Genomic DNA, 57,324 nt, shown 5'->3' with positions numbered 1-57,324 from the left:
AGGCCCGCTACGCCTGGAATCGGGAGCTTCTGATGCAGCGCCTGCCGGTGCTCGGATTTCCGCTGGCCGCACCTATGGATGGCGCCTTCTATGCCTTCTGCGATGTCACCCGCCACACCAATGACAGCATGGCCTTCGCGCGCAAAATGCTGGCCGAGGCGCATGTGGCGGCGACGCCCGGCCGCGATTTCGATCCGCTGGCCGGACACCGCACGATGCGCTTTTCCTATGCCGGCAGCCATGACGACATGATCGAGGCGGTGGCGCGCATCGAGCGCTGGTTGAAATAGCGGGGACGAGCATGCCGGAACTCGAACAAGCGCTGTCTGAGGTCGCCACTGAGATGGCCGAGCGCACCGATCGCGGCGACGTCGCCACCTACATTCCACAACTCGGCAAGGTCGATCCGAAGAAATTCGGCATTGCGGCGGTGACCAATGAGGGTCGCGTGCTGGTCGCCGGCGATGCTGACCAGGCTTTTTCGATCCAGAGTATCTCGAAGGTTTTCACGCTGACGCTGGCGCTCGGCAATGTCGGCGACGCACTCTGGCAGCGGGTCGGACGCGAGCCGTCGGGCAATCCGTTCAACTCGATCGTCCAGCTCGAGCATGAGAACGGCATTCCGCGAAATCCGTTCATCAATGCCGGCGCCATCGTCGTCTCCGACGTCCTGCTCGCCGGCCATCAGCCGCGCGAGGCGATCGGCGAGATCCTGCGCTTCATCCAGTTCCTCGCCGACGACGAGACCATCATCATCGACCGCGAGGTCGCGGCGTCCGAGCGCGCCACCGGCTATCGCAACTTTGCGCTTGCCAACTACATGAAATCCTTCGGTAATCTCAACCACGCGCCGGAACTGGCGCTGGGCGTCTACTTCCACCATTGCGCCATCGCCATGAGCTGCCGGCAACTGGCGCTGGCCGGCCGCTTCCTCGCCAATGGCGGCAAGAACCCGGCGACCGGGCACTCCGTGGTGTCGGCCGAGCGCGCACGCCGCATCGGCGCCATGATGCTGACGTGCGGCCACTATGACGGCTCCGGCGATTTCGCCTTTCGTGTCGGCATTCCCGGCAAAAGCGGCGTCGGCGGCGGCATATTGGGAATCGTGCCGGGCGTAGCCTCGCTCGCCGTGTGGTCGCCAGGTCTCAACGCCAACGGCAATTCAAAGCTGGGGTCGATCGCCTTGGAAAAACTGGCCCGGATGATGAACTGGTCGATCTTCGCGCCCTGACAGTTTCGGTCATCTCCAGATACGAAAATCCCGCGCCGTCTTTCGAAAGGCGCGGGATTTTTATTATTCAGACAATCAGTTCAACTGGCTGAAATTCTTAGAAAAAGCCCTTCCGCTGCCACCAGCCGGCACGCTTAGGCTTTTCCTCGGCCTTGGCCTCATCGGCAACGCTGGAGGAAACCACCGGCACCACCGGAGTATCCGCCGCTACGGCTTTGCGTCGCGAAGGACGGGCAGGCGCTTCCTCCTTGGCGGCCGGCACGGGCGCAGGCGTCGCCGCCTCGGCCGGTGCAGCGTCCTCCACAGCCGCGGGCGCCGGTGCTTCGGCTACCGCCTCGGCGGCGATTTCGGCCACAGCCTTCTTCGCCCTCGAGGCGCGCTTCTTCTTCGGCTTTTCGGCCGGGGCGTCGTCGTTGGCCGGGGTAGGAGCCGCAGCTTCTTCAACCGCTACTGCGGCGACCGGTTCGCTGGCAGCCGTGTCGGCTTCAGCGGCGTCCACCGAAACGTCAGCGGTTTCGCCGCCTTCAGTCTCCGTGCCGCCTTCACCGTCCTCGCGGCGATTGCGCTTGCCGCCGCGCTTGCCGCGCCGGCGCTTCTTGCCCTGGGCGTCGTCTGATGCTTCCGCGGTTTCGACGGCGCCAACCGGGGCCTCGTCTTGCGGTGCCGTATTGTCGCCGCCCGTTTCAGAGGCAAAGTCGTCGCTTGCGGCAGAGACCGAAGCGCCTTCAGCCGCGTGGCCATGCTCGCGCTCGCCGTGCTCGCGGTCGCGATCCTTGCCGCCACGCCGTCTGCGGCGCTTGCGGCGCTTGCGGTCGCGGCCTTCGCCGTCCTCAGCCGATCTCGGCTGCTGCTGCGACTGCGGCTGCGCCGGGCGCGGCTGCTCGGCCTGCACGACAACTTCGTCGTCTTCCTCCTCGATGACGATCTCGTCCTCGGGCTCTTCCGGCTCGACATAAGCCGGAAAACTGCGTGCCTCGACAAAGCCTTCCGGTTTTTCGGCAATGGCGCCGCGGAAGATCGCATAGTGCTGCACACCGACCGTGTCATCAGCCTCGATGGTGATGGTCAGGCCGAAGCGGCTTTCGAGTTCCACCAGCGTTCCGCGCTTGTGATTGAGCACGTAGAGCGCGGTAGCCGCCGGTGTCCGCACCGTAATGTGGCTGCGCGAATCCTTGAGCAGGAACTCCTCGATCGCCCTGACCACCATCAACGCGACGGAAGAATCGGAGCGCACATGGCCGGTGCCGCCGCAATGCGGGCAGGGCTTCATGGTCGATTCCAGCACGCTGGCGCGGATGCGCTGGCGCGACATCTCCATCAGGCCGAAATGCGAGATGCGGCCGACCTGGATGCGCGCGCGGTCGTTCTTGAGGTGATCCTTCAGCCGCTTCTCGACGGATCGGTTGTTGCGGTTCTCCTCCATGTCGATGAAGTCGATGACGATCAGGCCGGCGAGATCGCGCAGCCTCAATTGCCGGGCGACCTCTTCCGCCGCTTCGAGGTTGGTGTGGAGCGCGGTGTCCTCGATCGAGTGCTCCTTCGTGGAGCGGCCCGAATTGACGTCGATGGCGACCAGCGCTTCGGTCTGGTTGATGATGATGTACCCGCCGCTCTTCAGCGTCACCTGCGGCTGCAGCATGCGGTCAAGCTGCGCCTCGATGCCGTTGCGCACGAAGATCGGCGTCGTGTCGCGGAACGGCTGAACCACCTTGGCGTGGCTCGGCATCAGCATGCGCATGAAATCCTTGGCCTCGCGATAGCCTTCCTCGCCGGAGACAAGAATCTCGTCGATATCCTTGTTATAGAGGTCACGCACCGAGCGCTTGATCAGGCTGCCTTCCTCGTAGACGAGGGCAGGGGCGGTGGATTGCAGCGTCAGATTGCGGACGTTTTCCCAAAGCCGCATCAGATATTCGTAATCGCGCTTGATCTCCGCCTTGGTGCGGCTCTCGCCGGCTGTGCGCAGGATGACGCCCATGCCCTGCGGCACTTCGAGATCGGCAACGACTTCCTTGAGGCGCTTGCGGTCGACCGCGCTGGTGATCTTGCGCGAAATGCCGCCGCCGCGCGCCGTGTTGGGCATCAGCACCGAATAGCGGCCGGCAAGCGACAGATAGGTGGTGAGAGCCGCGCCCTTGTTGCCGCGCTCTTCCTTGACCACCTGCACCAGCAGGATCTGCCGGCGCTTGATGACTTCCTGGATCTTGTACTGGCGGCGCACCGGCTTGCGGCGGTTGCGCACTTCTTCCAGCGCATCCTCGGCGCCGACCGATTCAATCTCGTGGTCGTCGAGATGCGAGGACTGCACCTCTTCCAGCATGCCGCGATCATTGTCGGAGGAGGCGGCTTCGCCGCTGCGGTCGGCTGATGCAGTTTCGCCGCTAGCCTCGCTGGAGGCCGCCTCGTCGCCGGCCTCAGCCTGCGGTACGGCCTCGGAGATCACATCCGCTTCGACGCTTGCGGCAATCGATGTCGGGCCGCCTTCTGACGGTTCGGTCTCGGATGTCTCGCTCTCGGATGTCTCGGTCTCGGAGGTTCCGCTGTCGCCGTGCCCAGCGGAATCGTCGTGCCCGGCGGAATCAGCCGCGGCCTGCTCGGAAGCAGGCTCTTCGGCAACTGCACCGCCGCCGGTGTCGCCATGTTCGCCGTTTTCATCATCGGTGCCGGCGTCGCGCTTGTGTTCGCCGCGCTCTCGGCCTTTGCCGCCGCGCCGGCGGCCGCGCCGGCCGCGATCGCGGCTCTGGCGGTCGTCACCATCATTGTCCTCGTTCTCCTCGTCCTCGGCTTCCTGCGCTTCGGCGCGCAGCAGAGCCTGACGATCGGCGACCGGGATCTGGTAGTAGTCGGGGTGTATTTCACTGAAGGCGAGGAAACCGTGACGGTTGCCGCCATATTCGACAAAGGCTGCCTGTAGGGAAGGTTCGACGCGCGTTACGCGGGCGAGGTAGATGTTTCCTTTGAGCTGCTTCTTGTCCTGGGATTCAAAGTCGAATTCTTCAATACGGTTACCGCGGATAACGACAACGCGTGTTTCCTCCGGGTGGGAGGCGTCTATCAGCATTTTGTTGGGCATTATTACGTTTCCTCCCGGCAGCCGTCAGCCGCAGCTTGCGAGGCAAAGCCCGCTGCTGCGTGTCTGGGATGTGGGTGCCGGATGTCTGGATGTCCGCGGGACGCCGCTTGAGCGCCATGGCGGTGCCGCCCGCAGCCATAATGGCGCGGTTTGATGCGGACCTTTCCATGATTGCGCTTGAAGCCATCGTCACCAGCAGAACCTTTTGAACCAAAGCCCGGACGAACCGGACCAGCTTGTTTGCTCATACAGAGCCGGCACGGGAACAAACCCGGCCGTTTTCCTCACGCAGGCGATTCCCCCGCCACGGGCGCACACCTGCGAAATTCGTCGCGATCACCTCTAAGCCTTTTCGCTGGAAGCGAAAGGAGCCGCCTTTCATCTGACCTGTAGCGGGAAGCTGCGGGAGAAGCGGTTCCAGGATTGCAGTGATCCACCATCGCTTTTATGATTTGACGGGGTGGAAGGCAACCCCGATTTCGGATGCCGGCAAAAAGCGGTGCCGTAACGGAAGCACAGGCCTAATCCTCAATGAAAAGGCTTGGTTAACCTTCTCTGGATACCAATCGTTAATCGAGTCTGCGGCCTGACCGGCATTTCGACCAACCACGCGGGCGCCAGGCGCCAAACCGGGAGCGACTGCAAAGAGATGGGACTGGCGGGCACCACAGACAAGGGCCATGGCCGTGCAGGCCTTTTGCTGCGCGCTGCTTGTGTGCTTTTGCTGCTGGCGCTTTGCTTCGCCTTTGCGCCGGTTTCACGCGCGGCCGATGCGCCGCTCGGCGCCACCGCCTACAAGATGGCGGGCGACGCCACAAAGATGCGCATCGTCATCGATTTCGACCGCGAGCCTGACATCAAATGGTTCCTGCTGCGCGGCCCCAACCGGCTGGTCGTCGACCTGCCGCGCACACGATTCGCCATCAGCGCGAAGGACGCCAAGGCGCGCGGCTTGGTCAAGGCGGTGCGCTACGGCGATCAGGGCGAGGGATCGCGGCTGATCCTCACCGGCAAGGGGCCGTTCTCGGTCGATAAGCTCGACGTGCTCAAGAACGACGACGGAACCGGCTACCGCATCGCCATCGACATGTCGGCGGCCTCCGACCGCGAGTTCGATGAAGCCCTTGCCAACCAGGCGCTGACCACCGGCTCGACCGTCTCCACCGACAAGGGCGCCAGGGTCGGCACCGGGCCGATCTCCAATCCGGGGCATCGCTTCACCGTCGTCATCGACCCCGGCCATGGCGGCATTGACGGCGGCGCCGAAGGCCTCAACGGCACCATTGAGAAGAACGTCACGCTCGCCTTCGCCACCGAATTGCGCGCCAAGCTTGCCGCAGTCGGCAACTACGACGTGTTCATGACGCGCGAGACCGACGAGTTCCTTCGCCTCGACGACCGGGTGCGCATCGCCCGCCAGCACGAGGCCGATCTCTTGATCTCGATCCATGCCGACACGATCAGCGTCAAGGGCATTCGCGGCGCCACCGTCTACACCGTCTCCGACAAGGCATCCGACCCGGAAGCGCAGGCGCTGGCCGATCGCGAAAACCTCTCCGACCAGTTCGCCGGCATGGTGATCAAGGACGACAACAAGGAAGTCACCGACATCCTGATCGACCTGATCCGCCGCGAGACGCACAATTTCTCGATGAGCTTTGCCCACACTCTGGTCGGCCAGCTCTCCACCAGCGTCGGCCTTATCAACAATCCGCAGCGCTCGGCCGGCTTCAAGGTGCTGAAAGCGCCCGATGTGCCCTCGGTGCTGGTCGAACTCGGCTATCTCTCCAACGCCAAGGACGAGGCGCAACTGCTCGACGCCGACTGGCGCGGCAAGGCGGCGCAGAGCATCACCAACGCCGTCGCTTTGTTTGCTTCCGCCAAGATGGGAACGGGAACCGGCGGCTGAGATGGCCGCCCGGCGCCCACAACCGGAGGCAGCGTTGCAAGACGACAACACAAGGCGGTTTTATTTGCGGCATTGGTGGGCGAAACCCCGCGCTGCCCCATTTTGTCCACATGGTGGCGACATGGGTTTTCCATCACGGATCGGGACCGTTGCGAAGGCTTGCGCGAAAGGCGGCTTCGTCTAGGAAATTCCCGAACCTCGGACTGGAGCGGGCATGATTCGTCTCATCGGCTATTTCTTTGGTATCGGCACGACGCTGGCGCTTCTGGTCGCCGCGGGCGTGGCGATATACATCGCCCATCTGTCGAAGGACCTGCCCGACTACGAAGTGCTGGCCAAGTACGAGCCGCCGGTGACGACCCGCATCCATGCTTCCGACGGGTCGCTGATGGCCGAATATGCGCGCGAACGGCGGCTCTACCTGCCGATCCAGGCGGTTCCGGACCGGGTCAAGGCAGCGTTCCTGTCGGCCGAGGACAAGAATTTCTACAACCATCCCGGCATCGACGTCACCGGGCTTGGCCGAGCCATCTACGTCAACCTGCAGAACATGGGCTCGGGCAGGCGCCAGGTCGGCGCCTCGACGATCACCCAGCAGGTGGCGAAGAACTTCCTGCTGTCCTCGGACCAGACCTACGAGCGCAAGATCAAGGAGATGATCCTGGCCTTCCGCATCGAGCAGGCCTATTCGAAGGACCGCATCCTCGAGCTCTATCTCAACGAGATCTTCTTCGGCTTCGGCGCCTATGGCGTGGCGGGCGCTGCACTGACCTATTTCGACAAGTCGGTCAACGAACTCACCGTCGCGGAAGCCGCCTATCTGGCGTCGCTGCCGAAGGGCCCCAACAACTACCATCCCTTCAAGCATGCCGACCGCGCCATCGAGCGCCGCAACTGGGTCATCGACCAGATGGTCGAGAACGGCTACGTGACGCGCGAGGAAGGCGACAAGGCCAAGGCCGAGCCACTCGGCGTCACACCGCGCCGCAACGGCTCCTATCTGTTTGCGGGCGAATACTTCACCGAGGAAGTGCGCCGCCAGATCATCTCCCGCTATGGCGAGAACGCGCTCTACGAGGGCGGCCTGTCGGTGCGCACGACGCTCGATCCGAAGGTCCAGCTCATTGCCCGCAAGTCGATGCAGAACGGTTTGCTCAAATACGATACGCTGCGCGGCTATCGCGGACCGGTGACGCATATCGATGCTTCCGGCGATTGGGGCGTGGCACTGGGCGCTGTCAAGGGGCTGGAGGACGTGCCGGAATGGTCGCTTGCCGTCGTGCTCGACAGCTCGGAAACCGGCCTTTCCATCGGCCTGCAGCCGACGCGACAGATTTCAGGCGAGATCGTCAAGGAACGCGTCGAAGGCACCGTTAGTAAGGAAGACATGAGTTTTGCCATGCGCCATGTGGTCGATGGCAAGACGGTCAAGGCCAAGTCGCCAGCCGACGTGCTGCAGCCGGGCGATGTCATCTTCGTGCAGAAAAACGAAGGTTCGGACGGCGCCTACACCTTGCGCCAGGCGCCGGAAGTGGAAGGCGGCCTGATCGCCATGGATCCGCATACCGGCCGCGTGCTGGCCATGGTCGGCGGCTTCTCCTATGCGCAGTCGGAATTCAACCGCGCCACGCAGGCGATGCGCCAGCCGGGTTCGTCGTTCAAGCCAATCGTCTATTCGGCAGCGCTCGACAATGGCTATACGCCGGCCTCGGTGATCATGGACGGACCGATCACCATCCAGAGCGGCAACACGACCTGGACGCCGAAGAACTATGACGGCACCGTCGCCGGTCCCGCGACCTTGCGCTCCGGCATCGAAAAGTCGCGCAATTTGATGACGGTGCGACTGGCCAACGACATGGGCATGAAGCTGGTGGTGGAATATGCAGAGCGCTTCGGCGTCTACGACCATCTGGCGCCTTATCTGCCGATGGCGCTGGGCTCCGGCGAGACGACCGTCATGCGCATGGTGTCGGCCTATTCGATCATGGCCAATGGCGGCAAGTCGATCAAACCCTCGCTCATCGACCGCATCCAGGATCGCTATGGCAAGACTGTGTTCAAGCAGGACGAGCGCGGCTGCGAAGGCTGCAATGCGTCCGAATGGAACAACCAGCCCGAACCGGAACTGGTCGACAATTCCGAGCAGGTGCTCGACCCGATGACTGCCTACCAGATCACCTCGATGATGGAAGGCGTCGTCCAGCGCGGTACCGGCGCCACCATCGCCGAACTTGGCCGTCACATTGCCGGCAAGACCGGCACGACCAATGACGAGAAGGACGCCTGGTTCATCGGCTATACGCCGAACCTCGTCGTCGGCCTTTACATGGGCTACGACACACCGCGCGGCCTCGGCCATGGCGCCACCGGTGGTGGTCTGGCGGCGCCTATCTTCAAGGACTTCATGCGCGTGGCGCTGGACGGTACACCCAATGTCGACTTCAAGGTGCCGGAAGGCATGAACCTGGTCGCCATCAACCGCAAGACCGGCATGCGTGCCGCGTCGGGTGATCCCGGCACCATCATCGAAGCCTTCAAGCCCGGCACCGGCCCCGCCGACAGCTATTGGGTGATCGGCATGGGTGCCGACGGCTCCAACGGCGCTGGCGGACCGCTATCGCCGGAGGCTTCGCAAGCCATCCAGGCGCCCGGCGGCGGGCTTTACTGAGATCTGATTTCTCATGTCGAGTGGGCTGGCTTATTGAGCCGGCCCATTTCGCTTTACAGGCAGCAATGCCGTGCCTATGTATCGCGCCGACCCAAGCGCCACTTCAAAAACAGGACAGAACAACCAGCCATGCGCGCGGAAACGCAGAACATTGTCGATGAAATCAGGCAGGCGATAACCCTGCTGAGGAGGCATCTTTGACTGGGATCAGGCCATAAAGCGGCTTGAATACCTGAACGTGCGGGCCGAGGACGCCAGCCTCTGGAACGAACCGCTGGAAGCGCAAAAGCTGATGCGAGAACGCCAGGGCCTCGAAGAAGGCATCGCGGCGGTCAAGGGCCTGACGCAGGCGCTGGAAGACAATATCGGCCTGATCGAGCTCGGCGAGGAAGAGGGCGACGAAGGCGTCATTGCCGAAGCCGAAGCCGCCATCCGCTCGATGCAAGGGGAGGCCAAGGCCCGCCAGGTCGAGACGCTGCTGTCGGGCGAAGCCGACGCCAACGACACCTATCTCGAAGTCCATGCCGGCGCCGGCGGCACCGAGAGCCAGGACTGGGCCTCGATGCTTTTGCGCATGTATACGCGCTGGGCCGAACGGAGGCGCTTCAAGGTCGAGGTGCTGGAAGTCCATGATGGCGAAGAGGCCGGCATCAAGTCTGCCACGCTCTTGATCAAGGGCCATAACGCCTATGGCTGGCTGAAGACCGAATCCGGCGTCCACCGCCTGGTGCGGATTTCGCCCTATGACAGCAATGCGCGCCGCCACACGTCCTTCTCCAGTATCTGGGTCTATCCGGTCGTCGATGACAGGATCGAGATCGACGTCTCTGAATCCGACGTGCGCATCGACACCTATCGCTCGTCCGGTTCGGGCGGCCAGCACGTGAACACGACGGACTCGGCAGTCCGCATCACCCATATCGCGACGGGCATTGCGGTCGCCTGCCAGGCAGAACGCTCGCAGCACAAGAACAAGGCGAAAGCCTGGGAAATGCTGCGCTCGCGCCTCTACGAGGAAGAGCTGAAGAAGCGCGAGGCGGTCGCCAACGCCACCGAGGCGTCGAAGAGCGACATTGGCTGGGGACACCAGATCCGCTCCTACGTGCTGCAGCCCTACCAACTGGTGAAGGACCTGCGCACCGGCGTCGAAAGCACCAGCCCGTCGAGCGTGCTCGACGGCGATCTCGACGACTTCATGGAGGCCTCGCTGTCGCAGCGCATAGAAGGCGGTGCCGGCGAAGCGGTTGCCGATCTAGACTAGGAAGGAGCCGATGACTCGCAAGCTCAGCGGAAAGTGCTTTTGCGGCGCGGTCCACTATGAGGTGGCGGACGAATTCGTCTATGCCGCGAACTGTCATTGTTCAAATTGCCGGCGCACCACAGGTTCGGCCTTCAAGCCGTTCGCCGGGATCCAGCGCGACAAGTTCGCCCTTGCCGAAGGGCATCACGGGCTCATCCATTTCGGCGACGACAGCGGCCACGATGCGCATTGCAGTCGCTGCGGCTCGCTGCTCTATTCGCTTGTCCGCGACGGCGCCTATGTCCATGTCGCCATGGGCACGCTGGTCGATGATCCCACCATACGGCCGACCGCGCACATTTTCGTCGGCTCCAAGGCGCCGTGGTTCACCATCGCCGACGACCTGCCGCAATATGAGGGGCACGCCTCCGGCGGCTAATGCCTGCTGGGCACGGCGTCGTTAACCTCTCGTTAACCAAGTCGGCGCACCCTTTTGGACGGCAGATGTCGGCGCTCGGGGTGCGGCACTGTGGTACCCATGCACTTCTTGCGCCGACCAAGGAATCAGCCCAACATCTCGGGCTGAGGGTTGAAAAAGCATTTATGGCCGGACGCGGCATATCTGCGAGCTGACGATTCGGCCACTGGGAAGACACGTTCCAAGAACGGGCAAGCAAACGCTTGATGCTCGCTTGAAAGGAACGTTTCCATGTCTGCTGCCATAGTCCGATCGGCCAGAGCCGTTCAACCGGCTGGCCGACTTTTCTTTTTTCCCCTGTTTGTGATCGGCGCGATCACGGTGCTGACCGCACCCGCCTTCGCCCATGACGCCAAGCCGACGGCGGCGAAGCCCCAAGGCTGGAGTTATCCCTTCGCCTGCTGCGCCAACTATGACTGCCGCACCACCCACACGGGCGAGGTGCTGGAAAAACCCGAGGGTTATGTCATCGCTGGAACGGGGGAGGTCGTTCCGATGAGCGACAAGCGGGTCAAGGACTCACCCGATGGCGATTTCCACTGGTGCGCGCACCAGGCTGGTCTCGACGCCGGCAAGACGATCTGCCTGTTCGTGCCGCCGCGTTCCTACTGAGTGCTGTTGACAAAGTTCATCGGAAGGCAGGCCGTAGCTCCAGAACATTTTTTGCTGAGAAGGCTGGCATGTGACATGAGGCCATCCACGCACTGGCAAGCGCTTCTCGGTTTAGGTGTTTTTGTGCTTGCGTCAGGCGGAAGCAACGACTGCTGAGGCGAAGTCGCGATATCGGCGCAGTGGACGGCCCAGAAGCGCAGTCAGGCGCTCGACGTCGCCGTGCTCAGGCAGCATCCCGTCGGTGAAGAAGCGCTCGCCCATCAGGCGCATGTCGTAGGCCATCCAGGCGGGCAAGAACTGCTTGAGATTTTGCTCGAAGCCCTCTGTATTGTCGCCGCCGTAGCTGATCGGGCGGCCAAGCACGTCAGACCAGATTGCGGCAATATCCGTCCCAGTCAGTGTCTGCGGACCCACAAGGTTGATCCGGTCGAACGCAAATGGCTCCTCGGACTGTTCGCGACGCAGCAACTCAAGAGCGGCGATCTCGGCGATGTCACGGGCGTCGATCATGGCGAGACCCTTGGCGCCGATCGGCATTGGATAGGTGCCATAGCCGGTGATGATGTCTTCGATCGTCAGATCATTCTGGATGAAGTAAGCCGGGCGCAAGATCGTAGCCTTGAAGTCCATCTGCTCGATCATCCGCTCGACGCCGAACTTGCCCGCGAAATGCGGCACGTTCACATAGACATCAGCGTGGATCACCGAGAGATAGACGATCCGCTCGATGCCGGCCGATCGGGCGACGTTCAGTGCGATCAAAGCCTGGGTGAATTCATCCGGTACCACGGCGTTCAAGAGGAACAGGGTGGAAACCCCGGACATGGCTTTGCGCAGCGAATCGACGTCGAGAAAGTCGCCTTGCACGACGGATACGCCAGCCGGGAAGCCGGCTTGCGACGGGTCGCGGACGAGAGCACGCACATCGACGCCGCGCTTGGCGAGGTGTTCGACGACTTGGCGGCCGATATTGCCGGTGGCGCCGGTAACGAGAATAGTCATGAAATTTCTCCTGTTGGATTGCTTGACACCTCCAATATGAGTGGCTCACAAAGCGTCCAGTAGACGGAAATTTTAGACACATCGTCTCACTGGTGGAACATCAATGGATCTTCTTGCGCTCGCCGATTTCAACCTCGTTGCCCGCCATGGTGGCTTCGGCAAGGCGGCAAGGGCCACCGGCCGACCCAAGGCAACACTGTCCCGGCGCGTTGGAGACCTGGAAAGCAGTCTTGATCTGCGCCTGTTTGAACGGGGTGCGCGTAACCTGAAGCTGACCGAAGAAGGAAGGGCGCTCTTCGAGCGGACGGGTGCGCTGCTTGCCGAGCTGGACGAGACGGCTTCGGCGATTGCCTCGGGCGGTCAGAGACCCAGGGGTAGATTACGCATCAGCGCGCCTTTGCATTTTTCGCAGACCGCAATGGGAAGGATCGCTGCCGGGTTTGCCCTCAAATATCCGGAGGTGAGGCTTGAAGTGACGACTGAGGACCGGCAGGTGGACATGATCGAGGAAGGCTACGATCTGGTAATCCGGGTCAATCCAGACCCCGACGAAAGCCTGGTTGGGCGAGCGTTTCTCCGCGACCGCCTGGTCGTTGTGGCGAGCCCCAACCTTCCTCGTACGACCGCTGGGCTCGCCGCTCCCGGCGTTGCCCGCGGAACAAGCGAGCGGCAAACTTGGCAGGTGAAGACACAAGGTGGCCGGTCGACAATCAGGATCGAACCTGTCCTTGCTTTGTCAACGCTCATCATGGTCCGGGATGCGGTGCGAGCCGGCGTTGGCGCAGGACGGCTTCCCATTTCGTTGGTGGCCCACGACCTGGCCGACGGCACGCTGGTGAATTGGGGGGATATTGACGGTCCCGAGATCTCTCTATGGACGCTCTACCCATCTCGGCGGCTGCTCAGCGCACGAGTGTCGGCGTTCCTGGATTTTCTAAAAGAGGCTTTCCCAAATGGGACGCCGGACGAACTGGCTGCCTATATCGGCAGGTAGCGACAGACCGCTCAGCCAGAACGCCGCTCGGCTCGATCGATCAAGCCTGCTGACAGACAGTTGTCAGGAGCGTTCCTTTATGTTGCCTTTGCCGCTTAGGGCGGCAACGGAGAGGAAAGCGGTTCATGACCATCAAGGCCAGTTGTCACTGCAAGGCGACGACATTCGAGGTTTCGCAGGCGCCCGAGACTGTGACCCAATGCACCTGCTCGTTCTGCTCCAAGCGCGGGTCGCTTTGGGCCTATTACGCTCCCTCGCAATTCAAGCTCACCAGCCCGGCCGAGAACGTCTCCGTCTATGAATGGGGATCGAAAACCGTCAAGCATGGGTTCTGCGCCATTTGCGGCTGCGGCACCTTCACGCAAACGCCGGACTGGTCGACCGGCAAGCCGGACTTCGACAATCCCAAGATCTCAGTCAATTCGCGGCTGTTTGACGATTTCGACCTCGACAAGGTCGAGGTGGTCGTCATCGACGGCAAGAACCTCTGGTAGGCCGGCGCCAACCGCTTAGGCAGAAGAGTGGCGCAAGCGGGGAAAAGCCGCTTTCGCCGCTCGGTTTTTCGCCGTATTTCATGGTACAAGACCCGTGGAAGGGCTGAAGTGCGCGGCCGCAAGGGCCGCGGTTTGGAGAGGGACGATTCTATGAAAAAGACTGTGCTCGTCGCCGTTGCGACGGCTGTGCTGGTGAGCGCTTGCACGACCACTGATCCGTATACTGGCGATCAGAAGATTTCCAACACCGCAGCAGGTGCAGGCCTTGGTGCTTTGGCCGGCGCCAGCCTTGGTCTGCTTGCCGGCGGCAATGACCGCCGCAACGCGCTGATCGGCGCCGGCATCGGCGCATTGGCCGGCGGCGCGATCGGCGCCACGATGGACCAGAACGAAGCGGAATTGCGCCGGCAGCTCGAGGGCACCGGCGTCAGCGTTACCCGCACCGGTGACCAGATCATCCTCAACATGCCGTCCGACATTACGTTCAACGTGGACCAGGATGCGGTGAAGCCAGGCTTCTACCAGGTGCTGAACTCCGTTGCGCTGGTGTTGAAGAAATTCAAGCAGACGACGGTGGATGTGTTTGGCCACACCGATTCGACCGGTGGCGACGAGCACAATTTCGATCTGTCGCAGCGCCGTGCATTGGCGGTCGCCAACTACCTGTCGGGACAGGGCGTCGATTCGCGCCGCTTCGCCGTCACCGGCTTCGGCAAGACCCGCCCGATCGCATCCAATGCGACGACCGCCGGCCGCGCCCAGAACCGGCGCGTCGAGATCCAGCTTTCGCCACTCACCTGATCGCCACCATGATCCCGAAAAGTGGGTACCGGTTTTCGGAAAAGATCATGGTCCAATAGGAAAACGGCATCGAATGCGAAGGCGGCCCCGCAAGGGGCCGTTTTCATTTTGGCTCCTGTGGTCCGCCAAAAGATCTAAAGCATTAGAGTTTTCTAATAATCTCTTTCCGGAGACCTTGGAAAGGATTAGCATTGGCACCGTTCCAGAGAGGGGATGGGGCGGGTACAAACGGCCGCGCAATCATCATCTATTCGGCCCCGGTCTTGCACGGCCAGATCATGAAATCTGGGAGGAATGCATGACAAGAACAGCTCGTCTTGGGCGTTGCGGCGTCCTCGTTTTGACAGGTCTGGTCTCTGCTTGGTGCGTGGCCGCCACTGCTCGCGCCGAAGACGCCAACAAGGCAGATATCGAAGCCTTGAAGAAATCGCTCGCCAAATATGAGGACTACACGGCCGCTGTCCGCGACCTTTATCTGTCGACCGTCGGGTGCGTCTATTACTCCGGGGAAAAGATCGCCGGCGCAATGGACTATCCGAAGGGCGCCATGGGCATCCATTTCGTCAACGTCCCGAGTGTCGGTCAGAAACTCGATCCGATGCGCCCCAATGTGCTGATATACGAGCCGACGAAGAAAGGCTTGAAGCTGGTTGCCGTGGAATGGCTGGTGCCCTTGACGCCAGACACCAAGGAACCTCCAAAACTCTTTGGCCAGACCTTCATGGGACCGATGGAAGGGCACTATCCGCTCATTCCGAGGGAGTTCGTCCACTACGACCTTCATGCCTGGCTGTTCAGGGACAACCCGAACGGCATGTTCAGCCCGACGAACCCGAAGGTGAAATGCAGCAAGGCCGAGTTTCCGATGCTGGAAAAGCCGACCAAGATGATGCCCGGCCCGATGTGACGGGCGAGCCAGGCTAGGAGTTTCCGCGAAACGATGAGCCGGAGGGGGTTACCGCAAGGGCAAGCCGATGGTTGGCTTGCCCTCGAAAGCGGTTGGGATCAGACCCTGGCGACGCCATCAGGATGAGGTCGTCTGATCGACAATTACCGCCACGATCCGGCGCACGATCGGCAAGACCAGCAGCAAACTCGGAAACGCCACAAGCCAAGATGCTCCCCATGCACACGGCCAGGTCGCCACGAAACCGGTTGTCCATCCCGAATTGATCAGCGTCGAGACTGCCGAAACAATGCACGACATCAGGATGGAAAGAACGAATGGCATTACCAGTGCATTGTAGGAGGGTGGTAGTTTCCTCGATTTCAAAACCCTGTCCGATGAAGCTTGCATCAGGTATCTCCTTTTCAGAATGTGGACGCATGCTAGGCTGAGCGCGATCAGATGGCCTGCGCCGTCTGCAGGGCCAGTTTGCGAATGAAGCTGCGCAACGAACGCGGTTCGCGGCCTAGGGCGGCGCGCAATGTCAGACTGTTCCCGCCAAGGCCGTGGAGGGCGTAGTGGCCATATATCCTGGCCAACGATTCCATCTGGAGGTCACTGTAGGGGAGGCGTGCATTCGCAGCCCACTCGGCAAATGTCGGCTCGCCCGCAATAACCGGGCGGCCAAGTTCCTCTCCCATTATCGATGCGATCTCTTCCCGGCTATGGATACCGGCGCAGAGCTCGATCGTCGCGTAGGACAGTCGCGCCTCGGTCAAGGCGATCGCTGCCACCTCAGCAACATCGCGGTAATCGACACGCGCTACCTTCGCCGTCTTTGGAAACGGTTCCGAGAAAACACCGTGCTCAACGACCGACGGCCAAGCTGCAGTGATATTCTGCATGAAATTGGCAGGGTGCAAGATCGTATATTCCATCGTCGTCGAGTAGAGAGCGTTCTCGACCGGCACCTTGCTCGCATGGTTTTTCAGCTTCGTATTGGTCGGCTGCATCACCGACGAGAAGACGAATTTCTGAACGCCCCCCTGCGCAGCGGCTTCAACCATGGCAACCCCCATGGCGGCTTCGTCGGGGGCAAAGGCCGGTCCAATGTGGAAGACCCCGGCGACGCCCTCGACGGCGCTCTCGAGGCTCCGGCGGTTGCGTAAATCGCCAGTGGCGACCTCGGATGCGCCTAGCATTCGGGCCTTCTCGGCGTTCGCCGGATCATGGACGAGCGCGCGAACCGTGGCATTGCGGCGCACAAGTTCGGGCACGACCAATCCGGCAAATCGACCGCTGGCGCCAACAACCAGTACGGTTGGATTTGGTGCTTGCATGACAACTCCCTTTCATCAAGCCGTGTCCTCACGGGATAACTTGCAGGGAAGTACGATGTCCCAATCGGCGTTACAATTATCCGAGTTTGTGATAGATTATACCGATAACTGAGAGAACGAATGAGCCGGATAGACGATTTCGAGGCTTTCATCGCGATCATCGAGCATGGAGGTCTGACGGCTGCCGCACGCCGGCTGAACCGCTCGCTGCAGTCGGTCAGCCGATCCTTGGCGGCGTTGGAGGAATCAGTCGGCGTCGAGTTGGTCCACAGAACAACGCGTCGCTCGACACCGAGTGAAGCCGGGGCAGCCTTTTTCGACCGGATCAAACCCGCGGTCGACGAAATAAACGACGCAAGACTTCAAGCGATCAATCAACGATCGGAGCCATCGGGCGTCCTGCGCATCGGGGCGCCAGTTCTGTTTGGCCCGAACGTCCTGATGCCTGTCATTGCCGAATACATGCGGACGTTTCCCCGGGTCGAGGTCGATCTTCAACTTTCCGATGGATTTGCCGATCTCGGTGCTGAAGGTCTCGATCTGGTAATACGCATCGGCGACTTGCCGGATTCCAACCTGAAAGCCAAACGCCTGGGAGCGTTGCGGCGCGTTGTGTTCGGCGCGCCTTCCTATTTTGCGCGGTGCGGCCGGCCGACCCATCCCTTCGAACTGACTGAGCACAGTTGCATCGTCAGAACCGTCAACGAGCGTCGAGGTGAATGGACGTTTCAGATCGACGGGAAACCCCGGACCGTGAAGGTCTCAGGCGCTTTTCGTTCCAATCTGATGACCTCGGTCTATGCAGCCGCAATCCACGGACTGGGTTTGGGCTTCTCGCCGCTCTGGCAAATAAGACATCTGGTGGACGATGGTCGCGTCGAACTGGTCTTGACGGAGTTCGAGCCCGCGCCGGTGCCGATCCATGCCTTGTGGCAGGAAGGCCGGTCATCGTCGGCCAAGGTTCGCGCGTTTCTGGATTTATTGGCATCCCGCCTGGAACTCAAAAGCCTGTAGCATCGATGGACGGCCCCGGGTCAGGAGTGACCGGGCAGGTCGAGCCTGTCTTGCGGTTGCCGAGCATGGCATTGATTGATTGCTGGAGCGGTTCCCAACTCCACATCGCGTCCAAGAAGGCTGCGCATCCTCGGGACGCGCGGCCATTGGGGATCAGACCTTGGCGACGATCTTCATGAAGGCCGGCATGTCATCGCCGAAGCCGACGGTGCCGTCATTGTCTTCGCCGCCGCGGTTGCTGCGGGCAGGGCGGCTGTTGCTGGCACGCTGCGGCCTCGTGTCGCCGCGTTCCGGAGCGCGGTTCTCGTTGTTGCGATCGGAGACCTTGCGCTCGTTGTTATCGGAGCGGATCGCTTCCTTGCGCTGATGCCGTTCGCCGATGTTGGCGACCGTGGCTTCGGCGGCGACCGGCTGTTCCTCGCGTGCGGCATCGGCTGCCGGAGCGTCATCGCTGCGCTTGGCGTGGCGCTCGCGTGGCTTGCGCTCGTCGTTGTCTTTGCGATCATGGGCCTTGCGGTCGTCATCCTTGCGGCCGGCGCGGCGCGGGGCGCCACGGCCACGGCGGGGCGCTTCGTCCTCGCTGCCTTCGCTGGCGACCACCGTCGACAGGTCGCCGTCATGCCACTCGATCTTGTTGCCGATCAGCCGCTCGATGGCGTCGATGTATTTGGTGTCCGACCTGGTGGCGATGGTGAAGGATTTGCCCGAGCGTCCGGCGCGACCGGTGCGGCCGATGCGGTGGACATAGTCTTCGGCGTGGATCGGCACATCGTAGTTGAAGACGTGGCTGACATCGGGGATGTCGAGGCCGCGCGCGGCGACATCGGACGCCACGAGATAGCGCAATTTGCCGTCGCGGAAATTGGCCAGCATCTGCATGCGGGCGCGCTGGTCCATGTCGCCATGCAGGGCGCCGGCGTCGAAATCATACTTCAGGAGCGAGCGGAACAGCTCCGACACTTCGACCTTGCGGTTGCAGAAGATGATGGCGTTCTTCAGCTCGGCGTCTTCGGCCTTCATCAGATTGCGCAGCGTCTCGCGCTTGTCCCAGGGCTTTGAGCCCGACTTGACCAGGCGCTGGATGATGCTGGTGGCGGTCGATGCCGCCTTGGAGACCTCGACGCGCACCGGCGCATGCAGGAACTTCTCGGTAAGCTTGGTGATCTCCGGCGGCATCGTCGCCGAGAAGAACAGCGTCTGCCTGGTGAACGGGATCATCTCGCAGATGCGCTCGATGTCGGGGATGAAGCCCATGTCGAGCATGCGGTCGGCCTCGTCAATGACGAGGATCTCGACGCCGTTGAGCAACAGCTTGCCGCGTTCGCGGTGGTCAAGGAGGCGGCCTGGCGTGGCGATCAGCACATCGGCGCCGCGCTCCAGCTTCTTGTCCTGTTCGTCGAAGGAGACGCCGCCGATCAGAAGCGCGATGTTGAGCTTGTGGTTCTTGCCGTATCGAACGAAATTCTCTTCGACCTGCGCGGCAAGCTCGCGCGTCGGCTCGAGGATCAGCGTGCGCGGCATGCGGGCGCGGGCCCGGCCTTTTTCGAGGCGGGTCAGCATAGGCAGCACGAAGGAGGCGGTTTTGCCCGTGCCGGTCTGGGCGATGCCCAGAATATCCTTGCCGAGCAGCGCATGCGGGATGGCGCCGGCCTGGATCGGCGTCGGCTGGGTGTAGCCGGCATCGGTGACTGCGGAAAGGACCTTCGGCGACAGGCCAAGGTCTGAAAAGGTCAACGCTTCTGGAGCGGTCGTGGTGTCTGAGGACAAGTGTTGTTGTCTTTGGCTGGTTCGGGGAAGCGCAACGGCATCCGTCGCGGCAAGCACAGCGTGCCTGCAAGATTGGTATTGCGATTAGGCGCAAGCCCGCGATTTGTCAACAGAAACGGGCGGGATTGGCACGATTGTGAAAACGTAAGCTTAATCGCGATGCTTAATCAGGTAGTCACTCTTTGCGCCGGCTCAATAGCGAAACTGCTCGGCGAGAATGCGTTCGTTCCACGAATGGTTGGGGTCAAACAGTAGCGTCGCCGTCGCCGTTAGCGATTCCCGGACCGTCACCGACGTCACCGCCTTGACCTCGGTGTGGTCGGCGGCGGCGTTCACCGGGCGCTTCTCCGGCTCCAGGATATCGAAGCGAACGGTCGCCTTGTTGGACAACAGGGCACCCCGCCAACGGCGCGGCCGGAACGGGCTGACCGGGGTGAGCGCCAGGAGCGGCGCGTCGAGCGGCAGGATCGGCCCGTGCGCGGACAGATTGTAGGCGGTGGAGCCTGCCGGCGTCGCGATCATCACGCCGTCGCAATTCAGCTCCTCGATGCGTATCTGTTCGTCGACGGTGATGCGGATTTTTGCCGTCTGATAGGACTGGCGCCATAGCGCCACTTCGTTGATGGCCAGTGCCGAAACCGTCTCGCCCTCATGCGTCGCCGCCAGCATCTCCAGCGGCCGGATCGTCTCGGCGACCGCGGCCGCGATGCGCTCGGTGAGACCGCCGACGCGGTATTCGTTCATCAGGAAGCCGATGGTGCCACGGTTCATGCCGTAGACCTTCTTTCCCGTGCTCATCGTGTCGCGTAGGGTCTGCAGCAGGAAACCGTCGCCACCCAGCGCCACGATCACCTCGGCGTCCTCTTGAGAGGCCTGGCCATAGCGGGCCGACAGGCTTTCCATCGCCGCCTTGGCATCGGCGGTGTCTGAGGAGACGAAGGCGAGACTGGCTTTGCTCATGACTTCCCGATGGCGATCGGCGGCGGTTGCGTGGGGTAGCATGGGCAAGCGCATCTGCAAAGGGAGGCAGCGTCCCGTCGCACTTCGGCTGCGCCGGAACGAAAATCGGCCCCTCGCGCTTCATGTCGCCGGAGCGGCGAATGTGATGGTTAAGGCGGAGCTTAAACACTCGTAAAGCCCAATAGATCATGCTAGCCGGCAGAGGATGGGTGGCTGGGGGGCTAGCCAGTCGAGACCTGTCTATTGCCGGTGACACGCCTGATTATCGTCTTCCTCGTGTTGGGAAGTTTCGCACTTCTCTTCGCCGAACTTGTACGACAGTCCGAGGACTCCAGGCCAAGGCCGACGGCCTCACGCTGCGGCGATGCCAGCGGGATGCCATGCCCGCAACCGGCATTGTAACAAAGCGGTGCTAAGCGGTGTTCTCAGGCCCCGGCCTTAATCTTCGGGGTGCGGATGTGGGCTGGGGCAGGAGCTCGTCGTTCCAGCCGTTCGGATGGCGTTGACAATCCTGGGGCGACATTCTCTTCCTGCATTCATATGGCGATACGAGTTGCGAGCCGAGTTGTATGGCTAGGGCGCAAGGCAGACTGCGCTACCGGGCCATGCCTCTGAACGCCGCTATTCTGACCCAGGACCCAGTGCTTGACGGCTGAGTTTCGCGCCTGCCTGCCCGCGCTCGTCCCAACACGGATCGCTCCGGTTGGCGCGGATGCTGGCACAAGTTCGGGGTCGCTTTGTGCGCAGGTGGCCGTGGAACTCTGTGCCTGCCTCCGAAATTTCGAAAATAATGCATTGCCGAAATATGCAGACTTGCCTGCGGGACTTAGGACGGCCTCGTGAAAGCCTGTCGCGCCGGAGGCCTCAAACCTCTATGATGCACGTCTTGGCGGCGCGCCGTGGGAGGGCCGCGATGCAGGAACGTCGGGAAGCGAGGCGACTGGCGGCCATCATGGCCACCGACATCGTCGGCTACTCGCGTCTGATCGAGGCGGACGAGAAAGCTACGCTCGCCGCGATCCGATCGCTCCGCTCCAACGTTATTGATCCCGCAATCGCCGAGCATAACGGCCGTATCGTTAAGCTGATGGGCGACGGCGCGATCGTCGAATTCGGCTCGGTGGTCGATGCCGTCGCTTGTGCCGTGACCATCCAGCGCGACGCGCGCGCACAACAACGCGACATGCTTCCGGAGCGCCGGATCGCCTACCGCATCGGTGTCAATCTGGGCGACGTCGTCGTCGAGGGCGACGATCTGATGGGCGACGGCGTCAATATCGCGGCGCGGCTGGAACAGATTTGTCCGTCCGGCGGCCTGCTGGTCTCAGCCGCCGCCTACGATCAGCTGCAAGGCAAGATCGACATCGCGTTCGACGATGCCGGCAAGCAGCAGGTGAAAAACATCATCCGGCCTGTGCACGTCTACGGTGCGCGGATCGACGGCATGGTGCACGTCTTACCACGCAGATCGAGCTGGCCTCGCCGGCTCTTGCCGGCTGGCGCGGTGGCGGTCCTGGCTGCTCTTTTGGCGGCAGGTGGCGCGTGGTGGTTCTGGCCGGCGACGCCCGTCGACGCCAAGCCGTCGATGATGGTGCTGCCCTTCGACAATCTGAGCGACGACAAGGAACAGGGCTACCTCGCCGATGGCATGAGCGAGGATCTGACCACTGAACTGGCGCGTGTGCCTGGCCTTCTCGTCATGTCGCGTACGGCCGCAGTCAACTACAAGGACAGGAAGTCCCCACCGGATCAGATCGCCAGGGAAATGCACGTCCGTTACATCCTGGAGGGTAGCGTTCGCCGTGCGGGCGACGATTTGCGCATCAATGCGCAGCTGATCGATGCGACCACCGGGACGCATTTGTGGGCCGAGCGCTTCGATGGCGCCTGGAGCGATGTGCTCGCCCTGCAGAACAGGGTTGTCGACGATGTCGCGATGGCACTGGAGCTTCGCCTCGTTCGGGCCGCGGGCGATACGACCCCTGGCAGCACCGCCAATCCGGCGGCCTATGAAGCGTATCTTCAGGGACTGGAGCTCGAGGGTCGCGGCTCGCCTCAGGACTTCGCCGGCGCGCTAGCGCATTTCAAGCGGGCGATCGCACTCGATCCGGGTTACGGCAAGGCCCTGGCCGAGCTCGCTTGGGTCTATGATCAATCAGCCGGCAACGAAGAGAGGGAGCGGGCGCTTGGCACGGGTCATATCGAGACCTTGCATCTTGCCTGGGGCGCGCTTCAGGAAGCGCTGAAGCATCCTTCGTCGAACGCCTATCAACTCATCGCTCGAAAGCACACGTTCAGTTGGCAGGCGGACGCGTCGATTGACGCTCTGGAGCACGCCATCGCGCTCGATCCGAGCGACGTCTGGAACTACCGCGAAATGGCGTTGGCACAGATCTTCGCCGGCAACCCGGATGAGGGGCTCGCCTATGTGGCGGCGTCGCTTCGCGTCGATCCGCGCGACGGGGGATGGCCGAACTGGCTGCGCGGCCTGGCCGCGTTCTCTCTTGGAAAATACCCGGAGGCGGTAACCTCTCTGGAGAAGAACGTCGCGCTGGCGACAAACCCCGAATACGGCGACTTGCTGCCGCTCATGTCTGCCTATGGGCATCTCGGCGCGACCGACAAGGCCGCTTCCCTCCTGCCAAGGATCCTAGCTTACTCGCAAGCTTATGGCGACGGGGGTGGAATGACTGTTCTCCTGGCCGCCCAAAACATGACCTACATGAAGCTCGAGGACGTCATGCGCTTTCAGGAGGGGCTGCTCAAGGCCGGTATTCCGGAGCTGCCGTTCGACTTCGATCCGAGATCGCCGGACAGGCTGAACGGCGACGAGATGCACCGGCTGATGTTCGGCCATACGATCGCCGGGCGTGTGCTGGACGGCGCGACGAACGCCGGCACCCTGCAGGCGAAGGATTTCAAGGGCGGCGTCCCGTGGAGCGTCACGGCGTCGGCGGACGGATCGACCTATGCCTACACGTGGGGCGATGTCGCCGACAGCGGCGGGCATGCGCATTTCGAGGGCAATCGGGTCTGCTTCTATTTCCGGGACACAAGGGCCTGTGCCGCGATCTTCCGCAACCCAACCGGCACGCGCGCGGAACAGAACGAATATTACTGGCTGCATCACTGGAACCTGATTTCGTTCTCCGTGGCGAACTAGGGCGCGACAATCTGAAGATTTTGACGGCATCGACTATGCGTCGTCGACGTCTGGCCGATGCTGTCGCCATGCGAGCAAAAAGATATTGACTGTATGTTTAGTAATTAATACCGTTGCGAACTTACCGAGTTGGTCAGCCGGCATTTGCCGGTGAATGGCCACCAGGATGAAGGGAATATACGGACTCGAGGCGGCAACGCCGGTCCCAACAATGGGAGAACTAAGCATGCAGCTGAAATTGACTGCGGCGGCGCTATCGCTGCTGGCCATGACCGGCATTGCCCGCGCCGATGGCGAACTCCAGATCTACAATTGGGGCAACTATACCAGCCCGGAGCTGATCAAGAAGTTCGAAGAGACCTACAAGATCAAGGTCACCGTCACCGACTACGACTCCAACGACACCGCACTTGCCAAGGTCCGCCAGGGCGCCTCCGGCTACGACATCGTCGTGCCTTCGGCCAGTGTCATTCCGATCTGGATCAGCGAAGGCCTGCTCCTGGAGACCGATCCGAACAAGATGGAGAATTTTAGAAACGTCGATCCGAAATGGGTCGATGTGCCGTTCGACCCCGGCCGCAAATACACCGTGCCGTGGCAATGGGGCACGACCGGCATCTCGGTCAACAAATCGGTCTATGCGGGCGACCCGAACACCTCAGCACTTTTCCTCGACCCGCCGCCGGAGCTCGTCGGCAAGATCAATGTCGTGCCCGAAATGGGGGACATCATGTTCCTCGCTATCGCCTATGAGGGCGGAAAGTACTGCACCGACGACATGCAGGTGCTGAAGAAGGTGCATGACAAGCTGGTCGAGGCCAAGGCGAAATGGCTCTCGCTCGACTACGCCGCCGTCGATGGTCTCGGCAGGGGCGACATTGCAGCGGGCGTCAACTGGAACGGCATATCGCTGCGCGAGCGGCTGGAGAACGACAAGATCGTCTACGGCTATCCCAAGGAAGGCTTTCCAATCTGGATGGACAATGTCGCGGTGCTCAAGGACGCCAAAAATGTCGAGAACGCCAAGCTCTTCCAGAACTTCATCATGGACCCGAAGAACGCGGCGATGATCTCGGCCTTCGCGCGCTACGCCAATGGCATCAAGGGCTCCGAGGCCTTCCTGCCTGACGATATGAAGGGGGCGCCCGAAGTGGATGTTCCCGCCGAGTTTGCCGCCAAGGGCCAGTTCATGCCGGCCTGCCCGGCCAACGTGCAGGCGCTGTACACCAAGATCTGGACCGATCTGCAGAAATAACAGCGCCACCAGCCCAAACCTGACGAACAGCACCTGATGAACAACCATCGGGCCGCGAATCCGCGGCCCGGCCTTCATGCCAAAGCGGTCCACCGATCGCGGGAGAACCTTAATGTCCGATCTCGACCTTTGCTACATGCCGGCCAGCGAGGCGTTGCGGTTGTTCAATGCGAAGAAGCTTTCGCCTGTCGAATTGATGCAGGCGACCATCGATCGCGCCGAGGTGACGAAAGCTGCCGTCAACTGCCTCACCTTCACCCATTTCGACGAGGCGATGGCTCTCGCCAGAAAAGCCGAAGCAAAATACGCCAAGGGCGCCCGCACCGGCGCGCTGGAAGGCCTGCCGATCGGCATCAAGGACGAGAGCTACATCAAGGGCAAGCCGACCTCGCATGGCTCGCTGCTGTCCAGGGATGCCATTGGCGGCCACACCTCGACGATGAACGAGCGCATCATGAGGGCAGGTGGCATTGTGCACGCCCGCACGGCGACGCCTGAATTCAGCTGTGCCGGCTACACCTGGTCGAAGCGCTGGGGTGTGACGCGCAACCCGTGGAACCCGGATTTTACGCCGGGCGGTTCATCAGGCGGCGCCGCCGCGACGCTGGCCTCCGGCACGTCGTCGATCGCCACCGGCTCGGACATTGCCGGGTCGATCCGCATTCCGGCCTCGGCCTGCGGCCTTGTCGGCTTCAAACCGCCCTATGGCCGCAATCCGGACGAGCCGCCGTTCAACCTCGATTTCTACTGCCACACCGGCCCGCTGGCCCGAAACGTCAGGGATGCGATCCTGCTGCAGAATGTCATGGCCGGGCCGAGCCCGCTCGACATCGCCACGCTTCGTCCCAAACTTCGCCTGCCGCTCGATTACAAGCCGATCAAGGGCTGGAAGGTCGCCTTCTCGATGGACCTTGGCTCCTTCGAGGTCGATGCCGACGTGCGCAAGAACACGCTCGCCGCCTGCGATGTGTTCCGCTCGCTCGGGGCGACCGTCGAGGAGGTCGACCTTGGCTGGGATGACGGGGTGCTGAAGGCTGGAATGGCCTATCTGGAGCATCTATTCGGCGCATCGCTGTCGCAACTGCTCGCCGAGCACAGCAGCGACATGACCAGCTATGCCAGGCGGTTCGCGCAGGATGGGCAGAAGTCGAAGGCGACGGATTTTGTCGCGACCCTCGACGTAGCCGCCAGGATGTACCAGACCCTGGGTCCGTTGCTGGAAACCTACAATGTGCTGATCTGCCCGACGAACGCGCTTCCGGCGGTGCCGGCGGAGTTCGACCAGACCAATGGGACCGTCGAGATCAACGGGAAACAGGTGAACCCGTCGCTGGGCTGGGTGATGACGACGCCGTTCAACATGATGAGCCGCTGCCCGGTTCTGTCGATCCCGTCAGGTCGCGCCGCCAATGGCGTGCCGACCGGCCTCCAGATCGTCGGCCGCACTTACAGCGATTCCGATGTTTTCCGGGCGGCGATGGCCTTTGAGACGGTTCAAGGTCAATGGTACACGAATGCCGGGACACGCCCGTCGATCTGAGTCTGCAATGGATCGGCGTGTCCTGTATCAAAACAGCGGCGGGATGTTTCCGCCGTACGGAAAGGCCTGACGATCATGGCGCAAAGCAAAGCGACTGCCGAGGCGGGCAAACGCAAGGCGGCGACGACCAAGGGCGCTGCAAACGACGCCGCGCCGTCCCGGGATCGTCGGCGCGAGCGCGGCGAAGCCAGCGTCCAGCGCATCATCGACGCCTCCATTGAGCTCATCGCGGAGGAGGGGCTGGCCAGCGTCACCATGCAGCGCATCGCCGAACATGTCGGCTCGTCCAACGCGCTGGTGGTCTTTCATTTTCGCAGCAAGGAGAATTTATTCCGGGCTGTCCTGCAGTATCTCAGCGATCAGTATGACGCGCTGTGGCTGACGCGGGTGCGGGCGCCCGGCCTGTCGACGGTGGAACGGGTCCTGGGCGCGGTCGGCTGTGCGCAGGATTTCGCAAGGCAGCACCCGAAATGGGTATCGGTCTTTGTCGCCTTCTCCAGCGACCGCAAGAGCATGCAGATCTACAACGAAATCGGCCTGCCCAGCGATCTCGCCTACACCGCCGAAGCGCGCGATTTTCTGATCGAAATTGCCCGTGACGGCGGCTACACCGGCGTCGACATCGACACACTGTCGGAGAGCCTGAACTATCTGGTCCATGGCGCCTGGTACTGGGATCATCTCAACCCGTCCGGCCGCGACACCGACGTGTTGCGGAAGACCATGCTGCTTTTGCTGCACCAGGCATTTCCTCGGCATTTTGTTGGGTGAGGGATGAGCCAAATTTGCGAGCGGCAAGGGTCGTCCGCGATTTAGACCCAAAAAGTCTTCGGGAAGCCTTGATCCCTGTGAAAATGCTTGCACAATCCAGGGGTGTACGTTAAACAACCTGGAGATGCATTAAGGGGGTGGGCAAAATGTGGCATTGGGCGATACTTCTCTTGCTGATTGGAGTGCCCGTTTTCTTCGCCGTCCGGTCGTCACGCAAATCCTCACAGAGCCCGGAAGACCTCGTGGGATTTGGCGGCTGGTTGATCCTGCTGGCGATCAGTCTGTCCCTTTCGCCGCTGCGCACACTTGTCGACATGGCCAGTTTGGTCAAAACCCACCAACAGCTTGTTACAGTTCCTAACGGGGCCTTGGCTGTTTATGGCGAGGCCGCCCTCAATCTGGCATTTCTGGCGCTTCAGCTGGTCGTGCTTGTTTCGATGCTACGGCGAAGCCACCGCTTCCCGCAGCTGTTTATATGTCTGTGGTTTGCGATTCCTCTCTTGTTCATACTGGACACAGTTTGGATATCGACTGTGCTTGGTGTCCCGGTAAACCGTTTGCTTGCCGGAACGGCGCTGGTTGCGCCTTTGGCATCCTTCATAGTCACAGGGATCTGGGCCGCTTATGTCTACAGATCGGTGAGGGTGAGGAACACGTTCAGTGGCGATACGGCAGCCGCTCAGGCCGCGACGTTCGCTTAGAAGGTCGGCTGGGTCGAAGGTTGCGAGTTGGCCTGCTGTGGTGTTGCCAGCCGATCATCCTCCTTCGCCGAGGCTTCGGAGGACGGCTAAGCTTCGGGTGGCCTGCCATCCGAAGCTCGAAGAGCGAAGGATGGTGCCCCCGGACGGAATCGAACCGCCGACCTTCGGTTTACAAATTTTATGCCACTGCACCCCAAGGGGTAACTGTCCCTCACGTGCAAAAGGGTATAACCTAGAAATTTCAGACGGTTGAGTGAATCGGAGCATCGGTTTGAATAACGGTGCCGAACGTAGTATCACACACCCGTGGTTACCCTTGGTGTTACCCCGGAGCCAAAACCGATGCCAAGCCCCATCCCTGGGCAATTCAAAAAAGCCGCTGCGTTCATCAACAATTTGAAGCCAGCGACGGCACGGCAAGAGATACCCGACAGCACCCAATCTGGGCTCTATCTGGTGATGCAGCCGAGCGGCGCTTTGTCCTGGGCAGTGCGGACGAAGATCGAAGGGAAGGCGTCCAAAGTGACCATCGGACGCTATGATGAAGTGGGCAGCGCCGACGACCGCATTAGAACCCTCATTTCGTCTACGCAAGCGTTGAATGTCACCCAAGCCCGCATCATCGCTGAACGCGTTCGCAACGACGCAAAACGCGGCAACGATCCTCGGCAACAGAAGATTGACAAGAAAGGCTTGGCCGCTTGGTTCGATGATTTCGTTAAGACCGCTCGCACCCAAGGCTTCAAGGGCAGGGCGGTCAAAGCCTCGACCGCTGATGAATACGAGCGCATCATCGCGACCAACATCAAGCCCCACTGGAACCACGTCACCGACATCAGGACCCTTGACTACCGCGAAATTGAAAAACTCCTGGACAAGCTGGCGCCCGGTGCTCGCCGAAATGCCTTCGCGGTTCTTTCTGCATTCTTCCGTTGGAAGCCAGTAGCGCGAGCGATCGGCCGCAACATCATTGAGCTTGCCACAGCACCGGGCGCACCGATCAGCCGCGACCGCGTGCTAACGCACGACGAAATCAAGACTGTTTGGAAGGCGGCGGAGAAATGCGGTTATCCGTTTGGTCCCATAACCCAACTGCTGTTGTTGACCGGCCAACGCCGGGACGAGATCGCCGAACTCAAATGGTCTGAAATTTCTGACGATCTGACCGCCATCACGCTTGAAACATCGCGAACTAAAAATTCCCGCCCCCAAATCGTACCAATAGCACCGCTGGCTAAGACGATCATCGAGGCATTGCCTAGGATCGCAGATGCAGACGGGAAGCCTTCGGAATACGTCTTCACGACGACCGCTACCACGCCATTCAGCGGCTTTAGCAATGGCAAGAAGGCACTGGCCAAGCATTGCGGCGAGCCGGCTTTGCCCGAATGGCATCTCCACGATTTACGCCGTACCTGCGCGACAGAACTCGCGAGGCTTGGAATCAAACAGGAGGTCACCGAGGCAATCCTAAACCACAAAACCGGGAAAGTGAGCGGCGTTGCCGCCATCTATAATCGCTACGAATATCAAGAGGAAAAGCACGATGCTTTGGAGCGATGGGCGAACCGTGTGCAAGCGATTACCGCGAATAACGTAACAATGTTGAAAAAGTCCGGCTAGACCTGGAATTCTTATGGGCCACATTTCACCTAAGGACGACAGGTCTGCCGATTTGCGCGCGTGCTCAACTCTCGGGCTTCTGCAAGCACGCCAGAGGGCGGAGCGGTTGGAACGGCACCCCTACGATGACGCTATTGGTGGGGCGGGATTCAGCGCATTCTCGGATGGTCCTTCCACCGCCAAAATCTGAAGGCTCTCGATCTCCTGCATCACCTTGCCTGCGATACCCTGTAGGTCGCCATACATCCCGACTGTGGACTCGATGACGTTCTGGATCTGTGCCTCCCGCTTGGCCCACAGCCGCGTGGTGGCCTTGCGTTCTCGGGCGAGGTCATCCTGCATGTCGGAGAACTTCTCCACGATCGCTTCTATCCGCTGCCGGAAGCGTGGGCCGGTCAGGTACCCATAGACCAACTCCATCTTGGAAGCCTGACCGGTCTGGGCAAGGCGGGAGTTCGCCAACTCGATTAGTGACTGTCGCAGCATCACCGCAATGGGTAGAGCGCATCTCGGATTTGCTACATAGACGCCGTCGATCAGATCGAAGGTTTCCACACCAGGGGGCATGGCCTCGGAAATCATCAACGCTATATCCGCCCTGGCGGCACGTTGGTCGCCTCTCAGTTTCGGCAACCACCCTTGGCTCCAATTCTTGGTCCGCTTCGATTCCCAAAGGATCGAACCACACTGTTGACCGGCCGGCCCGACGACACGTTGAATTACATCCCCGCCGAACTCCCCCTTGGCGACCGGCTCGATGATATCGAGGGGGAACCTGGCGGCGATAAGGGACTCTAGCTCAAGTTCAAGCACTTCCCCTTGAAGCTGCTGCGAGCCTTGCTCCGCGCGTCGCTTCAGTTCCTCAATCTGCCGCTGCATCCCGGCGAGCTGCTCTTCCTTTTCAGCGACCTTCATCCGCAGCCCTTCCTCGGCTTCGGTTTTGGCCTTTGCGCGCACCAGGTCCAAGCCCTCCTGTACGCGTTTCTCGATGGTCAGGGCGATCTCTCGCCGTTCATCGTCCAGCGCGCGCTGCTGTTTCAGGAACTCCGCTTGCTGCTGTTGAGCCACAGCCAGCTTCCCATCGCGGACCTGCAAGGTGGCTTCGAGCTCGGCCAGCTTTTTGTCTCGCTCTTCCAGATCGACCGAGACCAACAACTTCGCCTTGCGGGCTTCGTCGGCCTCTATCCGACCACGTTCAATGCTGACCTTTTCGGCGACTTCACTCTCTATTTCCCGTTTGGCCGCATCGATCTCGGCTCGCTGGCGCTGCAGCTCGTCTTCCTTGGCGGCCATAGCTGCATTGCTCTGAGCAAGGCGGCGGTCGTAGTCCTCTCTCGTGGCCGCAATCAACGGAGCCGCAAGGGATTCGTTTAGCTTGATGCTCGCCTTGCAGCTGGGGCAGCTGATCGTCGGTTCGTTGAAGGTCCTGGGCTGTTCCGTCATCGCGATCGGCCTCGCTACGAATCTGATTTCGCGCGTATCATTTTACACGACCATATGTTGTTCGAAAAGAACAGAAAGAGAACATGGGCAGCAATCCAGAGGTGATTTTGACATACCGGATCAAGTCCATTCGGGCCTCGGGCAATGTTAGGTCGGGTTGGTGCCCATCAAACGGCGCTTCATTTGATCGAATTCAGCGTCGGTAATCACGCCCTTGCTGCGCAGTTCGGCCAATCGCTCCAATTTCTCGATCGGCGGTTCGCAAGCCGCAGAACCTCTTGGCCCCTCGTAAGCCTGTAGTGGCTGCGCCATACCCTTCGGAGTTTGAGGCGGCTGGGGTGAATATGGCGCAGGCGGCGGTCCGTACTCGTTTGGTCCATTTTCAGAGCCCATCGCAGCGAAGACAAATCCGATAAGAGGGACAGCACACGGTATGACGACCCAGGTGGGGTATCCAACATCGTGCAACCGCCGCACAAGTGCGGAGAAATGTGGAACGATGTGAAACAGAACCGTCAGCGGAAAAAATACGTCAGTTTCGAGGAGGGAATCGACTGAAAGTGATACCGCGCTGACCATGGCTATAGAGCCGTAGAAATACCAGAACGCCCTTCTGCTCATACGACCCGAGAACGTGGCGTAGTTTCGAATAGCACTCTTATAGTGAAAGACAATTTCGTTAAAATCTTTAGCCTTCTCTTGAAACATCACTGTCGCCATTGGCCTACCCGCTTGTGGTTTGAAAGAAGTCAAAGGCGTCTCAGCTCGCGGACCATCTCTCCGCAGCTTGTTTCAGCGCCCAGTGAACTGTTGATCCAGCGGACCTGTTCGACCCGTTAAGGAGATCAATGAGATCGAGCCGAATTTACATATTATAGTTGATAAACTCAAGCCGACGTTTCCGCAATTGCTAGTCGGATGGATATACGGAAACTCGTCGGGCGGAATCTGTCCCGAATACGGAAGGCGGCCGGTCTTACCCAGGAGAGCGTCGCGGAGCGCGCCAATTTGAGTCAGCAATACGTAAGTGGCCTGGAAAACGGGAAACGAAATCCAACAGTGGAGACCCTTTTGGATTTGGCGCAGGCCCTAGGGGTAAGCCACGTCGATCTCGTCGCGCCTGACGACCAATTCCTCAGCAAAACCTAGGTCAAAATCGCGAAAACGCTCGATTTGCGGGCGTCTTTCGGCTTGAAAATAGGAATATTTGCCTATAATCTGGGGTTGTCCCATCCCTGGAGCGCAACCCAATGTCTGGTCGTCAAGCCAAGGTCGTCACCGATTCAATGTTACGCAAAATGCTTGCGCATACGCGCAAATCATCGCGTCCGATGAGGGATCGGGTGATTATCCTCCTCTCCTGTAAGGCCGGGTTGAGGGCCTGCGAAATCGCCGGATTGGAGTGGTCAATGCTCCTCGATCCGAAGGGGAGGATCGGGAACCTGGTCGTGATCGAGGACCGTATCGCGAAACGTCAATCTGGACGCCGCATTCCGCTTCATCCGAGTCTCAAGGGTGCCCTGTCTTTGTTGCGAGAGGAGGAGGGAGGCGACGGACCTGTGATCCGTTCAAGCCGCGGTGGCGCGATGCAGGCAAATAGCATCGTCAATTGGTTTGTCGAACTGTACAGCGATCTAAATTTTGAAGGGTGTTCGTCACACTCGGGGCGCCGGACCTTTATCACGACGGCGGCACGATCCGCGCACCGCGCAGGCGGATGTCTTCGCGACGTTCAACTCCTCGCCGGTCACCGGTCTCTGTCGATGACGCAGAGTTACATCGATGGCGATACGGACGCCCAGCGCCGTATCGTTTCCATGATCTGAGATAGCGACGATGTGTGACCGAAACGAAGAGGTTCGTGGGCCGATCCCGCGCGCGCGGGTTTTGAGGATCCCGGTCGCCGAGAAGATCCTGGCGCCGTTTAGTCAAGGGGATCTGGATAGCCTTTGCGGCGTCTACTGCGTGATGAACGCTGTCCGATTTCTGTTCCCGGAGCTTGGACGCGAAAAGTCGATTGGTCTGTTCCAAGTCCTGTCGGAGAGTCTGACGACAAACAGCGTGACGGCGCATGAAACAGTCGGATTAGGGATCGAAATCCCGACGGTCTACGCCCTCGTCGAAGCCGCCTGCGGTTACCTTCAAGAGGTACTCGAGGCCCCGATCAGTATGGCCATGTTGACGTCGAAAATCCGTCGGTTCGACGATCTATGGGCCGCGTTGCGCGAAGGTCTTCGCGGCAACCAGGTCGCCATCATCGGTCTCTCTGGTCGTCACGATCATTGGACGGTCGCCTACCGTATGACCGCGAGAACGATCCGGTTGTTCGACTCCGACGCGATGAAAGTTTTGCAGCGGGCGCGGTGTTCACTCCGGGACCCGAGAGTTCCTTACCAGATCGATCCGGACGAGATCATTCTCGTTCGAAGGGGAGGGGTAGTTGATAGTAGATTCTAGTAGAAATCTTGGTGGTCATTCCATCGGTGTGAAATGTCACTTTCACACCGATCGGATTTTGATGGCGGAGCGGAGTGCGCTTCTTCGACCGGAACTCGGCCAGTGACGTTGGACGAGTATCTCACCTACCGGGAAATGGTCAGGGAACTCGATCCAGAGGCATTCGACCGCGTCAGGACGAAGACCCCACCAACGGACGCAACCGATTTCGCGCTCCGAGTGTCATACGTCATCCTGAACAGTGGGATGAGATGGACCGTGACCCAAGACATCTGGTCACGGATGAAGCCGGCTTTGCTGAAGACAGGGAAGGTTGGCGAGACGTTCGGCCATCCTGGGAAGAGAAAAGCCATCAACCTGGTAATGTCGAACCGATCGGAGCTTTTTCAAACTTTCCATTCGGCGTGGGACGTAGGGTCGGCGGAGGTGATCGAGTTTTGCGAGACCCTTCCTTACGTCGGCGTGATCACAAAGTATCACCTGGCAAAGAACCTCGGCGTTGACACTGCAAAACCAGACGTTTGGCTAGAGAGGGTCGCGGCGAATTCAGGTGAGGATGTGCACGAATTGTGCTCGCGACTTTCACAACTGGCGGGAGACAGTGTCTCGACCGTTGACTACGTCATCTGGAAGGCATGCCAGCAAGGATGGTGGCTTCCCGACGCGCCGCCGAGCTCCGACCCCAATAGCGAGTGATCCGCCCGACGCGGGTTAGCGACTCCAAAACAGAAACTGGAACGCGGGACTGACCGGCAATAGGGCCGGCCAGAAAGGTCCCCCTCATACTAAAGAAAGGGAAACCATGACGAAGGAGAAATCAGACATGTTCTTCGGGGGAGCCGATCACATCAGCCAGGCGCTCGACGAAACCGCCCTCAAGATCAGGTCATTGAACGACGACTTGCGGGTCAGGCGCCTGGGCGGGGTTGTTGTCATTACCGACGGAATTGCTGCCCTTGGCCCCTCAACAATAAGGGACATCATCTCGGCCATTACTGCCTTCGATGGTTTTACTCCCGAGAATGATCCCTATGGAGAGCACGATTGTGCGGTGATCACGGTCGGTGAGATCAAAGTTATCTGGAAGATCGACTACTATGATCTGACTCGCCGATATCATTCATCTGATCCTTCTAACCGAGACGTCACATCTCGGGTCATGACGATCATGAGGGCGGACGAGTACTAACTGGCGCTCCCGGCGCCTCACCATGACGTTCTATGTTAGAGTGCGCGGGATGGCAGCTTTGCGCCTGATTCTCGGCCATCAAAGGTAGCGGTGCCACTGCCTTAGAGCGGTCATTTCTGGCGACCAAGCTGGATGGTGACCGCCCCATCCGCATCTTTTTTGCGGTGAGGCTGTTCACCGAATAGGCGTTGTCCGGATTCGGCTGGCGGTAACCCCCTCGGTCCATCATGGGGCCGAATGTGGCCAGTCCGGCAGGTGGGCAAAGGCGCCGCGGATCAGGGCAAGCGCAGGCTCCAGGGAGAACCGATCCGCGTCATCGAGCCACGCGACGTCCTACTCGAAAAGCATTGTCTCCATGCATTCGGCTAGGGAAAGCCGCATGTCGTGGGTCCGGACGTCGGAACCGCAGCGTCGCCCTTTGCCGCAGCGCTTTCTCCGGGGGACCCAAGAGCCTTGTTGTAGACACGGGCGCCACCAGGTCCCGCTTGAGTTGGGCGGCACGCTCAAGGTATGGGTGGAGGCGCCGGGAGGGAGAACGCGCTGGAGGTGAGGCATGAGTAAGCGGATACGGTCAGACCGTCTCTATCTGAATGATCTCCATGTCGGACAACGCTTCACGAGCGGGACTCACACGATCGATGCAGCGCAGATCAAGGCGTTCGCGCTCCAATTCGATCCGCAGCCCTTCCACACCAACGAGCGGGACGCAGCGAAGACATTCTTCAATAGCCTGGCGGCAAGTGGGTGGCACACGGCCGCTATCACCATGCGCCTGAACGTAGAAGGCGGCCTGCCTCTGGCGGGTGGGATCATAGGTGCTGGAGGAGAGATCAACTGGCCAGTCCCGACACGTCCCGGCGACATCTTGCAAGTTCAAAGCGAAGTGATCGAGATAACACCCTCCCGTTCGAAGCCCGACCGCGGCATCGTTACTGTAGTCAGCCGCACAATCAATCAGCATGGCGAGAGTGTTCAAACACTTAAGGCGAGACTTGTCGTTTGGCGCAGGCCAGGGGACTGAGTGGCCACAGTGGACGGCGTCATGCCGAGTCGATCGTGTGGCCCGTTGGCAGGGTCCTCTCCAAGCATAAGAGCCACACTGCCGATTGCTTCGCTGGCTACTTTCTCGGCATAAGCCTACTGCTTGCTGGCAATCGCCGGTGATCTCGAGGCGTATGTTCGGCAGTCGACGCACTGCTCTTCTTCACCGGTGCCTAGGGCGAGTTTCAATCGTGGTCAGCAGCCGAAAAGCCATCCCGCTGAAGCTTGCAGCGAGCGCTCAAAGGCGCCACATCGAGCTCTGGCAATCGCAAAAAAAAAAAGGCCCGGCCGATTGTCAGCCGGGCAGTTGGGGAGGAGGATGAACACGGTCGGGAACAGCGCGCCGAGCGAGGTTCTGCTGGCGGATTTGTTCAACTCGGAAACGGCGCGTTCGGTCCGGCCTCAGGCGCGTATGAAGGCGAGCAGATCGGAATTGATCACGTCCGCATTCACCGTGCACATGCCGTGCGAAAAACCGGGATAGACTTTGAGCGAACTGTTCTGGAGCAACTTGGCCTGGAGCAGTGCAGCGTCCTTATAGGGTACGACCTGGTCGTCATCGCCCTGCAGGACGAGCGTCGGCACCGTGATCGCCTTCAGATCTTCCGTCTGATCGGTCTCGGAGAAGGCCTTGATGCCGTCATAGTGGGCCTTGGCGCCGCCCATCATTCCCTGGCGCCACCAGTTCTGGATAATGCCCTGCGAAACCTTCGCACCCGGCCTGTTGAAGCCATAAAACGGTCCTGAAGCCAAGTCGAGGAAGAACTGCGACCTGTTGGCGGCCAGCGCCTGTCGGAAGCCGTCGAACACGTCGATCGGTGTGCCGCCAGGATTGGTCTCTGTCTTGACCATGAGCGGCGGAACGGCGCTGATCAGAACGGCTTTGGCAACGCGGCCCTGAGGCTGACCATACCTTGCGACGTAGCGGGCTACTTCGCCGCCGCCGGTCGAATGGCCAATATGCACGGCCTTCTTCAGGTTGAGATGCTCGACCATAGCAGAGGCGTCGGACGCGTAATGGTCCATGCCATGACCTTCGCTGACCTGTGTCGAGCGGCCGTGCCCACGACGGTCGTGGGCAACGACACGGAAACCCTGAGTCAGGAAGAACAGCATCTGCGCGTCCCAGTCGTCCGAGCTGAGAGGCCAGCCGTGATGAAACACAAGGGGCTGAGCATCCCTCGGCCCCCAGTCTTTGTAGAATATCTGCGTTCCGTCCTTGGTATCTACGAACGTCATGGTTTCGGCTCCTTGATCTTGATGGGAGGGGTTCACCGTCGACCGAGCGATTGAGTTGAAGGATGGAATCGACAGCACCGAAGCGGCTGCAGCGCCCAGCGCCAGGGCAGTTCGTCGCGTGATAGCCCCGCTGTTATCGTCTTCCGGCTTCATGCAGACCTCCTTGTTGCGTCCGAGCTGCGAAGATCAACGACATCGGTGCGGGTCCCCGAGCACAGGCAACACGCGTCTCGATTCCACTATCGCGGCGCGTCGTGCGAAGGCCGGGCCCGGGCCGCGCATGTAATGAAGCTCGGGCCGGTACCGGGGCGCTACGAAATCGCGAGCAGCTGATAACCAGGGTATGAGTAGGGCGCGGAGTTTCATCGCAACCCGTCCTTTCTCTTGTCACTAGTCGGCTAAGCACGCCATGATCACGGGTAGCCACAGATCGATCGTGGTGCCGTGCGCTGGCATACTTGCGATTGAGAGTCCGCCCCCTAAGCTTTCGATGAGTTGTTTGACCGTCGCCAAGCCGAGACCGGTGCTATTGGTCTTCGTTGAGAAATTCGGATGCCCCGCCATCTTCAGCGTGTCGCCATCCATTCCGGTGCCGCAATCGACGACAGAGAGGCGGATCATCCGCTTGCGTCTGCCTGTTTGGCTCGCAGTCGGAAGATCCAGTCTCGCTGTGATGGTGACGTCGCCGCCCTTGGGCATAGCGTCGCGCGCATTGAGAACCAGGTTGAAAAGAGCCCGCTCGACGAACTGCCGGTCGATGAACGCAGGCGGGAGGTCCTCGGCGACATCTAATTCGAGGTTGATGTCTGGCGGGAGGGCACCGGCGAGAGGCGCCTCGATCAGCTCTAGAAGCTGGCCAATGTCCACCGGTTCGGCTTTTACCGGCCGTGGATTGGCAAAATCGAGAAGTTGGCGAGCAAGGATTTTGGCCCGAAACGCACAGTAAATCGCGCCGTCGATCTTCTTCAGCTGTCTGCACGTGCCGAAGCGCCGGCTCTGCAACTCTTCGAGGATGTTGACGATTGGCGTCAACAGATTGTTGAAATCGTGAACGATCGACGCCAGAAGCAACCGCAGGTCAGTCGCATAAGCTGTAATAGGCTCGTCCGCGCCGCGATAACTGGATTCTGTTGGCACTGGCGCGTGGGGTTCGGGCAAGCGTCCGAAAATTGCAGTGGATCCTGATGCGCGCATGTCAACCTCGCGTGCTTTGGAAAACCCATTCGTGGCAAGACTTGTGACGATTAATTTGATCCTCTTGAGCACTGCGCGCTATTGCACGAGGGTGGTGCGCAATAAGCGATACGTCGCGTCAGATAAACCTAGGTTTAGAGGCCGCCGTATGTGTGGAAGACTCCCCGTCGGACCGGCATTTTGTGTGATCGCAATTAAATTAGATGCGGAATGCTCACACGCGTTGTTTTTCATTTCGCGCATCGTGCGCTCCAAGGCACGCTTGTTGGGGGCTCGTGCTGCGTAAGGCAGCCGCTCAAAGATTGAATAAATGTCTGATACGGGCGATCAGCGGGGTGACCGATTTCGGCCCCGCAGCGCCGTTGAGCTGATCAAATTTGAAGTGTTCCACGGCGGTCCTTCTCGACAGAAGCGAGCCGAGCTCGTCCGCAATGGCCGGCCGATCCCGCATGAGCGGCTCCAGCCCGTCCTGGGTAATCTCGTAGACGACGACGGAGGTCAGCGCCGTGACGGACCCTGGCGAGCCCATGCCGGTCAGCAGACCGCCCTCACCGAAGAAGTCGCCCGGCGCCAGTCTTGCCAGTTCAGCTGTCGTCGTTCCGTCCGTGCTCTGTCGCGTGACAATCGCCACGCCGCTGCGCAGGATCATCAGAGATTTCATTACGCTTCCCTGCTCGACCAGCACCTCGCCTTTGCGGAAGGTGCGGCGTGTCATCGTCGAAGCGAGGGCTTCCTTTTCATCCTCGGTCAGGTGGGCGAACAGAGGAACGGCATCGAGCAGCCGCAACTGAGTGGCGCGCAGCCCTGCGGGCACCGCGCCCGGCGACGACGCGGCGACGGAGATACTGCCCTCGGGGGGCGGTGCAAGAGCCAACCCCGCAGCCTTCGAGTGGCGATAAGTCAAATCGAATATCTCGGTTTTCGCGGTGCCCACTGCGGAAACGTCGGCAACGCTGAACGTCACCGCCAGCTCGGCTGCGTTCGCATCGAGGGACGTTACCTGGATGGCAGGCTGAGGAATCGTCAGGATCGAGTTGCTGCTCAGCAGGACCGAACGCATCACCTCGACCATCGCGGACGGCGCTGTCGTCGGCCGGAACCGTATCGTGAGCGCTACGCCATGGCTGGGCTCGGGACTGCTGAGATTGGTTAGCCTTGCTTTGGCCAGATCGCTGTTCGGAACGATGACGAGATCATTTGCGGCGGTAAGCAGATGCGTGGCTCGCCAGCTGGTCTCGACGACCTTGCCTTCGATCGAATTGCCGAGGACCAGCCAGTCGCCGATCCCGTAGGATCTGGCCAGATTGAGCGCGATCCCCGAGAAGACATCGCTCAAGGTGCTTTGCAGGGCGAGGCCAAGGATGATCGCGACGGCGCCGGACGTGGCAATTAGAGTACCCACGGGAGCGTTGAAGACGTATGCAACGACGGAAAGCACGGCGCCGACGTAGATGACGCCGACAATGAGGTCCTGCAGGAGCCGACCTTCGCGGGTCCGACCCTCGAAAATCAGGAAAACACGGACGATGCTGATCAGCGACCATGCAGCGCTGGTCCACCATATGATCTTGGCCAATCCCAGGAAAAAACTCTGCAAGCCGGACGCGGCCTGTGGCCCCGGCTCGTACGGAACGACGCTATGGGACACCAGCAAGACGGTGAGAGCGGCAAACAAGGCCAGCTGACCGATGAGGTGGCGCTTGGGGTGATTGCGAAGCACCACCCGAGTGATCACCGCCCCGACAGCGGCGAGCGCACCCGTCTGCACGATTGGGTCAGCGATCACCTGATGAGCGATGTCGCCATAACTTGACACTGATCCCGGCTCCCCTACCGCTGCTCTGCCAGCCAAACTGTCATTCCGGCTTCGAGGCCGTCAGTTCCGCCGGTCGGCTCGAGCCGGACCCGAAAGGCATTGAGGTCATGATCGCCGACGGCACGGGCGGCGCGCCAAGTCGCGAACTCGCCCAAGGGACGAAGCTCCGTCACCCGGGCATCGATTTTTTGGCCATCCTGAATGGACAGCGCGACAGTCACACCTACAGTCAAACCGTGAAGCGCGTCCTCGCGCAAGGTGAAGGCGAACCACGGCCGGTCGTCGGCGTCGAGCGTCATCACCGGCTTTCCAGGGCTGATAATTTCACCCGGTTCGGCGACGCGAATGCCGATCGTCCCGTCGACCGGTGCAGTGAGCATTGTCTTGTCCTGCCGCGCCTGAAGGCCCGCGACGGTTGCTTCGGCCAACGCGACCCTTGCGTCCGCAACAGCGCGCTCTTCGGCGGTCGGCCCCGCGCTCGCCTCTGCCCATTCGGCGCGTTTCAGATCGAGGTCGGCTTTCGCCTTGGCAAGCGAGGCCGTGCTTTCGTCCAGTTGCTGATTGCTCGCAAAGTTCTTACCGGCGAGCGCCGCTGCCCGATCATATTGCTGTTTGGCGAGCACGAGATTTGTCTCCGCCGTCTGCACCGCCTGGGCGGCGATCGTAACCTCCTCCTCACGTACGCCCGAATAGACGCGATCACGCTCGGCCCTGGCGCTGGCGGCTGCGGATTTGGCCTCTCCCACTGATGCGGCGAGCTCCGGATTGTGGAGTGTAGCGAGCAAGTCACCACGGTGGACATGGTCACCCGACTCGACGGCGATCGTGGCCAGCCGCCCGGTAATGTCCGGCGCGATGCGGATTTCGGTCTGGCGGACCATGCCGGGCACCGAAGGTTGCAGGCTCTCGTCGCCCACCGCGCCAAAAGTCGGCATCGCGATGATAGCCGCGGCCGCGCATGCGACCGCGACCGATCGGCTTCTCGCATTAGCCGGCATGTGAATCTCTCCTTGCTGTGACGAACCGCGCGGCAACGATTGCGAGCAGCGCGTAAGTGCCGGTGAGAATCCACAGGCGCATCCAGTCTCCCCAGACGTCGGCGATCGACGCGCCCATCTGGTTCAAACGCACGAGACCGTCGATGCCGGACGTGCTTGGCAGAATGACGCTGGCGGTCCGCAACAGCGGTGGGATCGCCTCGAGCGGCCAGGCGACGCCGACCAGAAAGAAGATCGGCAGGCTGATGGCTATGAGGATCACCACTGCGGTTTCCGACCGCTTGAACCAGGTGCCCACAAACTGGCCGAGGAAGCTCACCGACAGAATGAAGGGAATGGCCAGCACTAGCAGATCGAGGATGTGATCACTCGCCGAGAAGCCGTAGACGCGCGGCAATACGACGAGGAACAGCGCAAACCCCGGCAGCGCCAGCAACAGGTGGGCGAGGCTCTGACCGAGGATCGCTGCGAACGTACCCCTTTGGCGACGTGCCTCGGGGCCTCCCTGCTGGAAAGCGGTGCCTCCGATGGTCGCCACAGCCATCAGCAGCGTCTGCTGCAGGATAAGCAGGAATGCGGCTGGAACGATGTAGCTGCCGTAGCCGCCGGTCGGATTGAACAGCGGCTGCGCCAAAACCTCGACCGGCGAGATCCGGGCCAGCGCTGCTCGGTAGAGACTCCCTTCCGGGCGCGCGCTGCGCGCCACGAGGTCCGCCCTGACCGCGCCGACCGCCTCCTGAATGCCCTGGAAAGTCCGGTTGTAGAGCAAGAAATAGGTCGAATCGACGAAAGCGGGCAGACCTGCCTTGTCGCCTTTCAGCACCTCGCGCTCGGTACCGGCAGGTATCCCGAGAATGCCGAACACCTCGCGACGCGCCAGCGCCCTTTGCGCTTCCTCCAAGGTGGTCGGCCGCAACACGACCTCCGTCGCCTCGTCGGCATCGAGCGCCTGGATGATCGAGCGGCTCACGTCCGACCTGTCATCGTCGACGACTGCGACGGGCGCATCCTTGATCAGCTGTCCCACGTAGGGCTGAGGGTAGAAGACCCCGTAAATGATTGGGGCGAGCACGATCAGCCCGAAAGCGGCCCTGTTGCCCAGTACGCGCCCATACTCGTCGGCGAAAGCCCCGGCGATGCCGCGTCTGGCCGGCCGGTTGACCGGCAGCGCTTGCGCAGGCTCGGGGGCCGGATGGCGCGCCAGAACCACGAATCGGACCCAGGAGAGGCCGAAGTAGAGCATCGCCAAGCTGGCGAGCATGATGAAAGGCTCCGCGGAGTCGCGCACTGGTACGCCGAGCGCGGCCTGGTCGAACAGGACCTGGATGTACCAGCGCAGCGGCAGCATCGTGCCCCAGCCACGCGCAAAGCCGTTCATCCCCAGAACAGGAAAGCCGACGCCGGCGAAGCCGAACGCCGGCGAGCAGATAATGGCGGTCAGCGTGAGGCCGACGGCGAGGTTCTTCACAAGCAGCTGGAGTAGCGCGCCCAGCGACAGATACCCGATGATGAGGAGACAAGCGGCGGCTCCCATCATTGCCGGATCTCCCGGGAAGGGTATCTCGAAGATGCCGTGAATGATCACGATACAGACAGCCATGATGAGAAGGAAAACTGCCAGATAGGGCACCAGCTTGCCGACCAGTGCCGTAAGCGGACTGCCGCCCGAGGTCGATAGCCACTGCCGCACACTTCGCGCGCTGAACTCGGACCCGACGGCATAGCCGCCGGCGACCGCGGCAACGATGTGGAGCACCGTCGGCAGGATCGCCCTGAGCAGGAACTGCACGTAATTCAAGGCGGGATTGGTGAGCACATATGGCTCCACCACGAGCGGACCGGGTGCGAAGCTGGCGCTCCTCACCCCGGCCGGCAGGTCGGATACGGCGGCCAAAACTGCCGCCTGCAATCCACTTGAGGCGACGTTGCCCGGCGTGAAATATTGCTTGTTGTAGAAGATGACGAGCTGAGGCCGTCGCCCGTTGGTGATGTCACGCTCAAGATTCTGAGGGATATAGACTGCGGCAATGGCCCTTCCGGCGCGGACCGCGTGCATGGCTCCATTGAGGTCCGACGAACGTTCGGCGACCATCACTCCGGGTGCTGCGTCGATCGCCTGGACGAACGTCTCCGATGTCTTCGATCGGTCTTGATCGACAACGTCTACTCTAAGGTCGCGGATCACTGCGTTGCTGAAGGTCGCGACCAGCAGCGCGAACGAAATCAGCGGGATGCCCACGACCAGCAGCAGCGCTACCTTGTCGCGCCAGATCCAGATGACCTCGCGAACGGCGACGTCGACAATGCCGGCGCGGCGGGAGCTGGCCATCAGCGTACCGCGGCCCAGTCCGCATAGGCGCTCATGCCGGGTCTCAAATTGGGGACCTTGTCGACCGGATAGGCTCGCACCTCGAAGGTCCTCAAATCGAAGTCACCGGTCGCACGGGTTGCACGCCAGCCGGCATATTCGCCGCGGGTCGCAATCGTGCGAACTTCAACGCTTATCGGTGCGTCGTCGATCGCGGGAATCCTGACTGTGAAGCGGTCGCCGACCTTCAATCCCCTGACGAGGTCCTCGCGCAGGTCGAAGCGCAGCCAGACGTCGCTCAGGTCAACCAGGGACAGCAGCGGGACACCCGGGGAGACATACTCGCCGAGCTCGGCACTGACTTGGTAGACCTGCCCGCCGATCGGCGCCTTCACGGTCATCTCGTCCACCTGCGCCTGCAGTGTGAAGATCGCGGCATCCGCCTTGGCGACCGACGCTTGCGCGACACCGCGCTCCTCGGGCGTGTAGCCGGCCACGGCCTCGTCGTGGGCGAGCTTGGCTTGCTCCAGCGTGCGCGTCGCCACGTCCAGCGATGCGGTCGCCTCGTCGAGCTTTGCCACCGATTCGTAGCCGCCCTGAGTGATCTTCTTTACCCGGTCGTAAGTTTGCTGCGCGAGCGTCAGGCTAGCCGCGGCCGCCGCAACCGCGGCCTCGCGCTCGGCCACCACCTCGGCCCTGGTGCCGACCTGTATCCGCGCCAGATCTGCGGCAGCGACGACCTTCGACGCCTCTGCCTCGTGAAGCTTCATCACTAACTCCGGATTGTCTATAGCAACGAGCACCTGCCCGACCGCGACATTGTCGCCGCGCGATGCCTGCCGCTGGTCGACGCGGCCGTCCACGCGCGCCGCGATGTCGATTCGGGTCGCATCGGCTTCCCCTTGCACTAGCAAGGGCTGCGGTTGCGCGAGATACCAAAGCGAAAGGCCGACAATGCCCGCCACGCTAAGCGCGACGACAAGCGCGGCACTTTTGGACGTTTTCGAGGCTACCGTGACGACAGGAGGCGCCACCATCGGCTCTTCGGACCGAAAGACCGTTGACACCGGTGCCGGGCTCACATCGGACCGCCTCATGGACGCCGGTTGCAAGCTGGAGCCGGGGGGGCAAAGGACTGCTGCCTCCAAGACAGGTGCCGGTGATTCCTCGGCTGTCTCGGCGGTAACGCTCTTCTCATCAGCTAAAGGCAGGGGCATGTCGACACTGTAATCCTTGCGGGCTGAGCAGTGCTCGGGATGTCACGTTTGCTGCATGGCACAGGAGCCGACACCGGGATGCAACACCTGCGGTCTCGGTGACCCGAGGGAGGGCGCCTCGCGTCCTGCCTTGGTGCTCAGATACCCGACCGAGGCGACGAAGCTGTAGCCTCGCCCGGGAATATTGATGATGAACCGGTTCCCATCGCGTCCGTCACGCAGGGTGCGACGCAATGCGGACATGTTGACTGTGAGATTGGCGGGCTCAACAAAGACATTGGGCCAAACGCGAGCCATCAACTCTTGCTTGGTGATCAACTCGCCGGGCCGTTCCAGCAGAACAATCAGAATTTCCAGAGAGCGACTTCCAATGGATACCTGCTTGTCGCTTTCCAGGAGAAGAAACTGAAAGGGAAGACACCGAAACGGGCCGAATGAAATGTCGGGGCGCGCAACGCTGGCGGGCTCAGTGGGGTGCTCGAAGAATGACCGCTCCGCGAACGGGTTTTGGGTCTTGTGCCTGGTGTCGACTGCCGGTTCGGGGCGAAATTGCGCCGGCGCTGGTGTCTCAGGCCAGGGTAAATGTCCGTTCGCTATACTCGATCCTGATGCGTGCATTGTAACCTCGCCCTACCTTTGGACGTGCTGCAGATCGTTTTCCTGATGAGTAATGTGATCGTTTCGGGGCGCGCGTGCCATTGAACGCTGGTTGTTTGAAACCGATCGGTGCGATGGCGTTGCGTAAACCAAGGTTTATGGCTGCCGTCCTCGGGCTTCGACAGGGCGGTCATGGGGACACGCACGAGCGCACCCGCGCAATCGCCCTGAGTAGTTGAAGATTATTGTGGCTTGTCAGACAACAGCTTGAGCTTGTCAGCCATTCGGCCGAGTTCCGGAAGCGAGCGGGCGTTCAACTTGTGCATCGCCTTGCTGCGGAACACCTTCACGGTGGCTTCAGCGATGCCGATATCGTGAGCAATCTGTTTGCTGAGGCGACCACGCGCGACCTGAATCATGATCTCACGCTCCCGCGGGCTTAGCGAAGCAAAACGTTGCTGCAAGTCTTTTAGAGCCTCCTCTTTTTCCCGTCGCGCACGATCGCGATCCAATCCAACCTGAATGGCATCAAGAAGGTCCTGTTCGCGGAATGGTTTGGTGAGAAACTCGATCGCGCCGCGTTTCATGGCCTCCACTGACATCGAGATGTCCCCATGACCGGTTATGAAAATGATGGGGATTTCTTGGTTCGCCGCGGCGAGCTTGCGCTGTAGGTCGAGGCCACTTTGCCCTGGCAATCTGACATCGAGCACGAGGCAGGTAGGACCATCGAGCGGACCAGAGGCTAAAAAGTCGGAAATGGATGCAAAGAGCTGAACCTCGATGTCGAGTGATCGCAACAAGCGTCCCACCGAGCCTCGGAGGTCCGGGTCGTCGTCTATGACCGTGACGGTCGAGTTCGAGGCTGACATCGCGGCCTCAGGAATACAGGTTAAAGAACGAGCTCTGTCGGCTGACCTGACCGTAGAGTTTTAACCTCGATCCGTCGAGCCGAACAGCCTCATTCTACTTCTATTCGCGAGCGAGGCGTGAACTAAGGCTTAGGCGTTGTGGACGCTGCCTAGCGGCCTTATATCGTGCCTAGCCTTGGCAAATCTGCATACGAGATAAGCCAAAGTTTACGGTACGCACGCGTGGCACGATGGCATTATCTGACACAGATTGTCGTTTCAGGCGGACCGGCATCATCAGGCCGCCCGCACGACGGTCCGATAAGGCAGCGTGATGGAAGAGCAATTGGTTTCGGTCGTTGAAGACGATGGGTCCTTTCGCGAGTCCATGGGACGGCTCATGAGGTCGTTGGGCTATACCGTTGAGGCATTCCCATCGGCGGCGGACTTCCTGGCCTCCCCCGGTTTGACCGCAACGGCCTGCCTGATCGCTGACGTCCATATGCCGGCAATGACCGGGATCGAACTCTATCGACACCTCGTCGATACCGGGCGCGCTATTCCTACGATCCTCGTCACGGCTTATCCCAACGATGTCGATCGCACTCGCGCCTTGAAGGACGGGGTCGTCGGTTACCTTCGCAAGCCGGTTGATGAAGAGAGTTTGTTGCGATGTCTTCGCTCTGCTCTCACTCCCGATGGAAGTCCAGAAACCGAGCACTCATGATGTTGCGTCTCCGCCGGGCAAAGTGAACTGAAACACGGCGCCGCGAGGTTCGTTCGCATCCACCCAAAGTCGACCCCCGTGAGCGTCGATGATGGACCGGCAGATCGAGAGGCCCATCCCCGTACCGCTGGATTTCGTGGTGTAGAATGCCTCAAAAATGCGCTCCATATGGGTCGGATCAACCCCTGGGCCGGTATCGCGCACGGCTACAGTAACGCCTGTTTGGTTCTCGTCCACGGTGATGGCTAACTCTCGCACTCCCACCTCCACCGAGCCCATTGCTTCCACCGCGTTCAGCATGAGATTCAGAACCACTTGTTGCAATTGAACACGATCACCATGGACCTGGCACAAACGGTCAGAGAGCTGAGTCTGAACCGAGACGCCATTCCTGACGATTGCACCTCGCGCCAGCACAATCACCTCGGCTATCGCTGCAGTGAGGTCAAAATTGTCCTTTCGCGGAGGCGCCTTCCTTATCTGATCTCGGATGCGGCCGATAATGCTTCCGGCTCGATCGGTATTGTCGACAATGCTGCTGAGCGCCTCCTTGGCCTCGGACAGGCCAGGCGGCTTTCTGTCAAGAAAATTCAGAGCTGCCCGAGCGTTATTGCGCGCACTCGCGATCGGTTGTGTAATTTCGTGAGATAGCGAGGCAGCCAATTCTCCCATCGTGCTCACGCGGTTTATGTGTGCGAAATCAGACTGCATCTGCTGCAAACGGGCCAGCGCTTGCGTGCGGTCCTCGATGTCCGTCAGCAGGACATGGTCTCTTTCCATGAGGGAAAGTTTGCCATAGAAGTTTCAAATATGTCAACTTATTTTGCTAATTGCGCTAGCCGATTAGAGGAATTCCGAAACGGCGGGTCGAAATATCCTGCATGGACAACGATGGGGTTCGCCATCCAGGCCACGCCGGAAGGTGCGACCCACGTTGCAAAACGTGAGGCAATAGACGTCTCGCTTGATTTGCAACGAGTGACATTCCCGAACATCCTGCGCCAGCGAGCCCGCCCTAGGTTGGTAGTAATGCTTGCTCGAACGCATCGGGCCAATCGCCCTCGGAGTGGAAAGCGTGGATGAGAGGAGAGACATTTACGCAAAGCTCGGGAACAGCAGCAGTCCATTTTTCAATATAGACTAGGCAGGTATGGCCTATAGTTGCCTGAGCCAAGGATGAGGTGCCTTTGTCGAGGGTAAGCACGTTGGGGTTGCCGTGCACCTCAAGGACCTCGCCTGATACAGTCTGCGGATCAAACCAGGCGCCCGTCGCAAGTGAAATGCAATCTGGATGAATGCCTTCGCTTACCGTCACTCCCGCGAGACACGCTCCTCGTCCATTGTGAAGTCTGACGATGTCACCGCCTCCGACTCCCAGTTTCTTGGCGGTTTGCGGGTGAAGCATGCAAGGTTCCCTGCCGTGGATCTTGCTGGCTTGCGCTTCGCTTCCATTATCCAGTTGGCCGTGCAACCGAGTGTCCGGTTGACCCGAGATCAAGTGCAGTTGACCCGCTTGCGCATTGCCAAGCCATTCCACTGGTTCCATCCAAGCTGGGTGACCCGGGCAGTCTTCGGCATTCATGTCGGCGATCGCCTCATTAAAGAGGGTTATCTTATTGCTTTCCGTCCGCAGCGGATTCCCTTCCGGATCACGCACAAACTCTCCCAGTGAAATCCTTGGCTCGGCCTCGAGTGGTAGATCGAATTTTCCGATCTCTCGGAACCGATCGAACAACGGCAGCGTGAAGCCTTTTCTGTCAGCCACCTCGCGGCACCGGCTCCACATCCACCTAAGCCATGCCTCGGTGTCTCGGTTCTCATGAAATTCCGGTCCAACATCCGTTTGATTTGCAAGTTCGCGGAAGATTGCGTGATCGTCACGCGCTTCCGCGAAGGGCTCGAACGCACGGCTCATGTAAACAAGCGATGAGTCACGCCTGTTGACCATGATGTCTTCGCGCTCCAGGGGTGTGGTGCAAGGAAGCACGATGTCGGCCCGACGTGCCGTCGCAGTCCAAGTATGCTCATTGACGATCACAGTTTCCGGTCGAGTCCACGCCTCGCTGAGCCGGTTCAGGTCTTGCTGATGATGAAACGGATTACCGCCAGCCCAATACACGAGCCGAATATCGGGATAAATCCGTGTCTCGCCATCATATTTGTAGGGCACTCCGGGATTGAGCAACATGTCGGTTATGCGGGCCACCGGAACAAAGTCACTGACCGGATTGGACCCTTGCGGAAAAGCGGGCCATCGTACAATGGGCTGCGGACGACCCACTGCGGTCAGAGAGCCATAGCCGAATCCAAATCCGGTGCCCGGTTCCCCGATCTGGCCTAGCATCGCCGCTAAGGCCATGCCCGCCCACACTGGCTGCTCCCCGTGGTCTCCCCTCTGAACACCGAAACACACAGAGATCATGACCCGCTCTCGCGCCATCTCAGCCGCAAGATCGCGGATTTCTTGCGCCGAGATTCCGCAAATGTCCGAGGCCCAGTCGGGCGTTTTTGGTAACTCGTCGAGGTCGCCGGTCAGATAGGCTTTGAATTTCGACCAACCACTCGTATAGCGATTCAGAAACGCGACGTCGTGCCACTCATTCGCGTGGAGCTCGAATGCGAGCGCCAGCATGAGTGCCGTATCCGTACCTGGGCGTATCGGCATCCAACGCGCATTAGAAACGGCAGCCAGGTCGCCCCTGATGGGTGAAATATTTATCGCTTTTATGCCACGGGACGCGATCTCATTTAGTTGCGAAGCTACTTCATGCTGGGACGTTCCACCTGGTTCGATCTGTGCAGTTCTCGGAGAAATACCGCCGAACGCGACGAGAAGGGTGCAATTTTCGAGGATGAGCGGCCAACTGGTCGCACCGTCCAGAAAATCCTCGTTGGAGATCCCGACTATACGGGGCAGGATCACCTCGGCCGCGCCGTGCGAATAGGTATTACGATGGCTCGTATAACCGCCGATTAAGTTCAGATAACGCTTCAGCTGAGATTGTGCGTGATGAAATCTACCCGCGCTGGCCCATCCATATGATCCGCCGAATATGGCCCCGTTGCCATATAGGTTAATAACACGTCTTAATTCAGAAGACGCTAGGTATGTTGCACGGGCCCAGCTCACCTCGACATAACTGTCATCGTTGCGTCGAGCCCCTTTGTCTCCTTCGAGCCAGCCCTTGCGGATAGAGGGCCGGGCAATGCGCAAGGCTGGATCGCGTGCCGCGCTGACCCAGCCTCTCCCAATGCGTGACGGCTGTGGATCGGACGGATCGGGCAACAAGCTCGGTCTGTCACCATCAGTCAGGATATAGTTGCCCCAGTGAGAGGCAGTAAATCTCTGTTCCATGTCTTGTTCTCCCCATCATGATGCGATGCCGAGCGACTCAAACGGTGAAAAGGGAAAAGCCGAGGATCGAGGTCCTCGCGAGCGGCCTCCGGATCAGGGCTTGCTTTGCACGCTTTTTCATATGCCGAGGTCGCTTAGAAAAGCTCGGCTGGAAGTGAGCACCTCGGCCTCTCCGATATTCCAGCCAAAATCATTCGCCTCGTATTCGATGGTGAGCGCGCCGTCATATCGGGCATCCTTCAAAGCACTCAGCACCTCCTTGAAATTGACGACGCCCTTGCCGAGGGGGGGAAATGTAAAGTTTGGATACAGTCCCGCCGCGTCCTTGATGTGTACGTGCCGAATGCGATCGGCAAAAGCCCGCACCGCTGCGACGGGATCCTCCCCGTGAGCAGCGAAATGGCTGGGGTCGTAATTCATCATCAGATCGAGGTCGCCCAGCGCGTCGATGATTCGTTGGTAATCCAATATCCGGGGGTAGAGGAACGGTGCGGGTGATTCCAAACCAACAGCAACGCCCTTGGCTTTGGCGTGCAGAAGGATGGTGCGGAGGATGTCGACGAAGTCTGCGAAAACATCGTCGCTTTTTGCCGCAGGCAGATACGGCGAACACAGGTGGACATACTCAACCTCTGCTGCAGCAGCCCGATCGATCATGGCTTTGACATGGCGAATGCCGCGCGCATCATCGTCGGCATCGTTGGCGAAGAAAAAGAAGTTGGTGCTGAGCGCTGGCACCGACAATCCGGCCTTACGCACGCTATCGATAAGCGTAACTGATTCGCTGATCGAATTTTCTGGAGTGATATGGGGCGTCGCAGGCGACGGTATCCCATCGCAATTGATAGCCAAAGCGTCATATCCAGCCGCCTTGACCATCTCCGCGACTTCCCAAAGTGGATGCCTAGACAGCATTGTCGAGTAGTAACTTGCTTGCATTGTCAAAATTCAAACTCTCGTTCAAGTCGTGTTATGGATGAGATCGGCCGCGGAAGGCCAAACCGGCGTTTACGCGAAGTCGACAATGGTCCAGGGCGCGTCACTAGGAAGCGGGACATCGACCCATTTGCGTTCTCTCTGGGCAAGGTATGCCGCCTTCACAACTTCGAGCAGATGGACGCCATCCTCCAGCGAAGCCATGTCCCTCTGCGTCACATCGCCGGAGATGAAGTCGACGAACGCCTGCATTTGCTTCTTGTAGGGATCAGCGTTGGTCGGCAGCAGGACAAACCAGCCGTCGTGCTGAATATTTTTCTTGTGATAGTGCGCGGGGATGCGCGCCATTTCTGCCAGCGATTGCGGCAACTCTCCAAGAGGCTTTCGGGAGTAAACCGAAAGCGGTGACGAATTGAATGCGCCGACGGACTCAAGGGTGAAATGCAGCGATCCTTCGGTCCCATAAAAATCCGTCACATCGTTGAAGGAGGGCGTGAACCGATCCGACGTGAATGTACCCGTCGCGCCGTTGGACATATCGACAATCATGTGAACATTATCGTCGACGGCTTTTGGCATTTCCTTGTGACGCAGGCTTGCCGCAACCGATGTATAGGTGCCGCCTAAAAGGTATTGGACAATATCCATGCGATGAACCGTCAGGTCCATCAGCGTCGCACCACCGGACAAGGTAAGATTCCATCTATAATCGTCGATGGAAACAACATCCCAGATTTCCGAGAAGACACTCCGAAAAGAGTGCACTTTGCCGATCACGCCTTGGCTGATAAGCGACCGTGCGGTTTTTGCTACATCCAGAAAGCGGGCCTGATGCCCGACCGCAACTTTGACTCCGGCTTTGTTGCAAGCAGACAGAACTGATTTCGCTGCGTCGAGATCGTGCGCCACTGGCTTTTCGAGGAGAATATGCTTTCGAGCCCGGGCAGCAGCAACAGCGAGATCATGGTGAAAACGATTTGGCACGGAGATGACAACGGCATCAACGCTTGGGTCAGCAAAGACCTCGTCGGCGTCAGCATACACCTTATTGACCTGAAACTTCTCAGCGGCGGCGTGGGCCTTTTCCTGGACCTTATCGCATATCCCGGCCAGTTCTGCGCCTGTCACGGCTTGGACGGCAGGAATGTGCCAGTTTGAAATCAATCCGGTACCGATAATCGCGATCTTCACGCTCATTCACATCTCCCTACCCTGGGCCGCTAGGCCGCAGTCACATTTCGCTTCACTCTCTGCAAGCGTTGCTAATACAAACACAGCCGTTGACATATTGCAAACGATAAGGTTACCTTTTCGCCACGCTGCCTGCGCCTTGCGCAAGGCGGCCATCAATGGAGGAGAGAAAGAAATGTTGCGGAAGGCTATCAAATCGACGCTAATAATTGCGCTGGCTGCGGTGGTGTGGGCTCGTCCTGCATCCGCCGAAACACTCCGTATCCTGACTTGGGAGGGATACGCCGACGCTGACTACATTAAGGAGTTTGAGGCTGAAACGGGCGCGAAGGTGCAGGCCACCTTTGTGGGCGACGACGCTGAAATTTGGGCAAAGGTCCGGGCGTCCAATGGCCAAGATGCCGACATCATCAGCACTAACGTGGGTCAGCTTCAGCGCTACGTAGAAGCGGGGCTGCTCGCGCCTATTGACTTGGAAAAGGTGCCAAACAAGGCCGGATTCCTGGAACGGTTCCGCGATTTAGGGAAGATTTCAGGCGTGGTTCATGACAACAAGACGTACATGATACCGTTTATATACGGCCCCTACTTGCTAGCCTATAATCCTGACCTAGTCGACAAGCCGCCTACCTCATGGAGCGTGCTCTGGGATCCAAAATACAAGGGCATGGTTCTCACCCATGACTCTTACGAATACAACTTTACTATTGCTGCTATTATGGATGGAGCGAAGGACCCGTATCGCCTCTCGGAAGAGCAATTACAGAAGTACAAAGAGGAGTTGATCGATCTCAAGCGGCAGCTCCTGTCCTTCTACTCTTATTCGGAAGAAGCCGTGCAGCAGTACAAAAACAACGACGTAGCCGTTATGGTCGCCGGCTATGGCCCGCAGATGATCAAGGCGATAAGGGATGCCGGGGCAAAAGTTGAGCCGGTCTTCCCAAAAGAGGGCGCGCCAGTTTGGCTTGACGCCATGGCAATCACCGCAGGCGCATCACCAGAGCGCGCCGAGCTGGCGCACAAGTGGATCAACTTCATTCTCAGTAAGAAGATCGCTCAAGCTATGGTCGACCGCATGCACTTCGGCTCGACGATTATCGATACCGGGGTACTTTCCCCGAACGACAAGGTTTTCTGGGTCAAATCTGTCGAAGATCCTACCCGTCGTAGCGATCTCTGGAACGAGATCAAGGCAGCGCCATAAAGCATTGGAGTGGCGCCCATTCCCGCGCCACTCCTCAACCCAATCAACGGATTGATTCTATGAGTGAAAGCCTTATCGAATTGCGCGGCGTGACGAAGCGCTACGGCGCCGTCGAAGTCCTGAAAAAGATCGACTTAAGCATTGGCCGCGACGAATTTCTCGTGATCTTGGGGCCGAGCGGCTCCGGCAAAACCACCATCCTGAGAATGATTGGCGGCTTCACGCAAACCACGGACGGTGAGATATTTCTCGATGGCAACCTGCCCTTGTCTGACGTTCCCATCAACAAGAGACCCTTCAACACGGTCTTTCAGGATTATGCCCTGTTTCCGCACATGACAGTCGCCAAAAATATTGGATTTGGCCTAAAAGTCGGCGGAATGCCCAGAAAAGAAATCGAACATGAAACCAGCCGAGTTCTCAGCCTGGTTGAACTCGACGGTTTGGGATCACGATATCCGTCGGAATTATCTGGCGGGCAATGTCAGCGGGTAGCTCTCGCACGTGCGATTGTCTGCAAGCCCCGGCTCGTTCTGTTGGACGAGCCTCTCGCAGCGTTGGACGCCTCATTGAGGCACCAGATGCAGCGCTTCCTTAAGGAACTACAACGCGAAGTCGGCGTGTCATTCCTGTTCATTACTCATGATCAGGAAGAGGCGATTACCATGGCCGACAGAATCGTCGTCATGGACCACGGCCACATCCGTCAGGTGTCGACGCCAAGGGAGCTGTATTATCGGCCGGCAGATCGTTACGTCGCTCAATTTTTCGGTGACAACAATCTTATCCCGGGTGTCATCGCGGATGCCGAGAGTTCCACCGTTCTGCTGGATACGCCCTTCTGCAAATGCCGCGTCGCAGTGCCGTCCGGACATAGCTTTCGTAAGGGCGACGCGGTTCATCTCGCGGTGCGGCCAGAAGCCATAAAGGTGACCCCTGCCGTGGACGGCCCGGTCTGCGGAAAGGTCGAGCAGATTGAATTTGTCGGATCGACGACGGGGTGCACGATCCGCTCATGCAAAGACCCCAATGTATCGATCGAGGCCAAAAGTCTTAGCCGGATCAACGGCGCAGGCATCTATCCGGGAGCTGATGTCGGTGTTTCTTGGGCCGACTGCGAGGCTTGGGTGATAAAGCAATGAGTGTCTCGATCGAAGCGCGATCAAGATCGCGATTGCATGCCGGTGTCGCCAGAATCTTCTTCACGATTGCCGTCTTCTTCGTTCCTATCTTTCTTGTTGCGATACCGTTCGCGTCGTTTCTTTACCTAAGCCTTGGCGAAGTGCACGGCCCGAACATCGTCATGACCATCACCAGCAAGAACTTCGTCCGCATCGCTACGGACCCGCTTTATCTCGATGTGATCTGGACGACATTGCTGCTCTGCGCGTCGATCGCAATGGTTTGCGTGATATTCGGCTACCCGATCGCTTATTTGCTGGCGATACTCAGCGGCGGCAAACGATATGCGTTGATGTGCCTTGTCGTAATCCCGCTATTGTTAAACTACGTCATCAAAATCTATGCGATGCGGTCGATCCTAGGGCAACGAGGGCTTCTCAACCAGCTCATTATGGCGCTGGGACTATCGGATACACCTACGAGGCTATTCGTTTTCAATCTCAACGCCGTGTTCCTGGTCCTGGTCTCCATCCTTCTGCCGTTCGCAGTTTTGCCGATCTACATCGCATTGGAACGGATTCCGAACTCCCTGCTCAGCGCGGCGTATGATCTCGGAGCAAGCCGAGTCCAGACATTTCTACTAGTCGTCTTCCCGCTCAGCATGTCGGGCGTGGCGGTTGGGTTTGCGTTCACGTTCGTCTTTTCGATCGGCGACTTCGTTACACCGCAAATGGTGGGCGGCCCGAGCGGTTTCACACTGGGACGAGTCGTGTACAGCCAGTTTGGCCTTGCCTTCAACTGGCCTTTCGGATCCGCACTGGCGATTGTGCTTATGGCCATCGTGGTGGCCGCACTTGCGGTCCCCACCCTCTTCTCCCCAAAGGGGACAAAGCGATGAAAACTCCCGTAATCACCTGGGTCTTTCTCATCAGTCTGGCTGCCTTGGTCATGTCGGTCATATATGGACCGATAGTCATGACTATAGCTGGCGCATTCTTCAAGACAAACTCCGGCTCGATAATTTTGTCGGAACCCTCGTTGGAATCGTTCTTCTCGCTAGGTTCCGACAAATCCGTGGCACACGCCCTCGGCAACACGCTTTTGGTTGGTTTTATGGCATCCAGCCTTGCCGTCACGATCGGTACGCTGACCAGCCTGTACTACGTCTCGGGCAGGAGCCTCGATCGCTCGGTTCTGCAGTTTCTGATCTTCGTCCCCTTTGTAATGCCGCCAATGATTACCGGATTGGCGCTCTTGATTTTCTTCCGAGACATCGGGATCGATCGCTCTTTGCTAACCGTGGTCGTCGGCCACGTCATCCTGTTGCTGGCAATCGCTCATCGGCTCATCGTCGTCCGCCTAGCTGAGTTGAGCACATCGCTAACCGAGGCGGCGCTAGATCTGGGCGCCTCGCATTTTCAAGCCTTTTACTTGGTTGTCTTGCCCAACCTCAAATCCGCCATTGCGGCCGCATTCATTCTATGTTTCGCGCTATCCTTCGACGAAACTCTGGTAACGCTCCTGATTTCAGGAGGGGAGCCGACTTTCCCGGTGAGGCTTTGGGCCATGATGCGCCTGGGTTTTGCGCCGTCTGTGAACGCGGTGGTCGTTATAGTGCTCGCAATGGCAACCGCGGTCAGTTTCTTCGCGATCAGACAATTGCTCAAATCAAGCGGACCTCGCCCCGGCCTGGGCAGAGAGGCTTGAGGACGACTTCCTCACATCAACTCGGAAGGGCACTAATTTCGAAGGACAACTTAAACATCTCCGTGATCGGAACAGGGTTTATCGGGGCTACTCACATATCAGCAATCGCCCACGTGGACGGCTTGACCGTCAAGACCGTCTGCCTCCGTCGTGCTTGAAAAGCAGAACAGCCCGCCGTGAAGCATGGCATTCCCGACCCCTCAGCCGGCAAGCACCATGCTGGAGAACCCGTCTCGCATAATTTACGACCGCGCGCGAAGTGCTGGATGCCTGCTCCGCAAAGGGCCAGATTGTTTGCTTCGGCCACAACGAGCGCTGCCAGGACGCGAGCATCCTAGCCGCCTTGATGCACGGCGATGAGCTTTTGGCAGCCTGAGGCGGTAATGTGGTCGCCGTAGCGGTGCTTTCTCACAAGCCTCGTCAGTCGCCGGCGGTGATCCGTCGTGATGGCAGGCGGGGTTTGCAGGTTGCGGTCGGCGGGTTCGTTTCGGGGCGTCGGCGCCCCGTCGGCTATGTCGCGAGCCGCGGGATGCGATCAAGGACGATGCGCAGGATGCGCTGGTCCGGACAGGACGTCGGCAGGTGCAGGCGGATTTGCGTCTTCATCTCGACCACCCGCGCGGCGATCTTGATGAGGCGCAATCGCAGCGTGTCGAATTGCGCGACTGCAAAGCTGGACCGTTTCGGCATCGCGGCGCGCGGGCCCCACATTAACCAGTAGGCGCCGGCATGCAGGAACAGCCGGAACTGGTTGGCCGTCGCTCTGGTGCAGGAGGTGCGGTCGGCGGCAAGATGCGTCTTCCACGACTTGATGTGGTTCTCGGCCGCGCCGCGCCGGCAGTAGAGGTCCGCGTAGAGCGCCTTGGCCTTGCCACCGGCAAGGTTGGTGACGATGAAGCGGATGTCGGCACCTTGGGCGCCGACCTCGACGCGGGCGATGATGCGCTCGACGCGGCTCCAGCTGCCGGCGCCGTCCAGAAACTCCTTGAAGCGGCGGACCTTGTTCGTCTTCGCCGACGTTCCAAAACGCGCCAGCGTGCTGGCTTCCAGATCCGCGACATGCTTGCGCAAGGTTGTGGTGGGCGCCAGGCCGAGGATGAAGTCAACATCGTTGGCGCGGCACCAGTCGATGACCGACGGACTGCAATAGTGATGGGGTGGATGGCTCCTGCTCCCCGGCATCAAGGTGCCATATGGTAGGTTGTGT

The 57,324-nt window shown here is 60.0% G+C and carries 51 protein-coding genes (1 of these 51 only partly in view); 29 read left to right on the top strand and 22 right to left on the bottom strand.

Annotated elements, in window-relative coordinates:
- Window positions 1-290, top strand: the end of a protein-coding gene (locus ACWGTO_RS06405; RefSeq protein ID WP_454574031.1) for a pyridoxal phosphate-dependent aminotransferase. It extends 859 nt beyond the left edge of the window; 290 of the gene's 1,149 nt are visible here — the last part of the coding sequence; the start codon falls outside the window, past its left edge; the stop codon is at window positions 288-290.
- 11 nt (window positions 291-301) lie between these two features.
- Window positions 302-1,231, top strand: coding sequence for a glutaminase (locus tag ACWGTO_RS06400; protein ID WP_454574030.1), 930 nt, complete (start codon window positions 302-304; stop codon window positions 1,229-1,231).
- Window positions 1,232-1,328: 97 nt separating this feature from the next.
- Here the strand turns inward: ACWGTO_RS06400 and ACWGTO_RS06395 are convergent, their stop codons facing one another.
- Window positions 1,329-4,304 carry an Rne/Rng family ribonuclease gene (locus ACWGTO_RS06395; RefSeq protein WP_454574029.1) on the bottom strand — a complete coding sequence of 992 codons (2,976 nt, stop codon included), beginning with the start codon at window positions 4,302-4,304 and terminating at the stop codon, window positions 1,329-1,331.
- Window positions 4,305-4,953: 649 nt separating this feature from the next.
- Between ACWGTO_RS06395 and ACWGTO_RS06390 the strand changes: the two genes are divergently transcribed.
- From ACWGTO_RS06390 to ACWGTO_RS06370, 5 genes are all read left to right on the top strand, one after another.
- Window positions 4,954-6,213 carry an N-acetylmuramoyl-L-alanine amidase gene (locus tag ACWGTO_RS06390; protein WP_454574028.1) on the top strand — a complete coding sequence of 420 codons (1,260 nt, stop codon included), beginning with the start codon at window positions 4,954-4,956 and terminating at the stop codon, window positions 6,211-6,213.
- A gap of 214 nt (window positions 6,214-6,427) precedes the next feature.
- Window positions 6,428-8,884, top strand: coding sequence for a penicillin-binding protein 1A (locus ACWGTO_RS06385; protein WP_454574027.1), 2,457 nt, complete (start codon window positions 6,428-6,430; stop codon window positions 8,882-8,884).
- 129 nt (window positions 8,885-9,013) lie between these two features.
- Window positions 9,014-10,145 (top strand): peptide chain release factor 2 gene (gene prfB / locus ACWGTO_RS06380; protein ID WP_096445560.1). Its coding sequence is split into 2 segments (ribosomal slippage): window positions 9,014-9,079 and window positions 9,081-10,145, totalling 1,131 coding nucleotides; the frame shifts between segments, so codons are not numbered across the junction.
- A 10-nt stretch (window positions 10,146-10,155) separates the two neighbouring features.
- Window positions 10,156-10,563 carry a GFA family protein gene (locus tag ACWGTO_RS06375; protein ID WP_454574026.1) on the top strand — a complete coding sequence of 136 codons (408 nt, stop codon included), beginning with the start codon at window positions 10,156-10,158 and terminating at the stop codon, window positions 10,561-10,563.
- 270 nt (window positions 10,564-10,833) lie between these two features.
- Window positions 10,834-11,214 carry a hypothetical protein gene (locus tag ACWGTO_RS06370; RefSeq protein ID WP_454574025.1) on the top strand — a complete coding sequence of 127 codons (381 nt, stop codon included), beginning with the start codon at window positions 10,834-10,836 and terminating at the stop codon, window positions 11,212-11,214.
- Between the two features lie 132 nt (window positions 11,215-11,346).
- Here the strand turns inward: ACWGTO_RS06370 and ACWGTO_RS06365 are convergent, their stop codons facing one another.
- Window positions 11,347-12,216, bottom strand: coding sequence for an NmrA/HSCARG family protein (locus ACWGTO_RS06365; RefSeq protein ID WP_454574024.1), 870 nt, complete (start codon window positions 12,214-12,216; stop codon window positions 11,347-11,349).
- A 103-nt stretch (window positions 12,217-12,319) separates the two neighbouring features.
- Here ACWGTO_RS06365 and ACWGTO_RS06360 point away from each other — a divergent pair, with 103 nt between their 5' ends.
- The 4 genes from ACWGTO_RS06360 (at window position 12,320) to ACWGTO_RS06345 (ending at window position 15,412) form a co-directional block, all read left to right on the top strand.
- Complete coding sequence (locus ACWGTO_RS06360) at window positions 12,320-13,210, top strand: LysR family transcriptional regulator (protein ID WP_454574023.1); 891 nt, start codon at window positions 12,320-12,322, stop codon at window positions 13,208-13,210.
- Window positions 13,211-13,335: 125 nt separating this feature from the next.
- Entirely contained in the window at window positions 13,336-13,704 is a 369-nt protein-coding gene (locus ACWGTO_RS06355) for a GFA family protein (RefSeq protein WP_454574022.1), read from the top strand.
- A gap of 150 nt (window positions 13,705-13,854) precedes the next feature.
- Window positions 13,855-14,505, top strand: coding sequence for an OmpA family protein (locus tag ACWGTO_RS06350; protein WP_454574021.1), 651 nt, complete (start codon window positions 13,855-13,857; stop codon window positions 14,503-14,505).
- Between the two features lie 298 nt (window positions 14,506-14,803).
- Window positions 14,804-15,412, top strand: coding sequence for a hypothetical protein (locus tag ACWGTO_RS06345; RefSeq protein ID WP_454574020.1), 609 nt, complete (start codon window positions 14,804-14,806; stop codon window positions 15,410-15,412).
- Window positions 15,413-15,529: 117 nt separating this feature from the next.
- Here the strand turns inward: ACWGTO_RS06345 and ACWGTO_RS06340 are convergent, their stop codons facing one another.
- Window positions 15,530-15,802 (bottom strand): DUF2798 domain-containing protein, encoded by a 273-nt coding sequence (locus ACWGTO_RS06340; RefSeq protein ID WP_454574019.1) that lies wholly within the window; start codon window positions 15,800-15,802, stop codon window positions 15,530-15,532.
- Between the two features lie 47 nt (window positions 15,803-15,849).
- Window positions 15,850-16,731 carry an NmrA/HSCARG family protein gene (locus tag ACWGTO_RS06335; RefSeq protein WP_454574018.1) on the bottom strand — a complete coding sequence of 294 codons (882 nt, stop codon included), beginning with the start codon at window positions 16,729-16,731 and terminating at the stop codon, window positions 15,850-15,852.
- A 120-nt stretch (window positions 16,732-16,851) separates the two neighbouring features.
- Between ACWGTO_RS06335 and ACWGTO_RS06330 the strand changes: the two genes are divergently transcribed.
- Window positions 16,852-17,745: a LysR family transcriptional regulator gene (locus ACWGTO_RS06330; RefSeq protein WP_454574017.1), complete on the top strand. Its 894-nt coding sequence runs from the start codon at window positions 16,852-16,854 to the stop codon at window positions 17,743-17,745.
- 153 nt (window positions 17,746-17,898) lie between these two features.
- Here ACWGTO_RS06330 and ACWGTO_RS06325 read toward each other — a convergent pair whose 3' ends face one another.
- Complete coding sequence (locus ACWGTO_RS06325; protein ID WP_454574016.1) at window positions 17,899-19,512, bottom strand: DEAD/DEAH box helicase; 1,614 nt, start codon at window positions 19,510-19,512, stop codon at window positions 17,899-17,901.
- A 192-nt stretch (window positions 19,513-19,704) separates the two neighbouring features.
- Window positions 19,705-20,472, bottom strand: a complete 768-nt coding sequence (locus ACWGTO_RS06320; protein WP_454574015.1) for an NAD kinase — start codon at window positions 20,470-20,472, stop codon at window positions 19,705-19,707.
- 712 nt (window positions 20,473-21,184) lie between these two features.
- On the opposite strand from ACWGTO_RS06320, the gene ACWGTO_RS06315 reads away from it, so the two are divergent.
- From ACWGTO_RS06315 to ACWGTO_RS06290, 6 genes are all read left to right on the top strand, one after another.
- Window positions 21,185-23,635 (top strand): adenylate/guanylate cyclase domain-containing protein, encoded by a 2,451-nt coding sequence (locus tag ACWGTO_RS06315; protein WP_454574375.1) that lies wholly within the window; start codon window positions 21,185-21,187, stop codon window positions 23,633-23,635.
- A 226-nt stretch (window positions 23,636-23,861) separates the two neighbouring features.
- Window positions 23,862-24,890, top strand: coding sequence for an extracellular solute-binding protein (locus ACWGTO_RS06310; RefSeq protein ID WP_454574014.1), 1,029 nt, complete (start codon window positions 23,862-23,864; stop codon window positions 24,888-24,890).
- A 112-nt stretch (window positions 24,891-25,002) separates the two neighbouring features.
- Window positions 25,003-26,430, top strand: coding sequence for an amidase (locus ACWGTO_RS06305; protein ID WP_454574013.1), 1,428 nt, complete (start codon window positions 25,003-25,005; stop codon window positions 26,428-26,430).
- Window positions 26,431-26,505: 75 nt separating this feature from the next.
- Window positions 26,506-27,201, top strand: coding sequence for a TetR/AcrR family transcriptional regulator (locus ACWGTO_RS06300; RefSeq protein WP_454574012.1), 696 nt, complete (start codon window positions 26,506-26,508; stop codon window positions 27,199-27,201).
- Between the two features lie 242 nt (window positions 27,202-27,443).
- Window positions 27,444-27,902, top strand: coding sequence for a DUF2569 family protein (locus ACWGTO_RS06295; protein WP_454574011.1), 459 nt, complete (start codon window positions 27,444-27,446; stop codon window positions 27,900-27,902).
- Between the two features lie 342 nt (window positions 27,903-28,244).
- Window positions 28,245-29,525 carry a tyrosine-type recombinase/integrase gene (locus ACWGTO_RS06290; RefSeq protein ID WP_454574010.1) on the top strand — a complete coding sequence of 427 codons (1,281 nt, stop codon included), beginning with the start codon at window positions 28,245-28,247 and terminating at the stop codon, window positions 29,523-29,525.
- 120 nt (window positions 29,526-29,645) lie between these two features.
- On the opposite strand, the gene ACWGTO_RS06285 is transcribed toward ACWGTO_RS06290, so the two are convergent.
- Both ACWGTO_RS06285 and ACWGTO_RS06280 read right to left on the bottom strand, forming a co-directional pair.
- The gene (locus ACWGTO_RS06285) at window positions 29,646-30,968 is read right to left on the bottom strand and encodes a DUF2130 domain-containing protein (RefSeq protein WP_454574009.1); all 1,323 of its coding nucleotides are present in this window, start codon (window positions 30,966-30,968) and stop codon (window positions 29,646-29,648) included.
- Between the two features lie 147 nt (window positions 30,969-31,115).
- On the bottom strand, window positions 31,116-31,688 hold the full coding sequence (locus ACWGTO_RS06280; RefSeq protein WP_454574008.1) for a DUF805 domain-containing protein: 573 nt from the start codon (window positions 31,686-31,688) through the stop codon (window positions 31,116-31,118).
- A 198-nt stretch (window positions 31,689-31,886) separates the two neighbouring features.
- Here ACWGTO_RS06280 and ACWGTO_RS06275 point away from each other — a divergent pair, with 198 nt between their 5' ends.
- The 6 genes from ACWGTO_RS06275 (at window position 31,887) to ACWGTO_RS06250 (ending at window position 35,635) form a co-directional block, all read left to right on the top strand.
- Window positions 31,887-32,117: a helix-turn-helix domain-containing protein gene (locus ACWGTO_RS06275; RefSeq protein WP_454574007.1), complete on the top strand. Its 231-nt coding sequence runs from the start codon at window positions 31,887-31,889 to the stop codon at window positions 32,115-32,117.
- Between the two features lie 101 nt (window positions 32,118-32,218).
- Window positions 32,219-32,794, top strand: coding sequence for a tyrosine-type recombinase/integrase (locus ACWGTO_RS06270; RefSeq protein WP_454574006.1), 576 nt, complete (start codon window positions 32,219-32,221; stop codon window positions 32,792-32,794).
- 10 nt (window positions 32,795-32,804) lie between these two features.
- Window positions 32,805-33,425 carry a hypothetical protein gene (locus tag ACWGTO_RS06265; protein WP_454574005.1) on the top strand — a complete coding sequence of 207 codons (621 nt, stop codon included), beginning with the start codon at window positions 32,805-32,807 and terminating at the stop codon, window positions 33,423-33,425.
- Between the two features lie 102 nt (window positions 33,426-33,527).
- Window positions 33,528-34,121: a hypothetical protein gene (locus ACWGTO_RS06260; RefSeq protein WP_454574004.1), complete on the top strand. Its 594-nt coding sequence runs from the start codon at window positions 33,528-33,530 to the stop codon at window positions 34,119-34,121.
- Window positions 34,122-34,227: 106 nt separating this feature from the next.
- On the top strand, window positions 34,228-34,614 hold the full coding sequence (locus tag ACWGTO_RS06255; RefSeq protein WP_454574003.1) for a DUF3768 domain-containing protein: 387 nt from the start codon (window positions 34,228-34,230) through the stop codon (window positions 34,612-34,614).
- 553 nt (window positions 34,615-35,167) lie between these two features.
- Complete coding sequence (locus ACWGTO_RS06250; RefSeq protein WP_454574002.1) at window positions 35,168-35,635, top strand: MaoC family dehydratase; 468 nt, start codon at window positions 35,168-35,170, stop codon at window positions 35,633-35,635.
- A gap of 422 nt (window positions 35,636-36,057) precedes the next feature.
- Here ACWGTO_RS06250 and ACWGTO_RS06245 read toward each other — a convergent pair whose 3' ends face one another.
- The 9 genes from ACWGTO_RS06245 to ACWGTO_RS06205 form a co-directional block, all read right to left on the bottom strand.
- The gene (locus ACWGTO_RS06245; RefSeq protein ID WP_454574374.1) at window positions 36,058-36,894 is read right to left on the bottom strand and encodes an alpha/beta fold hydrolase; all 837 of its coding nucleotides are present in this window, start codon (window positions 36,892-36,894) and stop codon (window positions 36,058-36,060) included.
- A 186-nt stretch (window positions 36,895-37,080) separates the two neighbouring features.
- Window positions 37,081-37,260 (bottom strand): hypothetical protein, encoded by a 180-nt coding sequence (locus ACWGTO_RS06240; RefSeq protein WP_454574001.1) that lies wholly within the window; start codon window positions 37,258-37,260, stop codon window positions 37,081-37,083.
- Between the two features lie 24 nt (window positions 37,261-37,284).
- The gene (locus tag ACWGTO_RS06235; RefSeq protein WP_454574000.1) at window positions 37,285-38,088 is read right to left on the bottom strand and encodes an ATP-binding protein; all 804 of its coding nucleotides are present in this window, start codon (window positions 38,086-38,088) and stop codon (window positions 37,285-37,287) included.
- A gap of 295 nt (window positions 38,089-38,383) precedes the next feature.
- Window positions 38,384-39,904 (bottom strand): cyclic nucleotide-binding domain-containing protein, encoded by a 1,521-nt coding sequence (locus tag ACWGTO_RS06230; protein ID WP_454573999.1) that lies wholly within the window; start codon window positions 39,902-39,904, stop codon window positions 38,384-38,386.
- Window positions 39,905-39,918: 14 nt separating this feature from the next.
- Window positions 39,919-40,902, bottom strand: coding sequence for an HlyD family secretion protein (locus ACWGTO_RS06225; protein WP_454573998.1), 984 nt, complete (start codon window positions 40,900-40,902; stop codon window positions 39,919-39,921).
- Window positions 40,892-43,231: an ABC transporter permease gene (locus ACWGTO_RS06220; protein ID WP_454573997.1), complete on the bottom strand. Its 2,340-nt coding sequence runs from the start codon at window positions 43,229-43,231 to the stop codon at window positions 40,892-40,894. Before ACWGTO_RS06220 ends, ACWGTO_RS06225 begins: the two co-directional genes overlap by 11 nt.
- Window positions 43,231-44,247, bottom strand: coding sequence for an HlyD family secretion protein (locus ACWGTO_RS06215; RefSeq protein WP_454573996.1), 1,017 nt, complete (start codon window positions 44,245-44,247; stop codon window positions 43,231-43,233). The genes ACWGTO_RS06220 and ACWGTO_RS06215 overlap by 1 nt, the downstream gene beginning before the upstream one ends.
- A 222-nt stretch (window positions 44,248-44,469) precedes the next feature.
- Complete coding sequence (locus tag ACWGTO_RS06210) at window positions 44,470-45,045, bottom strand: winged helix-turn-helix domain-containing protein (RefSeq protein WP_454573995.1); 576 nt, start codon at window positions 45,043-45,045, stop codon at window positions 44,470-44,472.
- A 221-nt stretch (window positions 45,046-45,266) separates the two neighbouring features.
- On the bottom strand, window positions 45,267-45,896 hold the full coding sequence (locus ACWGTO_RS06205; protein ID WP_454573994.1) for a response regulator transcription factor: 630 nt from the start codon (window positions 45,894-45,896) through the stop codon (window positions 45,267-45,269).
- Between the two features lie 313 nt (window positions 45,897-46,209).
- Between ACWGTO_RS06205 and ACWGTO_RS06200 the strand changes: the two genes are divergently transcribed.
- Window positions 46,210-46,602 (top strand): response regulator transcription factor, encoded by a 393-nt coding sequence (locus ACWGTO_RS06200; protein WP_454573993.1) that lies wholly within the window; start codon window positions 46,210-46,212, stop codon window positions 46,600-46,602.
- Here ACWGTO_RS06200 and ACWGTO_RS06195 read toward each other — a convergent pair.
- From ACWGTO_RS06195 to ACWGTO_RS06180, 4 genes are all read right to left on the bottom strand, one after another.
- Entirely contained in the window at window positions 46,597-47,382 is a 786-nt protein-coding gene (locus ACWGTO_RS06195) for a sensor histidine kinase (protein ID WP_454573992.1), read from the bottom strand. The genes ACWGTO_RS06200 and ACWGTO_RS06195 overlap by 6 nt on opposite strands.
- Before the next feature lie 235 nt (window positions 47,383-47,617).
- A complete protein-coding gene (locus tag ACWGTO_RS06190; RefSeq protein ID WP_454573991.1) occupies window positions 47,618-49,957 on the bottom strand; it encodes a molybdopterin-dependent oxidoreductase in 2,340 nt (779 codons plus the stop codon).
- A 117-nt stretch (window positions 49,958-50,074) separates the two neighbouring features.
- Window positions 50,075-50,836 carry a sugar phosphate isomerase/epimerase family protein gene (locus ACWGTO_RS06185; protein ID WP_454573990.1) on the bottom strand — a complete coding sequence of 254 codons (762 nt, stop codon included), beginning with the start codon at window positions 50,834-50,836 and terminating at the stop codon, window positions 50,075-50,077.
- A gap of 129 nt (window positions 50,837-50,965) precedes the next feature.
- Window positions 50,966-52,090 carry a Gfo/Idh/MocA family protein gene (locus ACWGTO_RS06180; RefSeq protein ID WP_454573989.1) on the bottom strand — a complete coding sequence of 375 codons (1,125 nt, stop codon included), beginning with the start codon at window positions 52,088-52,090 and terminating at the stop codon, window positions 50,966-50,968.
- On the opposite strand from ACWGTO_RS06180, the gene ACWGTO_RS06175 reads away from it, so the two are divergent.
- From ACWGTO_RS06175 to ACWGTO_RS06160, 4 genes are read left to right on the top strand one after another with little or no spacing between them, the layout of a single operon-like run.
- Entirely contained in the window at window positions 52,038-53,288 is a 1,251-nt protein-coding gene (locus ACWGTO_RS06175) for an ABC transporter substrate-binding protein (protein ID WP_454573988.1), read from the top strand. The genes ACWGTO_RS06180 and ACWGTO_RS06175 overlap by 53 nt on opposite strands.
- Before the next feature lie 59 nt (window positions 53,289-53,347).
- Window positions 53,348-54,430 carry an ABC transporter ATP-binding protein gene (locus ACWGTO_RS06170; protein ID WP_454573987.1) on the top strand — a complete coding sequence of 361 codons (1,083 nt, stop codon included), beginning with the start codon at window positions 53,348-53,350 and terminating at the stop codon, window positions 54,428-54,430.
- Window positions 54,427-55,308: an ABC transporter permease gene (locus ACWGTO_RS06165; protein ID WP_454573986.1), complete on the top strand. Its 882-nt coding sequence runs from the start codon at window positions 54,427-54,429 to the stop codon at window positions 55,306-55,308. The genes ACWGTO_RS06170 and ACWGTO_RS06165 overlap by 4 nt, the downstream gene beginning before the upstream one ends.
- Complete coding sequence (locus ACWGTO_RS06160) at window positions 55,305-56,117, top strand: ABC transporter permease (protein WP_454573985.1); 813 nt, start codon at window positions 55,305-55,307, stop codon at window positions 56,115-56,117. Before ACWGTO_RS06165 ends, ACWGTO_RS06160 begins: the two co-directional genes overlap by 4 nt.
- 510 nt (window positions 56,118-56,627) lie before the next feature.
- Here the strand turns inward: ACWGTO_RS06160 and ACWGTO_RS06155 are convergent.
- Window positions 56,628-57,324: transposase (locus ACWGTO_RS06155; RefSeq protein WP_454573984.1), on the bottom strand; the 697-nt coding region annotated here is incomplete at its 5' end.

This window comes from Mesorhizobium sp. PL10 (genome assembly GCF_053714315.1).
The sequence above is the reverse complement of the archived record's forward strand: the minus strand, read 5'-3'. Positions and strand labels throughout refer to the sequence as shown.

Excerpts from the sequence above, each read along its gene's own strand:
- ACWGTO_RS06400 (WP_454574030.1), top strand. The coding sequence starts at position 302 with ATGCCGGAACTCGAACAAGCGCTGTCTGAGGTCGCCACTGAGATGGCC.
- ACWGTO_RS06395 (WP_454574029.1), bottom strand. The coding sequence starts at position 4,304 with ATGCCCAACAAAATGCTGATAGACGCCTCCCACCCGGAGGAAACACGC.
- ACWGTO_RS06390 (WP_454574028.1), top strand. The coding sequence starts at position 4,954 with ATGGGACTGGCGGGCACCACAGACAAGGGCCATGGCCGTGCAGGCCTT.
- ACWGTO_RS06385 (WP_454574027.1), top strand. The coding sequence starts at position 6,428 with ATGATTCGTCTCATCGGCTATTTCTTTGGTATCGGCACGACGCTGGCG.
- ACWGTO_RS06375 (WP_454574026.1), top strand. The coding sequence starts at position 10,156 with ATGACTCGCAAGCTCAGCGGAAAGTGCTTTTGCGGCGCGGTCCACTAT.
- ACWGTO_RS06370 (WP_454574025.1), top strand. The coding sequence starts at position 10,834 with ATGTCTGCTGCCATAGTCCGATCGGCCAGAGCCGTTCAACCGGCTGGC.
- ACWGTO_RS06365 (WP_454574024.1), bottom strand. The coding sequence starts at position 12,216 with ATGACTATTCTCGTTACCGGCGCCACCGGCAATATCGGCCGCCAAGTC.
- ACWGTO_RS06360 (WP_454574023.1), top strand. The coding sequence starts at position 12,320 with ATGGATCTTCTTGCGCTCGCCGATTTCAACCTCGTTGCCCGCCATGGT.
- ACWGTO_RS06355 (WP_454574022.1), top strand. The coding sequence starts at position 13,336 with ATGACCATCAAGGCCAGTTGTCACTGCAAGGCGACGACATTCGAGGTT.
- ACWGTO_RS06350 (WP_454574021.1), top strand. The coding sequence starts at position 13,855 with ATGAAAAAGACTGTGCTCGTCGCCGTTGCGACGGCTGTGCTGGTGAGC.
- ACWGTO_RS06345 (WP_454574020.1), top strand. The coding sequence starts at position 14,804 with ATGACAAGAACAGCTCGTCTTGGGCGTTGCGGCGTCCTCGTTTTGACA.
- ACWGTO_RS06340 (WP_454574019.1), bottom strand. The coding sequence starts at position 15,802 with ATGCAAGCTTCATCGGACAGGGTTTTGAAATCGAGGAAACTACCACCC.
- ACWGTO_RS06335 (WP_454574018.1), bottom strand. The coding sequence starts at position 16,731 with ATGCAAGCACCAAATCCAACCGTACTGGTTGTTGGCGCCAGCGGTCGA.
- ACWGTO_RS06330 (WP_454574017.1), top strand. The coding sequence starts at position 16,852 with ATGAGCCGGATAGACGATTTCGAGGCTTTCATCGCGATCATCGAGCAT.
- ACWGTO_RS06320 (WP_454574015.1), bottom strand. The coding sequence starts at position 20,472 with ATGAGCAAAGCCAGTCTCGCCTTCGTCTCCTCAGACACCGCCGATGCC.
- ACWGTO_RS06315 (WP_454574375.1), top strand. The coding sequence starts at position 21,185 with ATGCTGGCACAAGTTCGGGGTCGCTTTGTGCGCAGGTGGCCGTGGAAC.
- ACWGTO_RS06310 (WP_454574014.1), top strand. The coding sequence starts at position 23,862 with ATGCAGCTGAAATTGACTGCGGCGGCGCTATCGCTGCTGGCCATGACC.
- ACWGTO_RS06305 (WP_454574013.1), top strand. The coding sequence starts at position 25,003 with ATGTCCGATCTCGACCTTTGCTACATGCCGGCCAGCGAGGCGTTGCGG.
- ACWGTO_RS06300 (WP_454574012.1), top strand. The coding sequence starts at position 26,506 with ATGGCGCAAAGCAAAGCGACTGCCGAGGCGGGCAAACGCAAGGCGGCG.
- ACWGTO_RS06290 (WP_454574010.1), top strand. The coding sequence starts at position 28,245 with ATGCCAAGCCCCATCCCTGGGCAATTCAAAAAAGCCGCTGCGTTCATC.
- ACWGTO_RS06285 (WP_454574009.1), bottom strand. The coding sequence starts at position 30,968 with ATGACGGAACAGCCCAGGACCTTCAACGAACCGACGATCAGCTGCCCC.
- ACWGTO_RS06280 (WP_454574008.1), bottom strand. The coding sequence starts at position 31,688 with ATGGCGACAGTGATGTTTCAAGAGAAGGCTAAAGATTTTAACGAAATT.
- ACWGTO_RS06275 (WP_454574007.1), top strand. The coding sequence starts at position 31,887 with ATGGATATACGGAAACTCGTCGGGCGGAATCTGTCCCGAATACGGAAG.
- ACWGTO_RS06270 (WP_454574006.1), top strand. The coding sequence starts at position 32,219 with ATGTCTGGTCGTCAAGCCAAGGTCGTCACCGATTCAATGTTACGCAAA.
- ACWGTO_RS06265 (WP_454574005.1), top strand. The coding sequence starts at position 32,805 with ATGTGTGACCGAAACGAAGAGGTTCGTGGGCCGATCCCGCGCGCGCGG.
- ACWGTO_RS06255 (WP_454574003.1), top strand. The coding sequence starts at position 34,228 with ATGACGAAGGAGAAATCAGACATGTTCTTCGGGGGAGCCGATCACATC.
- ACWGTO_RS06250 (WP_454574002.1), top strand. The coding sequence starts at position 35,168 with ATGAGTAAGCGGATACGGTCAGACCGTCTCTATCTGAATGATCTCCAT.
- ACWGTO_RS06245 (WP_454574374.1), bottom strand. The coding sequence starts at position 36,894 with ATGACGTTCGTAGATACCAAGGACGGAACGCAGATATTCTACAAAGAC.
- ACWGTO_RS06240 (WP_454574001.1), bottom strand. The coding sequence starts at position 37,260 with ATGAAACTCCGCGCCCTACTCATACCCTGGTTATCAGCTGCTCGCGAT.
- ACWGTO_RS06235 (WP_454574000.1), bottom strand. The coding sequence starts at position 38,088 with ATGCGCGCATCAGGATCCACTGCAATTTTCGGACGCTTGCCCGAACCC.
- ACWGTO_RS06225 (WP_454573998.1), bottom strand. The coding sequence starts at position 40,902 with ATGCCGGCTAATGCGAGAAGCCGATCGGTCGCGGTCGCATGCGCGGCC.
- ACWGTO_RS06220 (WP_454573997.1), bottom strand. The coding sequence starts at position 43,231 with ATGGCCAGCTCCCGCCGCGCCGGCATTGTCGACGTCGCCGTTCGCGAG.
- ACWGTO_RS06215 (WP_454573996.1), bottom strand. The coding sequence starts at position 44,247 with ATGGTGGCGCCTCCTGTCGTCACGGTAGCCTCGAAAACGTCCAAAAGT.
- ACWGTO_RS06210 (WP_454573995.1), bottom strand. The coding sequence starts at position 45,045 with ATGCACGCATCAGGATCGAGTATAGCGAACGGACATTTACCCTGGCCT.
- ACWGTO_RS06205 (WP_454573994.1), bottom strand. The coding sequence starts at position 45,896 with ATGTCAGCCTCGAACTCGACCGTCACGGTCATAGACGACGACCCGGAC.
- ACWGTO_RS06200 (WP_454573993.1), top strand. The coding sequence starts at position 46,210 with ATGGAAGAGCAATTGGTTTCGGTCGTTGAAGACGATGGGTCCTTTCGC.
- ACWGTO_RS06195 (WP_454573992.1), bottom strand. The coding sequence starts at position 47,382 with ATGGAAAGAGACCATGTCCTGCTGACGGACATCGAGGACCGCACGCAA.
- ACWGTO_RS06190 (WP_454573991.1), bottom strand. The coding sequence starts at position 49,957 with ATGGAACAGAGATTTACTGCCTCTCACTGGGGCAACTATATCCTGACT.
- ACWGTO_RS06185 (WP_454573990.1), bottom strand. The coding sequence starts at position 50,836 with ATGGTCAAGGCGGCTGGATATGACGCTTTGGCTATCAATTGCGATGGG.
- ACWGTO_RS06175 (WP_454573988.1), top strand. The coding sequence starts at position 52,038 with ATGTGCCAGTTTGAAATCAATCCGGTACCGATAATCGCGATCTTCACG.
- ACWGTO_RS06180 (WP_454573989.1), bottom strand. The coding sequence starts at position 52,090 with ATGAGCGTGAAGATCGCGATTATCGGTACCGGATTGATTTCAAACTGG.
- ACWGTO_RS06170 (WP_454573987.1), top strand. The coding sequence starts at position 53,348 with ATGAGTGAAAGCCTTATCGAATTGCGCGGCGTGACGAAGCGCTACGGC.
- ACWGTO_RS06165 (WP_454573986.1), top strand. The coding sequence starts at position 54,427 with ATGAGTGTCTCGATCGAAGCGCGATCAAGATCGCGATTGCATGCCGGT.
- ACWGTO_RS06160 (WP_454573985.1), top strand. The coding sequence starts at position 55,305 with ATGAAAACTCCCGTAATCACCTGGGTCTTTCTCATCAGTCTGGCTGCC.